Source organism: Janthinobacterium kumbetense, assembly GCF_023703445.1.
GTDB classification, from domain to species: domain Bacteria; phylum Pseudomonadota; class Gammaproteobacteria; order Burkholderiales; family Burkholderiaceae_D; genus Janthinobacterium; species Janthinobacterium kumbetense.
The window spans coordinates 57,672-111,934 of the sequence record NZ_JAMQGR010000014.1; the positions used below are offsets into that span (position 1 = coordinate 57,672).

Below are 54,263 nucleotides of genomic sequence, written 5' to 3' on the forward strand. Positions count from 1 at the left end.
AAACAGAACGCGGACAATGCGCGCCAGGCGAACCAGCTGGCGAAAAGCGCATCGGAAGTGGCCGTGCGCGGCGGCAGCATCGTTTCGCAAGTGGTCGACACCATGGGCACCATCAATGCATCGTCGCGCAAGATCGTCGACATCATCGGCGTCATCGACGGCATCGCCTTCCAGACCAACATCCTGGCCTTAAACGCGGCCGTGGAAGCGGCGCGCGCGGGCGAACAGGGACGCGGCTTCGCCGTCGTGGCCACGGAAGTGCGCAACCTGGCCCACCGTTCGGCCTCGGCCGCCAAGGAAATCAAGGAATTGATCGCCGCGTCCGTCGCCAACGTGGACACGGGTTCGCGCCTCGTCAATGAAGCAGGCCAGACCATGGGCGACATCGTCGACAGCATCGTGCGCGTCACCGACATCATGGGCGAAATCACTTCCGCCACGCACGAGCAGACCATCGGCATCGAACAGATCAACATGGCCATTGCCCAGATGGATGAAGTGACGCAGCAAAACGCGGCCCTGGTGGAAGAAGCGGCCGCCGCTTCGCAAAGCATGCAGGAACAGGCGGGCGAGCTGGCGCACGTCGTGGGCTTCTTTAAAACCGGCAACCATGTCGCCAGCGCACCCAGGCTGACGCCGGTGCGCGCCACGCCGGCAGCGCCAGCCATTGCACGCCCCGCGGCCCGGCCCGCGCCCGCGCGCAAGGCCGTGGCGGCCGCGCCGGCACGCCGCAGCAATGCCGGCGCCGAGAGCGAATGGGAAGAGTTTTAACCAATAGCAACATCCTCACCACGGGAAAGCCAGGCAGGAAGTTGCTGCCTGGCTTTTTTTCGTCCGCAATCATCACTTTTTTTGCGGCAAAGCCCGCGCAATAGACAAAAGTGCAAAACGTGCACCGCGCATACGCTTTACAATCCTCGCTCGCTTTACAAAATATTGGTCATCATGAATCAGGCAGAACAGCAGCGCCTCCTGGCTATCCTGGAGTATTGGCACAAGATCGAATTCTTTATCCCGTTTGACCTGAATCAAATCACGGACGTTGAAGACCCGTCCACCATGCGCCTCCTGCAGCGCGAACAGCTGGCGCAATTGCCGCCGCAGTTCGCCACGCAATGGCAAGTGCCGTCCGACCGCGAGATCGACGGCTTCAGCCTGTTCCTCGGCGTGTTCGACAAGGCCGAAATCAACAAGGCTTGTCCGCCGGCCAACGGCCCGGAAAACATGGCCGAAACAGAAAAAACAGAACTGCTGGGACGCTCGTGCTTTGCCCGCCTGAACCTCAATGCGCTGGGCGAGCCGCAGTTCGATCCCGTGTCCGTGTCGACCTTGCCGTGGGCCCTGGGCCGCGCCCGCACGCCGGACTGGTCCGGCCTGAGCCTGGACGCCTTCAGCGACAGCCAGCTGGCGCTGCAAGACAGCCTGCGCAACTTCGCGGCAAGCCGCGCGCCGCAGCCCGTGACGGACGAGGCGGGCAATGTCTCGTCGCCCCTGTCCGGCATGGAAATCGCGGCCCTGGCCGACCTGCTGATGGACTGGGCCGGTTTCCGCCCGTCCGCCGGCCAGCCGCTGGCCGTGCTGGAATTGCGCACGCGCAAGAAACGCGTGGCCGCGACGGACGCCGATACGCTGGAGGCCAGCCAGAACCGCACCTTGGACTTCGGCGACGCGGTGGAACCCTCGATCGATATCCTCAACAGTTTTTACCTGGACGACCTGGAACAAATCATCCGCGCCTTGCGTGGCGGCAAGCTGCCCGCGACGGTCGCCGCCTATTTGACGCCGCTGGCACAGGATGAACGCATCGACCTGTACAGCCCGGCCGGACGCCAGGCGCTGGCCGCCATGCTCAATCCGGCCAACATGAACCGCGGGCACTGGCTGGAAGACGCCAGCTACGCCATGAGCCTGATGCAGCAGTTCGCCATCCATGGCGCGCGCACGGGCTTGCACGAGCGGGGCATCTTTTCCGTCAACGGCCCGCCGGGCACGGGCAAGACGACCTTGTTGCGTGAATTGTTCGCCGACAACATCGTGCGCCGCGCCGCCGTGCTGTCTTGCCTGGACCGCGCCGGCGACGCCTTCATCGGCAAGGTAGCCGTCGCCTTCGAAGGCGTGCGCGACCCCATCACGATAGCCCGCTTGCGCCCGGAACTGACGGGCTTTGAAATGGTCGTCGCCTCGTCGAACAATGCGGCCGTGGAAAACATTTCCGGCGATTTACCTAAACCCAAGCAGCTGGGCAAGGAATGGGCGCGCACGCGCTATTTCGAAAGCGTGGCGCGCCGGGTCGTGGCGGACGGCAATGGCGCCAACCGCGCCCTGGGCGAGGCGGAAGCGCCCTGGGGTTTGATGTCCTGTGCGCTGGGCAACAACGCGAACCGCCGCCGCTTCGTCAGCAATTTCTATGACGACGACTGGGACAAGACCACGGCGCGCAAGACGCCGAACGCGCAGAATATCCGCCAGTGGCTGGCCAGCTACCAGGGCGTGAGCTTCGCCCAGGCCGCGCGCGAATTTCGCGAGACGGAACACGTGGTGGAAAAGGCCCTGGCCGAGCACGCCCAATACGCGGCCCTGTGGCAAGCCGTGGGCACCTGCACGGAAGCCGATTTCATCGAGGCCAGCCAGCACGCGCTGATTGCCGCGGAACAAGAAATGGATGCGGCCAACGGCGCCCTGTCCGGCGCGCTGGCGCAGCAGGATACCTTGCTCGCCAGCAAGAAGGATTTGCTGGAAGAGGAACGCCTGGTGGCGCTGACGCAGCCCGGCTTCTTTGCCCGATTGTTCCGCACGGCCCCGGCGCGTGCATACAAGGATGCCGTCGTGGCCAATGCCGAAGCGCAACGCCAGGCCGCGCGCGACGTGTCCGCCATCAAGCTGCTGCTGAAGGGCGAACTGGAGCCGCGCTGCGAGCGCGCCCGCAACAGCTTGCACATCGCCCTGCGCACGGCGCAGTCGCGCCAGCGCGAATGGGATGACAGCACGGAACTGCTGCGCCGCGCGCGCATGCGTTTCCCCACCATCATCGCGCCGGCCACCTTGGACGAGCTGGACGGCGACGCCCTGCAAATTGGCGGCCTGTGGCATGAACCGGCGCTGGCCCGCCTGCGCTCGCGCCTGTTCGCCAAGGCCCTGGCCCTGCATGAAGCGTGGCTGGCCGAGGTGGCGAAGAAGGGCGGACCCGGCTTCGGCGGCAACTTGCTGGCCGTCTCCAAATTGCTGAAAAACAAGCGCGCCTACGACCAGTCGCATATCGCCATGGTGTGGCACAGCCTGTTCATGGTGGTGCCCGTCGTGTCGACCACGTTTGCCTCGTTCGCGCGCCAGTTCCAGGGCATGGGTCCCGAATCGCTGGGCTGGCTGTTCATCGATGAAGCGGGCCAGGCCGTGCCGCAAGCGGCGCTGGGCAGCCTGTGGCGCGCCAAGCGCGCCGTCGTCGTGGGCGACCCGCTGCAGATCGAACCCGTGTTCACGGTGCCGGGCCGCCTCGTGCAAACGTTATCCGCCCTGTCGCCGCACACGCGCGATGGCAGCTATGCGCCAACGTCCGTGTCCGTGCAGACCCTGGCCGACAAGGCCAACCGCTATGGCGCCGTCGTCGGCGCCGGCAGCGCACAGCCGCTGTGGATAGGCAGCCCCCTGCGCGTGCACCGCCGCTGCGTGGAACCGATGTTTTCGCTGGCCAACAGCATCGCCTACGAAGACAAGATGGTCTACGGGCTGGCCGAGCGCACGCCGCCTGCCGGCGCACGGGGCCTGACGCGTGGCCCGAGCCGCTGGATCGACGCCGTCGGCCCCGTCAACTACAAGCAGGTGGTACCCGTACAGCTCGATTTCGTGCTGGAAGTGCTGTTGAAGCTGTATCGCCGCGACGGCAAGCTGCCGGACATGTATGTGATCACGCCGTTCAAGGCCGTGCGCAACGAATTGCGTTCGCGCATCGTCGACATGGACTGGGACCGCCGCCTCGGCTATGGCAAGGCGCCGACGGCGCGCGAATTGCGCCAGTGGAGCAGCCAGATGGTGGGCACCGTGCACACATTCCAGGGCAAGGAACAAAGCGTGGTGATGCTGGTCCTCGGCGCCGACGACAGCACGGCCGGCGCCGCCCAATGGGCGGCGGCCACGCCGAACCTGCTCAACGTGGCCCTGACGCGCGCGCAACACCATGTGTACATCGTCGGCAACCCGCTGCTGTGGGGGCAGTTGCCGCACTTTGCGCCGGCGTGTGCGCAATTGCCGCATACGGGCATGCATGAGTTTTTGGTGGAAATGGGGTAAAACACCTGAGCAAACCTGCTGCGCATCGCGATTTGCCGCCACCGATGCTCACTGCCTCGGGGGAGCCGAACCTCTCTTGTGCTCGCTACGGTTTTATCAGGCGTTCTCAACGGGGAAAACAAGGGTAAACGTCGTGGCGGCCGCGTCGGACGCCACGCTCGCGCTGCCGCCATGCAACTGCATGATGGCCGTGACGATGGCCAATCCTAAGCCTGTGGAAGCGGCCGAATCGCTGCGGGCCGGGTCGGCGCGGTAAAAGCGCTCGAACAGGTGCGGCAGGTGGCGCGCGGGGATGGCGGGACCGAGGTTGCTCACGCTCAATTCCACACCCTCGTTCGTCGCGTGCGAACGCAGCAGTATCGTGCTGCCGGGCGCCGCATGGCGGATGGCGTTCGACAGCAAATTGCCCAACGCGCGGCGCAGCAGTTGCGGCTCGGCCGTCACCGCGCCGCTGCCGTGGCAAGCCAGCGCCAGCTCGCGCTCTTCGGCCAAGCCTTCAAAGAAATCAGCCAGCCTTAAAAACTCGTCCTGCACGGGCAAGACTTGCTTGACGAGCACCATTTCATCCTGCTGCGCCCGCGCCAGGAACAGCATGCTGTCGATCATGCGCGACAGCCGCTCCAGCTCTTCCACATTCGACGACACCAGCTGTTCATACTCGTGCGCACTGCGGGGGCGGGCCAGCATCACCTGGCTTTGCCCCAGCAGATTGGTGACGGGCGTGCGGAATTCATGCGCGAGATCGGCGGAAAACTGCGACAGCTGCGCATAGCCTTCCTGCAGCCGCGCCAGCATGGCGTTCAGCGCCTGGATCAAGGGCAAGAGCTCCGTCGGCGCCCCGCGCGCATCGAGTTGCTGCTCCAGCTTGCCCGGCCGCACAAGAGCCGCATGCGCGGCGATATTGCGCAGCGGCCGCAATCCCCGCAACAACATCACGCTAGCCAGCAAGGCCGCCACCAGCGCGCTGACGGCCACCGATACGACGATCTGCCAGCGGTAGGCGGCAAACATGGCCGTGCGGTCGCCATAGACCCGGGCGACGGAAATGTCGGCCATCTGCGCGGGATCGCCGATGCGCGCGCTGGCCGCCACGACCCTGGCCGGATAACCGTCGCGGCTGATCCAGCTGACGATGTCGCCGGCCGTCACGGGCACATCGACGGCCACGGGAACAGCATGCGCCACCGTCTCGCCGTGCGGGTTGACATCGATCAAACGCGTGCCATCGGCGCGCACGATGCGCACCAGGGAATTCTCTTGCCCGCTCATGGTGTCGCGGAAATACTGGGGCCGCTCGCGGATGATATCGAGGGTGCCCGCATTGCCCAGCAATTGCTGGATTTGCCGCAGCTTTCCCAATAATAAAATATCGTCGCGGCGCTCGATTTCCGCCACAAATGAACGGTACAGATGCATGCCCAGCCCGGCCGACACGAGCGCCACGATCAGCACGAACACGAGCGTGACGCGCAGGGTCAGCGAGCGGCGCAGTTGCGAGAATTTCATGCGCCGGCGCCGTTGTCGGATACGGTCGGCGCGCGCAATTCGCAGACATAGCCCATGCCCCGCAAGGTGTGGATCAGCTTGGGTTCGAACGGATCGTCGAGCTTGCTGCGCAGGCGGCGGATGGCCGCGTCGATGACGTTGGTGTCGCTCTCGAAATTGATGTCCCACACTTGCGAGGCGATGATGGAGCGCGACAGCACTTCGCCCTGGCGCCGCGCCAGCAGGTGCAGCAAACCGAATTCCTTGGCCGTCAGGGTGATGCGCTGGCCTTGTCGGCTGACCTTGCGTTTCATCACATCGATTTCCATGTCGCCGATGCGGATGACGTCGTCTTCACGGGGCGGCCCGCGCCGCAACAGGGTGCGGATGCGCGCCACCAGTTCAGCAAAGGCAAACGGTTTCACCAGGTAATCGTCGGCGCCCAGTTCCAGCCCTTTCACGCGGTCCTGCACCTCGTCGCGCGCCGTGAGGAAAATCACGGGCACGTCGGCGCCGCCCTCCTGCAGCCGCAGCGCGCGCAAGACTTGCCAGCCATCCATGATGGGCAGCATGACGTCGAGCACGATCAGATCGGGCGCCTCGCTGCCGGCCATGTGCAGGCCGTCGCGGCCGTTGCGCGCCAGGCTCACCGTAAAGCCGGACTCGGCCAGGCCGCGCAGCAGGTAGTCGCCCGTCTTCGGTTCGTCTTCAATGACCAGGATGCGCATGGCGGCTTTCTAATGGGAATATGAAACCATTTTACGCCGCACGCACGCCGCCGCGGATGATAAAAATGTCATGCGGCGATCATCTTCGCGTAGGGCAAGCCTGGCCATACTGGCGCCATCTTGTTTCCCGGACGCCACATGAAAACCCTTATTTTTGGCAGTACTCTGCTGTGCCTGCTGGCCAGTCCCGCCTACGCGCAATTGCGCAATATCAATGACCTGGCGCTGGCGGCGGCCAACAAGCTGGCCAGCGCGGCCGTGGCCGCGTGCCAGGCGCAGGGCCGGCACATCGTCGTCACCATACTGGACCATGGCGGCAATGTCGTCGCCGTGCAGCGCGCCGATGGCGTCGGTCCCCACAACACGGAAGCCAGCCGGCGCAAGGCGTACACGGCCTTGTCCACCAAAAGCGATACCTATGCGCTGGCCGCGGCGGCCCGCAACAATCCGGACATGAGCAATTTGACCACCGTGCCGGAACTGTTGCTGCTGGGCGGCGGCTTGCCGTTGAGGGCACAGGGGCAAGTGGTTGGCGCCATCGGCGTCGCCGGTGGCGGTGGCGCCCTGCAAGACCGTGCCTGCGCCCAGGCGGCGCTGGCCGCCCTCCCCGAACTCGATTCCACCCCACCTTGAAAGCAACAACGATGACTTGTCTGAAAAAAATCACCGCCGCCCTGACCTTCGCCAGCCTGTCCAGCACGGCCCTGGCCGCCGCCAATCCCTTGAGCGTGCACATCCTCGACTTGCAAAGCGGCCAGCCGACGGCGGGCGTGACGGTGACCCTGGAGCACAAGAAGGGAGATGACTGGAAGCAATTGAGCAGCGCCGTGACGAATGCGCAGGGGCGCATCGCGGCCATGTATCCGGCCAATACGCCCCTGCAGGCGGGCGATTACCGCATCGTGTTTAAGACAGGCGAGCACTATGCGCGCCTGAAACAGGAAACTTTTTTCCCGGAAATCCCCGTGCAATTTCACGTGGAAAAGACCGACCAGCACTATCACATTCCCTTGCTGCTCAGTCCTTTCGGTTTTTCCACTTACCGAGGAAACTGACCATCGATCACGCCACCGTCTTCGCCGTCTGTCCGAACAGCACGCTTTTCGCGTCGCCGCTGACGGTGGGCTGCACATTGATTTCGGCCGCCCGCGCATAAGCGCGCACGGTGGCGGGACGGGCGGCGATGGCCGCGAACCAGCGCGCCAGGTGCGGGAAATCTTCCAGCTTCTGGCGCTGGCGGGCGTGCGGCACGATCCACGGGTAGATCGCCATGTCGGCGATGGAATAGTTGTCGCCGGCCACGAATGCACGGTCCGCCAGGCGCTTGTTCAGCACGCCGTACAGCCGGTTCGTTTCATTCACGTAGCGCGTGATGGCGTACTCGATGGGTTCCGGCGCATATTGCACGAAATGGTGGTTTTGCCCAGCCATGGGGCCAAGGCCGCCCATTTGCCAGAACAGCCACTGCATGACTTCGGCGCGTCCCCGCACGTCGTCCGGCAGGAATTGCCCGCTTTTCTCGGCCAGGTATTGCAAAATGGCGCCCGACTCGAACAGGGACAGCGGTGCGCCGCCATCTGCCGGCGCCTGGTCGACGATGGCGGGGATGCGGTTGTTCGGCGCGATGGCGAGAAACTCGGGCTGGAACTGTTCGCCCTTGCCGATATGCACGGGAATAATGTTGTAGGGGATGCCCGCTTCTTCCAGGAACATCGTCACTTTGTGCCCGTTGGGCGTGGTCCAGTAATACAGGTCGATCATCGTGGTCTTTCCAGGTAGATAAGTAGGGCAGGCGGCCTCCGCATCACTATTGTCGCGCCGCAACTGATATGCATGGATATAATGCCACGTAAGCGAAAAACAAGACGGCGCCCAAGCGAGGCAAGCGCCCACTCGCGCCGTCACGCAGGCATCCCGACATTCCAGAGCACAAACAAAGAAAGCCGACCATGCGCAAACTCCTGATCGTCACGCTGTCCGTCCTGCTGTCAGGCTGTGTCCAGGACTTCGCCATCTACATGTTCGATGGGCAAGACCATTCCCTGACCGTGCGCCGCCAGCAACGTTATTTTTGGCAAGATACCGTGGAAGTGCAGCTGATGGCGACCAATTTGCCGCAATGCCAGCGCCTGCATACCCTGTCGACGGATGCGCCGGCCGACATCACCGTCGAGCTGTTTGCGGCCGGCGACGGCATATGGAATATCCGCATGGGCAAGCAGCTGTGGCAGGCGGAAACGAATACCTGCAATGAGCTGACGGAAATGGAAAACGACCCGAAAGCCGACCTGGGCCAGCCGATCGGGCAATTCGTAGTCGTCGATGACAAGCTGGAATTCGAACCGGCGCCGCAAGCGGCGGCGCCAGCCCAGTAAGTCCTGAACGAAACCCCTAGCGCGCTGCCAGGCTGCGCAGCGGCTTTTTCGCCACGACGCGTGGCGCGCCAGCCGAGCTTGCCGCCAGGCGCGGCGCCGTCCCCGATTCCTGCGCCGACAGCTTGAAGCGCGCCACCAGTTGCGCCAGCACGGCCGCCTGGTCTTGCATGCTCGACGCCGCTGCCGCCGCCTCTTCCACCAGTGCCGCATTTTGCTGCGTCACGCTATCCATCTCCGTGATCGCCTGGTTGACGTGGCCGATGCCCGTGCTTTGCTCGTGCGAGGCGGCCGTGATGTCGGCCATGATGTCGGTCACGCGCGAAACGGAAGCGACCACCTGATCCATGGTCGTGCCCGCCTGCGCGACGAGCGTGCTGCCGGCCGCGATGCTGTCGACGGAAGCGCCGATCAATTCCTTGATTTCCTTCGCCGCGCCGGCCGAGCGTTGCGCCAGATTGCGCACTTCCGACGCCACCACGGCAAAGCCGCGTCCCTGCTCGCCCGCGCGCGCCGCTTCCACGGCCGCGTTCAGGGCCAGGATATTCGTCTGGAAGGCGATGCCGTCGATGACGCCGATGATGTCGACGATCTTGCGCGACGAAGCGTTGATGGTGTCCATGGTGCCGATCACTTGCGCCACCACGGCGCCGCCCTGGCGCGCCACGGCGGAAGCGGACTGCGCCAATTCATTTGCCTGCACGGCGTTGCCCGCGTTTTGCGTCACGGTCGACGTCAATTCCTCCATCGAGGCGGCCGTTTCTTCCAGCGAACTGGCTTGCATTTCCGTGCGCGCCGACAAGTCCATATTGCCGCTGGCAATCTCGCTCGATGCCGTGGCAATCGTCTCGGCGCTGTGGCGGATTTCGCTGATCGCATCGACCAGGTTGGTCTGCATGGTTTTCATCGCGTACAGCACGCTGTGGCGGTCATTGGCATGCGTGCGCACGACGCCGCTCAAATCGTTATTCGCGATCTTTTCCGCCACGTCGGCCGCATACTCGGGATCGCCGCCCAGCGCATGGCGCAGGCTGCGGTTGATCACCACGACGACGGCCGCCAGCAAGCCGCATACCAGTACCAGCACGCCCAGCGAGGTGAGCAGCGACTGGCGGAAGGCCGCATCGATATCATCCATGTACACGCCCACCACCAGGGTCCAGGCCCATGGCTTGTAAGCCACCACGCGGCTCATCTTCGGTTCGGGGGTTTTCTGGCCGGGACGGGGGAAATAGTAATGGACGAAGCCCTTGCCCGCATCGCTCTTGCCGACGGTAACGATGTCGCGGTACAGATAAGTACCGTTGGCATCTTTAAAATCCGACATGTTCTTGCCGTTCGTTTGCGGCGCGGCGGGATTCATCACGACGACGGCATCGAGGTTGATAATGGACAAATAACCGGTCTCGCCGAAACGCATGCTCTTGATGACGGCCGTGGCCTGCTTCTGCGCTTCTTCCTTCGTCAGGGCACCGCTGGCGGCCAGGTCGCCGAACATCTTGACGGCGCCCAGGCCCAGGTCGGCGGCATTGCTCAGGTCGGCGCTGCGCTCTTCGATGCGGATCTTGCGCACTTCCAGGGCGTTATAGACAAAAATAACGGTGATGCACAACAGGCTGCAAATCAGGGGAATCCATAACTTTTGCTGGAACGTCAATTTCTTCATGCTGTGTCTCCAACTATCTATTTGCGGCAAAGGGGCGTGGCCCGCTTCCAGCTCGGCTGGCCAGGAATGCGGCGGCGACGGTGCTCTGGCGGCACCGTTCAGACTGCTTCAGCATACGCTCGAACGACCGATATTTACAATGCCGGGAAGCAATGAATTTTGCCCAGTGTTGTTAATGCGTTGCGACAATTGATGAGAATTGATGGTGCGTTGCAATAAAATTGGGGCCAGCGGCCGCCGTTCTTTTGCGCTACAGTCACTCCCATTCCCCACCGCGCAAGGAGTTCCATGTCCACCACCATGAGTTGGCAAGGCTTTGCCATCCTGTCGGCCGTGTTCGCGGCCCTGACGGCCATCCTGGGCAAGCTGGGCGTGGCCCACCTGAACAGCAACATGGCCACCTTGATACGCACGGGCGTCATCCTGCTGGTGACGGCGGCCATCATCTCGCTGCGCGCGGAGTGGCAGCGCCCCGCCGGCGGCAACTGGGTGGGCTGGACTTGCCTGATCGCCTCGGGCGTGGCCACGGGCTTGTCGTGGCTATGCTATTTCCGCGCGCTGCAGTTGGGGCCCGTCTCGCTGGTGGCGCCCGTCGACAAGCTCAGCGTGGCGCTGGTGATGCTGGCCGGCTGGCTGGTGCTGGGCGAACCGTTCACGCTGAAAGGGGCCCTCGGTGGCGGCTTGATCGTGCTCGGCTCGCTGATTTTGCTGCTGTGACGCATTCCACGGCACGCGGCGGCGCGCCTGTGTCAGAATGCACGCCGCATAGATCGAATCACGAAAGAACAGCATGACCAAGAATGAAGCCATGAAACGCATCAACGACCGCCTGGGCAAACCCACCCTGACGGACAAGAACACGCACTTTGCCAGCGTCGCCAGCTATGGCACGGACGAAGGCTGGTGGCTGAAGATCCCCTTCCTGACGTTCAAGCAGGAATTGCACTTCATCCTCAACAATGAAAAAACGAAAAGCTTCCAGCACCTGAAGATCGGTGCCAACCAGATCCTCAGCCCCGGCATGAAGTTCCGCAGCACGGGCGGCGCGGCCGACGCCTTCATGTCGGCCTCGGCGCCGAAACGCCTGATCGACTTGCTCGACGGCGGCAGCAAGTACAACTTCACCAAGCATTTTATTAATGACTACCGCTACTGATGCGCAGCCGTGCTGCCGCCGCCCGGCGGCAGTTGCGGCGGCAGCCACACCCTGAGCAAATGCTGGGCGATGTCGAGCGCGTCGTCGCGGCTGGTGCCGAAATGCAGGGGATAGCCCCAGAACTTGCCAAATAAGACGGCAAAAGCCTTGCCGGCCAGGCGCTTGGCGGCGCTCGGTTCGATCAGCACCATGCCCTGGATATACGCGCGGATGGCGGCCTTGTTCTGCTTCATCCACAGCGATGCGCGCTTGCGCTCCGCCTGCGGGTGTTCATGCCCGTCTTCATCAAAACCTTCTTCGCTGAGGATGACAAACGCCTGCCGGCGCGCCAGCAGCGCGTCGAACTGGGCAAACAGCACATCGGCCTGGGTATCTGCCGCGCCGTCGCGGCGCATCCAGACGAGGGGGAATGTGGAAAAATCGAGTTGCATGGGATGACTCCTTCAAGGGGGTTGCCGTTCCTCCTCACCTTCATCAGAACACTGGCGGCGGCGGTTGCCGTGGAAGCGGGGCTGCGGATGCCCATACGATAGCGTTGGCAGTGCTGCGCGTCATTGCATAAAATAGCCACAATATTATTCAATCCAGCCAAAGTCTTCCCATGCCCCATCCCCTTTTGCCCAGCATGCTGACGGCCCGCCTGGGCCTGGACGACGACGCCTCCATCCTCGATTTCGATGTCGATGGCGTGCTGCGTCCCTTGCTGGCCGTGGGCCTGGCCAGCGTGCCCGAGGATGCGGAACAGGCGCCGCACCAGCACCGCAAGGGGCAGTTGCTGTATGCCACGCGGGGCGTGATTCATTGCGAGGTGGAAAGCGGCGTGTGGATCGTGCCGCCCCAGTGCGCCGTGTGGATACCGGGCGGCCTGATGCACGCGGCGCAGGGCGTGGGCGAGGCGCAATGTTATTGCCTGTTTGTCGAGCCAGGCATGGCGCCGGCCTTGCCCGCCGTCTGCTGCACCGTGGCCGTCTCGCCATTGCTGCGCGAACTGATCGCCAAGGCGGCCGGTTTTCCCACCCTGGCCGCGCTGCAGGGCGCGCAGGAACGCCTGGTGCTCACCCTGCTCGATGAACTGGCGGCCGCGCCCGTGGAAGACTTGCATTTGCCGATGCCGCGCGATGCGCGGCTGCGCCGCCTGGCCGCCCTGCTGCTGGCGCACCCTGCGGATAAACGCACGCTGGCCGAGTGGGCCAGCCGCATCGGCATGAGCGAGCGCAGCATGACCCGGCAATCCCTGGAGGAAATGGGCATGAGCGTGGGCCGCTGGCGCCGGCAATTGCACGTCATCCTGGCCTTGCAACGGCTGGCGCAAGGGCGCAGCGTGAAAGCGGTGGCGCTGGAACTCGGCTATGAAAATACCAGCGGTTTTGTCACCATGTTCCGCAAGGCGGTGGGCAAGCCGCCGGCCCGCTACCTGGCGGAACGGGAATCCAGGAGAATATAAAGAAGCATAAAAAAAGGCGGCATGTGCCGCCTTCGTCCTGCATCATCGCTTAAATCATCACACTTCGCGCGCCAGCGCCAGGAACTCCGTGCGCAGCGCCAGGTTCGGCTGCATCTCGCCCAGCATGGCCGAGGTGATGGTTTCTTCGCCCGGCGTGCGGATGCCGCGGCTTTCCATGCACAGGTGGCGGCAGCGTACGACCACGCCCACCGATTTCGGTTCCAGCACTTCCATCAAGGCATTGGCGATCTGCATCGTCATGCGTTCCTGCACTTGCAGACGCTTGGAGAAGCAATCGACGAGGCGCGTCAGTTTCGACAGGCCGACGATCTTGCCGTTAGGCACATAACCGATGGTGGCCTTGCCGAAGAACGGCGCCAGATGGTGTTCGCAATGGCTGTAGACGGGGATGCCGCGCACGACGATCAGCTCGTTGTACTGTTCCGCGCCATCTTCAAAGGCTTTCAACAAATCGACCGGGTCCTGGCCATAGCCAGAGGTCCAATGTTTCCAGGCTTTTGCCACGCGCGCCGGCGTTTCCAGCAAGCCAGGACGCTGCGGATCTTCACCAAAGCTGCTGATGAGCCGGCGCCAGTCGTTTTCGGAGAATTCTTGAGACATGCTAAACCACCCTAAAATTTGCAATTGCCGCCAGTATATAGAAAATGCGGCAAGCTGCCTGAGCAGCCCCCGCTTTACGGCACTGCCGGCGGGCGGTGCGCCTGCACCAGCAGCGCGGAAATCGACACGCTGGAACTCGCTTCCGGCCAGGCATCGCCGGGGCCGAACCAGCGCGCCTCGGCGATCTCGTTCTCGTCGAGGCGGATCTCGCCATCGAGGTAATCGGCCGTAAACGCGATCATCAGCGAATGGGGAAACGGCCAGGATTGGCTCATGAAGTACTGCAGGTTATGCACGCGCAAGCCCACCTCTTCCATCACTTCCCGGTGCACGGCTTCCTCGATCGATTCGCCCGCCTCCAGGAAACCGGCCAGGGGACTGAAGCGCTGCGATGGCGAATGCTTGTGCATGGCCAGCAGCACTTGCTCGCCCTTGCGGATGAGTACCATCATGGCGGGCGAAATGCGCGGATACGCGAGCATGCCGCAGGCGGCGCAGGTAAAACAGCGTTCGCCGCGCGTGCGCTGCATGGGCGTGGCGCACACGCCGCAATGACGGTGCGTGCGCGCCCACTCGGCCAGCTGCGCGGCGCGGCTGGCCAGGCCCAGGAAAGCATCGTCGACGGCATGGAACAGCGAGCGCATGCCGTGCCAGACCAGGGGGCCGGCGGCGGGCAAGGCCTCGTCATCCGTCCAGACTGTCTGGCAATAGCGGCCCTGCCACAAGCCCACGGGCTGGGCGCGGCTCAGGTCGATATCGAGCGCGGCCGCCTCGGCGGCAGTGGGCAGGGTCAGCTCGGGCGTGCGCAACAATAAACGCCCGCGGTGAAAGACGAATGTGAGCGTGTCGGCTGCCGCCGGGGCCGGTTCGGGAACATCGATCAGGGGGACGAAGGCATCGGGTGTCTGCAGCATGCTTGGCGGAAATTTGTAAAGGTTGCTCATCATACTCCCGCTGCCGGACGCCTGCGCGCGTAGCAGCGGTCATGCAGCAAAGCAAGCATTCATGGGCCATGACAGTGTTTTTTTTACGGCACACCCAATCCGTTGCGTAAACGAGACTGATAACGATTCTCATTTACGAATTAGCGCCCAATAATTACAATGTCTGCCTACCCGTCCATCGCCAGCCACTTGCCCGCTTGCCACAGCACAGCGTCGCGCAGCCAGCCAGGAACCACTACCTGACCTTATCGAGAGAGCAAGATGGCAATCAAGAGCCGCAAACACGTCCAATCCCGTTTCAACCAGCACATCGGCGCCGCCCTGGCCGTGATGCTGCTGCCCGTTGCCGCCCAGGCCGCCGATCCGGCCGGTCAGAGCGCGCCCGCATCGCAGCAAACCCTGAACGAAGTCAAGGTCATTGGTTCCAAGGAAAATGATTTCAAGGCCGAAAAAGCCTCGTCGCCGAAATACACGGAAGAGCTGGTCAACACGCCGCAAACCATCGTCGTGATCAAGAAGGAATTGATCGAACAGCAAGGCGCGCTGACCCTGACGGACGCGCTGCGCAACACGCCGGGCGTGGGCACTTTCTTCCTCGGTGAAAACGGCAACACGAACACGGGCGACGCCGTCTACATGCGCGGTTTCGATTCGTCGGGCAGCATCTATGTCGATGGCGTGCGCGACGTGGGTTCCATCTCGCGCGACGTCTTCAACATCGAACAGATCGACGTCTTGAAGGGCCCGGCGGGCACCGACAGCGGCCGCGGTTCGCCGACCGGCTCGATCAATCTGGTCAGCAAGACGGCCACCATGGAAAACAAATTCAATTCGCTGCTGACGGCGGGCAGCGGCAAGCAGAAACGCGCCACGGCCGACTGGAACCGCATCCTCGACAGCGATACGGGCACGGCCTTGCGCCTGAACCTGATGACGCAGGACAGCGGCAACCCGGCACGCGATGAAGTCAAGAACAAGCGCTGGGCCTTCGCGCCCACCGTCACCTTCGGCATCGGCAAGCCGACGCGCATCACGGCCAGCTACCTGCACGTGGATCAAAACAACGTGCCCGACGGCGGCGTGCCGACCATCGGCTTGCCCGGCTACTCGACACCGGACGTTCCAACGAAGGATCAACCGGTCATCCGCAGCTTCCTGAACAGCGCCGCCAGGGTCGATCCGAAGAATTTCTACGGTTCTACCTCGGACTACGACAAGATCAAGGCCGACATGGGCACCTTGCGCATCGACCATGATTTCTCGCCCAACGTGCAGATCCAGAACACCACGCGCTACGGCAAGACCCAGCAGGACTACCTGCTGACGGCCTTCATGGGCAGCATGGGCAACCTGAAGACACCGGTCACCACCGATCCGTCGACCTGGACGCTGGAGCGCTCGCTGCGCACCGTGAAGGACCAGGAAAACACGATCCTGACCAACCAGACCGTGGTCAGCGCGCAATTTGACACGGGCGTGCTGAAGCACTCCGTGGTGGCCGGCGCCGAGTTCACCAGCGAAAAACAGACCAACTACAGCTATGTGCCCGCCAGCCTGGGCACCTTGCCGGCAGCGAACCTGTACCACCCGAACCCGCGCGACACCGTCACCGGCCACAACCCCGTGCGCAGCGGCGCCTTCACCGAAGGCGAAGTCAACACGCAAAGCCTGTATGTGTTCGACACCATCAAGTTCGGCGACAAGTGGCTGTTCAACGGCGGCGTGCGTTTCGACCATTTCAACACCACGTATGACGCCGTCGCCCTGCAAGCGGCCGTGGCCAAGGACCAGGTGCAAAAACTGCCGGTCGGTACGCCAATTCCCACCCACCTGACCCTGGGCGACACCTTGGCCAACGGCAAGATCTCGGCCATGTACAAGCCGACGCCGGACAGCAGCGTGTACGCCTTGCTGGCCACGTCGAAAGCACCGCCAGGCACCAATTTTGCCCTGAGCACCGCCGCCAGCAGCGCGCAAAACCTGAACTATGACCCACAGGAAACCATCACCAAGGAAATCGGCACCAAGTGGGACTTTCTGAAGCAAAAACTGTCGCTCTCGGCCGCCGTCTACCAGACCACCGTCAAGAATGAAGTGGAGCAAGATCCTGTCATCTCGACCATTTATTACCAGACCGGCAAGAAACGCGTGCAGGGCCTGGAACTGGGCGTGGTGGGCGAGATCATGCCGAACTGGCTGGTCAGCGCCGGCTATACCCGCATGAATACCAAGGTCGAGTCGAACAAGGTCTTCACGGCCAGCGGCGACAAGAGCCTCACCTACACGCCAAAACAGGCGTTCACCAGCTGGACTTCGTACACCCTGCCGTTTGGCCTGAAGATCGGCGGCGGCGCGCGTTACGTGGGTGAAATGCTGCGCGGCACCGACGGCGCCGTCGGCACGCCGGCCCGCGTGGATGCCTACTGGGTCTTCGACGCCATGGCAACCTATACCGTCAACAAGAACCTCGACGTGCAGTTGAACGCCTACAACCTGGCCGACAAGACCTATGTGGCGGCCATCAACAAATCCGGCTTCCGCTACACCCCGGGCCAGCCACGTTCGTTCAGCCTGACGGCGAATATCAAGTTCTAACGTCAAGAGAACACGCATTGCGCCACATCAAGCCCCTCTTCGGAGGGGCTTTTTTATTGTCCTGATAATCTTGCCTTTTTGGCGCACCGCCGCCCTGCCGCGACTAGCGTATGAAAAGTCATACAGCGATATCCCATCGCGTCCAATATTTCGCGCAAGCACGCCAAGTTGCGACATCTAAACAACAAAAAAGCTTCCTTAAATCAACAACTTAAGAAGTTAGGTTCCAAATTCCCATTTCAGGCATATCCTTTGCTATGTACAGGTTTTGCTGCAAATAATCGCTGGCACGCAAGGGCTTGTTTTTGAGAAATATTGACTCCAAGCTTGAGTTGCTCGCTATCAATAATCCGCTCACAGCGGCGTTTCACCGGAGGAGTCAAAATGAAAAAGAAACGGCCATTAACCCTGTACATCCTGATTGCCATGATCCTCGGCATTGCCGTGGGCTATGGATGCAACACCGCTTTCCCTGATGCCAAGCTCAGCGCTCAAATCGCTGGCAATATTTCCATCGTCACCGACGTCTTCCTGCGCCTGATCAAGATGATCATTGCGCTGCTGGTGTTCTCCACCCTGACCGTCGGTATCGCCCACATGGGCGACGGCAAGACGGCGGGCCGCATCGGCCTGAAAGCCATGTGCTGGTTCGTGGTGGCCTCGCTGGTGTCGCTGGCGCTGGGCATGGTGCTGTCGAACCTGATGCAGCTGGGAACCAACCTCGGTTTGCCATTGCCGGACATCCACGCGTCGACCAATCTGAAAACGGCCGCCTTCACCTTGAAAGATTTCTTCACGCACCTGGTGCCGAAGTCGCCGATCGAGGCCATGGCCAACAATGAAATCCTGCAAGTGCTGGTGTTCTCGATCTTCTTCGGCGGCGCACTGGCCGGCCTGGGCGAATCGGGCAAGACCCTGACGGCCGTCGTCGACCAGCTGGCGCAAGTCATGCTGCGCATCACCGGCACCATCATGAACCTGGCCCCGCTGGCCGTGTTCGCCGCGATGGCTTCCGTCATCACCACCCACGGCCTGGGCGTGCTGGTCACGTTTGCCAAGTTCATGGGCGGTTTCTACGTAGGCCTGCTGTGCCTGTGGGCCCTGCTGATCGGCGCCGGCTTCGTCGTCATCGGCCCGCGCATCTTCAAACTGGTCGGCCTGATCCGCGAACCGTTCCTGTTGGCATTCTCGACGGCCAGCTCGGAAGCGGCCTATCCAAAACTGCTGACGGCGCTCGACCAGTTCGGCGTCGACCGCAAGATTTCCAGTTTTGTGTTGCCAATGGGCTACTCCTTCAACCTCGACGGTTCGATGATGTACTGCACCTTTGCCGTGCTGTTCATCGCGCAAGCCTACGGCATCGACCTGTCGATCGGCACCCAGATCACCATGCTGCTGCTGCTGATGCTGACCTCGAAAGGCATGGCCGGCGTGCCGCGCGCCTCGCTGGTGGTGATTGCCGCTACCCTGAACCAGTTCAATATTCCGGAAGCGGGCTTGCTGCTGCTGATGGGCGTCGACCAATTCCTCGACATGGGCCGTTCGGCCACCAACGCGGTCGGCAATGCCGTCGCCACGGCCGTCGTCGCCAAGTGGGAAGGTGGCCTGGCCACCGAGGAAGAAGCCGCCGCGGCCAATGCGGCCAGCCTGAACACGGAAAGCCATTGGGGCGAAGCGGATCACGCTAGCAAAGCCTGATAGCGCCATGGCCCGCCACAAGCGGGCCATTTATTTGTTGTCGATGTTAAGTAACAAGCAGTCAGGTAGTGCGATCAGTAGTCATTCCAACTTATTAGAGAGATTTTCATGAAAAAAGTCCTGTTTACCCTGCTGACCCTCGGCGCAGCCTCCACTGGCGCCATGGCCCAATCGAGCGTGACCATCTACGGTGTGGCTGACGCCGGCCTGGTGTTCGACAAGGATGCGGCTGGAGACCGCCTGAACCGCGTCGCTTCCGGCGTCGCTTCCGGCTCGCGCATCGGCTTCAAGGGCAAGGAAGACCTGGGCGGCGGCCTGGCCGCTACCTTCGTGCTGGAAAGCGGTTTCAATATCGACACCGGCACCTCGGGCCAGGGCGGCCTGCTGTTCGGCCGCCAGGCATATGTCGGCCTGACCGGCAGCGCCGGCGCCGTCACCCTGGGCCGCCAATATTCCCCGTACTACCTGGCCCTGCGCGACGTGGCCGATCCGTTCGTCATCGGCCTGGCCGGCACGGCATCGAACCTGATGGTGACGAATATCCGCGTCGATAACATGGTGCAATACACCACGCCGACCTGGAGCAAGCTGTCGGCCGACCTGGCGTATGGCTTTGGCGAAGTGGCCGGCGACAATGCGAAAAACCGCAGCATGGGCGGCGCCGTCCATTACATCGACGGTCCGCTGAACGTGACCCTGACGCACCACCGCAAGGAAAATGCGCTGGCGACCCAGCAAACGCGCAACACCCTGCTGGCCACGCGCTACGACTTTGGCGTGCTGCAAGGCAACTTCGGCTACGCCGACAACCGCGCCCTCGACAACAGCAAGAGCAACGACATCCTGGTCGGCTTCAGCGCACCGTTCGGCGCCACCAAGCTGGTCGCGTCCTACATCCGTCACAACGACAAGAGCAATGCCAACCGTGACGCCCAGCAATGGGCCATCGGCGCGTTCTACGCCCTGTCCAAGCGCAGCGACCTGTACACCGGTTACGGCCACATCAGCAACAAGAACGGCGCCACTTTCGTCGTCGGCAATGCCACGGACAATGGCACCGGTAACAGCGGCTTTAACCTGGGCATGCGCCATACCTTCTAAGGACCTCGAGCTGTCCGTGACATAGAAGTGTGAGCCGCCGGATGCATATCCGGCGGCTTTTTCTTTTTACGCAATATTTAAATGCGATACTGTGGGTTCTTGCAAGTTAGCAGCTGATTTTATGAATAGCAGTACTACAAAACCCTCCCTTTTCTGGCGCCAGCGCCTGTCGCAACGGTCGGGCCGCGAAACGCTGGCCTGGGGCGTGGTGCTGGCCGCCTGTCTGGCCACCGTCTGGCTCGTGTATTTCTGGACCGAACGCATCGCCATCGGTAAGCTGCAGGCCAGCGGCGCGCAGCGCCTCGAGGTATATGTCAGCAGCCTGGAAAATGCGCTGGAGAAATACGACTTCCTGCCCAAGACGCTGGAACTGAACCGCGACGTCATCCGCCTGCTGCAGCATCCGGAAGACCCGGTGCTGGTCGATACGGTCAACCATTACCTCGAGCAAATGAATGCTCAGGCGAAATCATCGACCATTTTCATCAGCAACCTCGACGGCAACACGCGGGCCGCCAGCAACTGGCAGCAGCCCGACAGCTTTATTGGCGACAATATCTCGTTCCGCCCCTACGCCCAGGACGCGCTGCGCGGCACGCCGGGCCGCTTCTATGGCGTGGGCACGACGCGGCTCGAACCCGGCTATTTCTTTGCCCACGGCATCTACCAGAATGGCCACATGCTGGGCCTGGCAACGGTGAAGGTGAACCTGGAAAACCTGGAAAAACGCTGGGTGCAGGGCGCCGACAAGGTCATGCTGGCCGACGAGCACGGCGTGATCTTCCTCAGCTCCATGGCGGACTGGAAATACAAGACCCTGGCACCGCTGTCGCCCGCCATCGTCGAAGAACTCAACCGCACGCGCCAGTATTATTCGAAGCAGCTGGCAGCCATCCCCTTCGTTTCCGACCGCCAGCTGGGCAATGGCGCCCGCGTGATCAGCGTGCGCGAGCAGGAACACGCCGACACGCCGCCGAAGATCAGCTCCAGCGTCATGACGCAGATCAAGCTCAAGTCCCCGCAAGGCTGGACGTTTATTTACCTGTCCGACCTGGCGCAGGCCAAGGCCAGCGCACGCGCGGCGGCCGCCTTCTCTTGCGTGCTGCTGGGCTTTTTCATGCTGCTGTTCTTTTACCTGCGCCAGCGCCGCGCGGCCGTGGCGCAAAAATTGCGCGCCCGCGAAGATCTGCAACATGCGTACGACAACCTGGAAGCCATGGTCGAGGAACGCACGTCGGAACTCAATGCCATGACGCAAAGTCTGAGCCAGGAAATCGACGTGCGCAGCAAGGCCGAGCAAAAACTCCACATCACGCAAAACGAACTGTTTCAAGCCGGCAAGATGGCCGTGCTGGGACAGATGTCCGCCAGCATCACGCATGAACTCAACCAGCCGCTGACGGCGCTGCGCACCATGTCCGACAATGCCGTCATCCTGCTGGAACGGGGACGGCTCGACGACGCGCGGCGCAACCTGGCGAAGATCTCGCAAATTGCCGCCAGGATGGGGACCATTACGGGTCAATTGAAGATTTTTGCGCGCAAGTCGACCACCAGCCTGACCTCCGTCTCGATCCCCACGGCGATCAGCAACGCCCTGTTCCTCGTCGAACGCCGGCTGCAGGTGGAAAATGTGCGTTTTACTTTGCAATTGCCGCCCGAAGACATCTTCGCCATGTGCGAAAGCAACCGCCTGGAACAGGTGCTGGTGAACCTGTACGCCAACGCGCTCGACGCCATGAATGGCAGCGAGGTGCGCAGCCTGCGCGTGGCCGTCGAATGCACGCCCGAGCACGTGCTGATCCACGTGGCCGACACGGGACCTGGCCTGTCGACGGAAGTGTGCGAACACCTGTTCGAACCGTTCTTCACGACCAAGCCGCAAGGCCTGGGACTGGGACTGGGGCTGGCCATTTCCGAACAGATCACGCGCCAGTTCGGCGGCGTGCTGCGCGCCGAAAACGCCCCCGGCGGCGGCGCCATCTTCACCATCGAACTACAGATTGCAACGCAGGAGGAAAAACATGTTTGACGGCTTGAAGGTCTTGCTGGTCGAGGACGACCCCACCGTACGCGAAGGCAGCGAGCAGGCACTGCAACTGGCCGGCCTGGACGTGCTGGCGTTTCACTCGGCCGAGCTGGCCTATAAACTGCTGACGCCGGATTTCCCCGGCATCGTCGTCAGCGACGTGCGCCTGCCCGGCATGAGCGGCCTGGAATTGCTGCAGGCGGTCAAGACGCTGGACGCCAACCTGCCCGTGATCCTCGTCACGGGCCACGGCGACATCACGATGGCCGTGCACGCCATGCGCACGGGCGCCTACGATTTCATCGAAAAACCGTATTCGTCCGAGCAACTGGTCGACGTCATCCTGCGCGCGCTGGAAACGCGGCGCCTGACCCTGGAAGTGCACAGCCTGCGCCGCCAGCTCGAGGACGGTGGCGGCATCGAAGCGCGCCTGCTGGGAAATTCCGTGGCGATGCGCGACATACGGCGCCTGATACTCGACGTAGCAGACGAACCGGCCGACGTGCTGATCTATGGCGACACGGGCACGGGCAAGGAAATGGTGGCGCGCTGCCTGCATGACTTCAGCCACCGCCGCAAGCACAACTTCGTCGCCGTCAACTGCGGCGCAATTCCCGAAAGCATTTTTGAAAGCGAAGTCTTCGGCCACGAACCGGGCGCATTCACGGGCGCAGCCAAGCGGCAGGTGGGCAAGATCGAGCACGCGGATCAAGGTACTTTCTTCCTCGACGAAATCGAATCGCTGCCCCTGTCCCTGCAAGTCAAATTGCTACGCGTGTTGCAGGAACGCTATATCGAGCGCCTGGGCTCGAACGTGCCCACGCCCGTCGACGTGCGCGTCATCGCGGCGGCCAAGCTGGACCTGGAAGACTTGTCGCAGCAACAGAAATTCCGCAGCGACCTGTACTACCGCCTGAATCTGATCGTGCTGCATCTGCCGCCGCTGCGCGAACGGCGCGAGGATATTCCCATCCTGTTCGAACACTTCGTGCTGGCCGCCGCCGCCCGCTACAACCGCGCCGCGCCCGTCGTCTCCAGCGCGCAGATGCGCAACCTGATGGCCCATTCCTGGCCCGGCAATGTGCGCGAGCTGCGCAATATCGCCGACCGCTTCGTGCTGGGCATCGCCGGCGGCGCCTCGAGCTTGCTGGCAGCCGGACTGGCCAGTCCCCTGTCGCTGGCGGAGCAGGTCAACGGCTTCGAACGCGCACTGATCGAACAGGAACTGCGCGCATATTCCGGCAACGTCAGCGAAGTAAGCGCAGTGCTCGGCTTGCCGAAGCAAACCTTGTACCACAAGATGCAGAAGTACAACCTGGTAGCCGAAGAGTTCCGCTGATCAGCCGACCCGGCCCGTGCGCAAGGGCGTAACCCAGTCGGGCCGCCCGTTCGCCAGCGCCAGCCGGGCCGCCTTTTCCCAGTCATATGCCACGGCGTGCAACTGCGCCGTCCAGGCGCCATCGGCACCCTGTTCGGCGATGGCATAGCGCGCATGCGGCGTGCCGTTTTCCATCACGTGCGGATAACCATGGTCGTCGTCGTAGGCTTGCAAGCCCACGCTGCCCGGATTGACGACCAGCCGGCCATCGGGCAAGCGCACCTGGCGCGGCATGTGCGTGTGGCCGCACAGGATCAGGGCCGCGTCCGTCGTCCCCGCGCGCTCGGCCACCTCGTCCGGCGTGGCGGCGCGGCTGCCTTGCGGCGTGACGCTGTCGAGAAAATACACGAGATCGCTTTGCGGCGTGCCATGCACGAGCAGCACATCCTTGCGCAAGCGCAAGGTGGCAGGCAGGGCATTGATCCACGCGAGTTGTTCAGGCAACAGTTGCGCGCGCGCAAAAGCATCCGACACGCCCATGCGGGCCGGGTCGCCGAACAATTGCCGCTCGTGGTTGCCGCGGATGGTGGGCAAGTCCAGCCCCATCAGGCGCGCCGCCGTGGCGCGCGGCTGCAGATGGCCCGAGACGATATCGCCCAGGTTGACGATCATGTCCACGCCACGCAGGGCGATGTCGGCCAGCACGGCTTCGAGCGCATCGAGGTTGCCGTGGATATCGGAAATGGCGGCGATTTTCATGATGTGACTCCCTCACGTGCGCACCATTCTGCGCGCGTCAGCCGATACAGGCAATGCGTGCGCAAACGGTGGCCAGGCGGCAGGGCCGGATGCTCGAACGTGGCCGCATCGCGATGCATGCCCAGGCGCGCCATCAGCGCGCTCGATCGCACGTTGGGCAAGGCGGTGAACGAGACGATTTCCGGCAATTGCAAATGGGTAAAACCCGCCTGCAAGGCGGCCTGCGCCGCTTCCTGCGCGTAGCCTTTTCCCCAGTAATCGAAGGCCAGGCGCCAGCCGATTTCCACGCATGGCGAGCACGGCAATTGCGCGTCGGGAATATGCAGTCCCGTCATGCCGATGAAGGTATTGTTTTCGCGCAAGGACACAGCCCACCATCCCCAACCCCGCTCGGCGATGAGGCCGCGGCAACGCTGCGCCACGGCGTCGCTGGCCTCGCGCGACAGGGTAGCGGGAAAGCAGGCCATCACGCGAGGGTCCCCATTCAGGGCCGCAAATGGCGGCAGGTCGCTGTCGCGCCATTGGCGCAGCAGCAAGCGCGGCGTCGTCAGTTCGATGATCTGTTGCATGTTTTTTCCTCTCTTGACTAATGGTGACATCGGGTAGGACAAGTCCGACGGCCAGTTGCGTCGTGCGGCTACGTGATCCAAAAGTAACAATTGCTACCATTTCCTCATTGCATTACCGCATCACGCCAGCCGCCCCGACGTCGCGGCCCGTTCACTTTATTTTGAGGAGTAGCCCCATGTTTGCCACGCCCGTCCCCGCCCGCCTGACCCCGCCACGTTTGCGCCATCTTGCCTTGCGCAGCACCATGATGCTGGGCGTGCTGGGCGTCGCCACGGCCGCCGCCACGGCGCGGGCGGAACCGTCGCCCGCGCTGGATCGCGTCAGTATCTCGGTAGGGGCGTTTTCCGCCGATCCGCGCATCAATATCGGCGCCGACACGCAGTTTGGCCGCATCGATGCGCCCGAATCGAAGCAAAGCCACACGACCATCCCCCGCATCAAGGCGGACTTGCTGATCGGCGACCGCCATGGCCTGGCATTCGACTACTACCGTTACGACAAATCCTACACGCCAAGCCTGACAGGCGACACCATCATCAATGGCCAGCCCGTCACGGGCACGGCCACGGCGAATGCCGATTTAAAACTGGACCTGGCCAAGCTGGCCTATAAATGGTGGCTGGGCAGCGGCAACGATACCTTCGGCATCGGCCTGGGCGCCGCCTACTACCACGCCAGCCTGAACGGCACGGCCACCGGCATCGTCAATGGCGAGACGGCCACGGCGCGCGATTCCATCGGCGAGCACGCGTTTGCGCCACTGCTGGAAGTGGGCTGGCGCCATGCGTTTACACCGGACTTGCGCATGTACGCGGAAGCGTCGGGCATCAAGAAAAACGGCGGGCGCATCAACGGCCACATCTACGGCGGCAATATCGGCGTGGAATGGTTTCCGTTTAAAAATATCGGTTTCGTGGCCGACTACGGCATCTCGAAAATCAAGCTGCACCGCGACAGCGAACGCGATGCCGACCTGAACGTGCGCCTGACGGGGCCGTCGGCGTATGTGAAAGTACGCTTCTAAACGCGCTCAAGCCGCCGGTTTCAGCAAGGTCAGCTGGAACTGCGGCAAGGCAGGGTCGTCATACGCCTCGACACTGGCAAACGGCAGGCGCGCAAACGCCTGCTGCCAGAACGCGCAGGCAGCGGCATCGTCGCGAAACGTCGCCACCAGCCACGTCTGCGCGCTGTCCAGCAGCACCCTGCGTACCACTTCCAGCGCCACGCCCCGGCGCCGGTATTTCTTCAGGATAAAAAAGTCGCTGAACTCCTGCACCGGCAGCTCACCCGCCATGCCAGGTTCCGTGAGGAAAAAGCCGGCCAGTTCGCCATCGACCTCGATCCAGCTGGCCGTGTGGCCGGCTGCGTGCACATACGACGCCAGTCCTGCGTCGCACACGTCATAGCGGCCATCGGCCAGCAGCGCCTCGCCGCTCCAACTAGCATTGTCGTAACAATACAGCTGGAACAGCCGGGCCAGCGCTGCCTCTTCGCCAGGCACGATGGCGCGCAAAGTCATGTTTCCCGGCGTTGCATGCATACCCTCATCCTTTCCGCACCATGGCGTCATTGAAGCTGGCGAGTGTAGCACCGGGGCATTCATCCCGCCCCTCCGGTATTTCATCCCTGCATTTCCTTCCTTGGTCACAAAACCGTTTTTTCCATCAAGTTGCCTATATACCATCCCCTTTCATTAACGTCCGCCATCGCGGTTGATAAAGACAAGGGTGATCCCCTTTCACAGGCCGGCAGGCACGCCTCTGCCGGCGTTTAGACCCACGTCCTGGAGAGTGCTGCATGCTAAAGATCAAACAGTTGAACAAAACGTATGCGAATGGCGTCAAGGCCATCAACAATGTCAGCCTGGAAATTCCCAACGGAATGTTCGGCTTGCTGGGGCCTAACGGCGCGGGCAAGTCCTCGCTGATGCGCACCATTGCGACATTGCAAGATCCCGATAGCGGCAGCATCCATTTCGATGGCATCGATGTGCTGCAGGACAAGGCCGGCCTGCGCCGCCAGCTCGGCTATCTGCCGCAGGATTTCGGCGTGTATCCGAAGGTCAGCGCGGAAACCCTGCTCAACCACTTTGCCGTCTTGAAAGGCTTGACGGAGAAGGGGCCGCGCAAGGAAGCCGTGGAAGCCCTGTTGCAGCAAACCAATCTGTGGGAAGCGCGCAAGCGCAACCTGGGCACGTATTCGGGCGGCATGCGCCAGCGCTTCGGCATCGCCCAGGCGCTGCTGGGCGCGCCGCGCCTGGTGATCGTCGATGAGCCGACGGCCGGCCTGGACCCGGACGAACGCAACCGTTTCCTGAACCTGCTGGCGAAGATCGGCGAGCAGGTGGTGGTGATCCTGTCGACGCACATCGTCGACGACGTGACGGATCTGTGCCCGCGCATGGCCATGATCGTCAAGGGGCAAGTGCTGGTGCAAGGCGAGCCGCAGGCGGCCATCGACACCCTGCTCGGCAAGGTGTGGCGCCGCAGCGTCGGCATGGACGAGCTGGCGCAGTACCAGCAGTCGCACAATGTACTGTCGACGCGCCTGGTGGGCGGCAAGCCGCAAATCAATGTGTATGCCGACAGCCAGCCCGACAGCGGCTTCGTGCAGATCGCCCCGGACTTGGAAGACGTGTACTTCTTGCATGTGCGCAACGCTGCCCGCAACGGCGCCGCCGTTCCCGCTGCGGCACCGTCCGCCGTCGCGGCGTAAGGAGCGCGCCATGTGGAAGGAATTTTTCAAGTTTGACCTCGGCTATCAGCTGAAACAGCCGCTGCTGTGGGTATTTGCCGTCATCCTGGCCTTGCTGGCCTTTGGCGCCAGCAGCAGCGATTCGATCCAGATCGGCGGCGCCATCGGCAACATCAACCGCAATACGCCCACCGTGGTGGCGCAGCTGCTGACGATGTTCAGCCTGCTGTCGATGTTGCTCATCACCATCTTCATCGCCGGCGCCGTGCTGCGCGACAGCGAAGTGGGCATGGCCGACATGCTGTTCGCCACGCCCATGCGTAAATGGGATTACCTGTTCGGCCGCTTCGCCGCCGGCTTTGTCGCCTGCCTGGTCATCTTCGCCTGCATCGCCTTCGGCACCATGCTCGGCCCCCTCATGCCCTGGGTCGATGCGCAGCGCGTGGGCGCGTTCCCGCTGCAGGCGTATGCGTGGAGCTTCGCCGTGATGGTGATCCCCAACCTGCTCTTCATCGGCGCCCTGCTGATGCTGCTGGCGGCCACCACGCGCTCGATGATGCTGGTCTACGTGGGCGTGCTGGGCTTTTTCGTGCTGTGGGGCACGGCCGGCGCCTTTACGCGCGACATCAACAACGAATGGATCGCCGTCCTGCTCGACCCGTTCGGCATGCGCGCCCTGGGCCGCATGACGCGCTACTTCACGTCCGCCGAAGCGAACGCGGGGTTGCCGCCGTTTGCCGGCTTCCTGCTGGCCAACCGCCTGCTGTGGCTGGGTATCACGGCGGTGCTGTTCGCCGCCACCGTGATCCTGTTCAAGCCGCAGCGCACGGGGACGGGAAAACGCCTGTTCGGCAAGCACAAGGCCGAAACGAGCGGCCCCGCCGTCACGGCGCCACGGGACCTGCCGCGCAGCGTCCCCACCTTGACGGCCGCGACAGCCTGGCGCCAGTGGTGGCAAATCCTGCGCTTCGACGCCGTCGGCGTCTTCAAGAGCCTGCCCTTCCTCGTCATGCTGCTGTTCGGCATGATCAACCTGATCGCAGCCGCCAATGTCGGCAAGAACATGTATGGCACGGCCGTGTATCCGATGACACATTTGCTGTTGCAGCAGATTAGCAACAGCTTCAGTTTCCTCCTGATCATCATCGTCACCTTCTATGCGGGCGAACTGATCTTCAAGGAACGGCAAGCGCGGATCGCCGACGTCAGCGACGCCATGCCCGTGCCCGACTGGGTTCCCCTGCTGGCCAAATGCACGGCCCTGATCGGCGTCATCGCCGGCTACCTGCTGGCGGGCGTCCTCACGGCCATCGGCTTCCAGCTCGTCAAGGGCGGCGCGCCCGTGGAACTGGGGCTGTACCTGAAAGGCACCCTGCTGGGCGCCCTCTTCTTCGTGCTGATGGGCTTGTGCACCCTCACCCTGCAAGTGTTGTCGAATAACAAGTTCATCGGCTACCTGCTGGTGATCCTGCTGATGGTGGCGCAAGCCGTGCAGGGCATGCTGCACTTCGAACACAATCTGTACGCGTTTGGCGGCACGCCGGCCATCCCGTATTCGGACATGAATGGCTATGGCCACTTCTTGACGGGCTGGGCCTGGTTCGCGCTGTACTGGAGCCTGTTTACCGTGGCCCTCGTCATGCTGGCGCAGGCGTTCTGGGTGCGCGGCCTGCCGAACGGCTGGCGCGCGCGCCTGGGCCTGGCCCGGCAGCGCCTGCAAGGCCGTGCAGGCGCCGCGCTGGCCGTGGTGCTGCTGTGTTGGGCAGGCACGGGCGGCTGGATCTTCTACAACACGAACGTGCTGAACAAGTACGAGACGTCGAACATCCGCATGGACAAGCAGGCGCGCTACGAAAAACGGTACCAGCGCTACCAGCACTTGCCACAGCCGAAGATCACGGAAGTCCAGGCCAATGTGGATATTTATCCTGAGCAACGTAAAGTCTTGATCAAGGGCCATTATGTGCTGCAAAACAAGACGGCGCAGCCGCTCGATACCTTGCGCATCCAGCTCGACCCGCAACTGAAGACGACGTGGTTGAACTTGCCCGCGCACAAGGTCGCACTCGACGACAAGGAGCTCGGTTTCAGCATCCTCAAGCTGGCGCAAGCGCTGGCGCCCGGCGCCACCCTGCCGCTGGACTTCACGGTGGCCGTCACGCACCAGGGCTTCACCAACAGCGGCGCGCCGGACCAGGTCAACCTGAACGGCAGCTTCTTCAACAACCAGGCTTATTTCCCCCACTTCGGCTATGCGAAGGAAATGGAATTGCTTGACCGCAATGAACGCCGCAAGCGGGGCCTGGGCGAACCGCAGCGCATGGCCAAACTGGAAGACACGTCCGCGTATGGCAACACGGTGCTGGGCGGCGATGCCGACTGGATCCATTTCGACACGACGGTGTCCACCAGCGGCGAGCAGATCGCCCTGGCGCCCGGCTATCTGCAAGGCAGCTGGGAAAAGGATGGCCGCCGCTATTACCGCTACAAGATGGACCAGCCGATGCTGCCGTTCTTTGCCTACCTGTCGGCGCGCTGGGAAGTCAAGAAAGGCGAGTGGCATGGCTTGCCGATCGAAGTTTATTTCGACAAAAAGCATGGCTACAACACGGACCGCATGATCACTTCCGTGCAAAAGTCGCTCGACTATTACAGCACCGAGTTCACGCCCTACCAGCATAAGCAGGTGCGCATCCTGGAATTTCCCGGCTACCAGAGCTTCGCGCAGTCGTTTGCCAATACGATTCCGTATTCGGAAGGCATCGGCTTCATCGCCGACCTGCGCAACAAGGAAGACATCGACTATGTGTTCTACGTCACGGCGCATGAGATGGCGCACCAGTGGTGGGGCCACCAGGTGATCGGCGCCAATGTGCAGGGCGCCAGCATGCTGATGGAATCGCTGGCGCAATACTCGGCGCTGATGGTGATGGAAAAGGAATACGGCCGCGACAAGATGCGCCGCTTCCTGCGCTATGAACTGGACCGCTACCTGAGCGGACGCGGCGGCGAAGCCATCGAGGAATTGCCGCTGGCGCGTGTTGAGGGACAGCAATACATCCACTACAACAAGGGCAGCCTGGTGTTCTACCGCCTGCGCGACGAGCTCGGCGAAGCCGCCCTGAACCGTGCCCTGAAACGCTATCTGCAAGACAAGGGTTACCAGCAGGCGCCGTTCACCACGTCGTCGGAATTGCTGGCCTATATCCGCGCCGAAGCACCGCAGGACAAGCAAGCCCTGATCACGGACCTGTTCGAGAAAATCGTGTTCTACGATAACCGCGTCACGCAAGCGACGGCCGTCAAGCGCCCGGATGGCCAGTGGGATGTCACCATGCAACTGCACCTGGCCAAGCTGGAGTCCGACGGCAAGGGCAAGGAAAGCCCGCGCGCCTACGACGAACCGGTGGAGATCGCCATCTTCGCGCGCGCGCCGGGCGCCGGGGAAAAAGACGAAAGAATCTTGTTCACCGACAAGCGCATGTTGTCGGGCAGCGACCCCGTGCTCACCATCACGGTGAAGGAAAAACCATTTGACGTGGGTGTCGATCCGTACAACAAGATGATCGACCGGGTCTCGCGCGATAACCGCAAGGAAGTCAGCGTGAATTAAGGCTGCAATGAAACCTTGATGCAACGCAAACAGGCCGCCCTATCCGTGATAGCGCGGCCTGTTTTTTTACGGCGGGCCCGGTACTTTTTCAGGCCAGAAAAAAGATCTGGCGCAGCGCACAGCCCACCTGTACCACACAGAACACCATAGCAAGGAGCAAGAGCCCCAGATGGATTTTTAAAAAGATATCCAGTCGTTCCCGGCCGGCCACGGGCGGCACGGCGGCCGTTTTAAAACGCAGCCCTTTTCCGGCCAGTAGCAACAACACTATGCTGACTGGAAAAGATTGCAGAAAAATACGTCCTGGATACAAAGTCCACGCCAGTCCGATCAGGATGGAAATCAATGCCAGCACATCGCACAAGAGAAATAGATATTTTCTTTTTTGAAAATTCGCCAGCGATGCAAGCAGCCATCCCTTTTCCTTGCCGAATATGCGTTCCAGAACCAGCCATTGCGAACCTGATGAATCGACAGCTATATGCATTGCAAGATTTTTCTTCAATTGAGCCAGTGACATTATCTGCGCACCGATAGCCGCAATATACGCACAGCATATTGCGGCCACGTTACGAGCAGCGGTATCCATCAAGCGGGCATGTTCAACCCGCCATTATCTGTCCGCTTATGCCGAACAATAGGAATTATAGGCATACATCACGCCCGCGCCAATCAAGATGCCGCCACCGAGCGCCTGGCCGCCTGGCACGGTAGCCACGCCCGCACCGACAGTGCCGACACCGCCCCAGAAACCTGCCGTGGCGGTATATTCGCTCGACGACATGCTATCCGAACAAAATGCACGACCGCCCGAGATGTCTTGAATTTCCATTTCCGATAAAACTTGCATTCTTACTCCATTAATTACATCAGCATGGAAAATGTCCATGCGCCACGTCTGCAGAAAACACGATATCGGTAAATAGCATGTCTTCCATCAGATTCGTATTCATTGCATGCGTGAATTACATGCAATGCAGCCCTCCGATAAAATTTATTCAGAGAAACATTGCAAACAATATACCATCGCATAAACAATCGCCAAAATAACTTTATTGGTGAAATAAACAATGGCAAAGCGATTATTCTCCTTATGCGAAAATATCATAAGAATATTTGTATTTCGTCTTATTCAAACCGGGGTTTGAAGAGAAGCGCAATCCGCACCATGCGATGGAAATGCGGATGGCGCTGCGGTACAGGCAAAGCCTGGCGTAAGATGGACGGTATCGTCGGCGAGTGCGCCGGCACCACGTTCAAGGGGAATTGCCTATGCTGCATCGTCACCTGCCCATCCGCGCCAGCCTGCTGCTGGCGGCCCTCGTTTTCACGACGCCCGCCTGGAGCGCCGATGCCATCCACAAGGAAACAGTAGAACTGACGGCAGGCCAGGCTGCGCTCAGCGTGAAAGGCAAGATCAAGGGCTATGCCACGGCCGAATACACGCTGGCAGGCAAGGCGGGCCAGACTCTCGGCGTCAAGCTCAAGACCAATCAACGGTCGAATTATTTCAACCTCCGTCAAGCCGGGCAGGAGGACGCCCTGTTCATCGGCTCGAGCGGCGGCAACAGTTACGAGGCAACGCTGCCGGCCGATGGCGAGTACACGGTGCAAGTGTATTTGATGCGCAATGCGGCGCGCAGGAATGCCGTGGCCAGCTACAGCCTGGAGATGCGGCTGCGCAATTGAGTCTCCGCGGCCATGACAGCGCAAGAGGCGCATTCGCCACCACATGCTCCCCATTGCAAGGGGCCAATAAGATGCGGGAGCGCCGCCCCTGTCTTATCTGGCCGGATGCGCGGCCTGGCGTCGGGAGGTCACGAACGATTCCAGCACCAGGCCCGTCATCACGGCCAGGACCGGCATCATGGGTTCACGGTATCGGAAGATCACGTAAAACAGCATGTGAACGCCCGTGTAGCACGCAAGCGCCAGCCAGAGCAGGGCGACCTGCCGATTCCTGAGCCTGGGCATCAGCACAGTCCCGATAGCACCGGCAATCAGGAGCAGGAACTGTATCGCCCACAGCAGACGCACAAGCTTTTCTGCCGGCGACTGGTTGCCTTTTCCCGCATGCAGGGGAGGCGTCCAGAAGTACGCCGCTTTTTTCGCTGCCAATGCCAGGAACGCTGCCGGGTGGGCCTTCACCCAGGATATAGCCTCCTGTTTCAAGGTCTCGGAAGCCTGGACTTCCCCCGTTTTCCGAAGGGCATCCCAGGTGGAGCCGCGTGGAGTTTCCGAGATGGAAATGAACATGCCTGTCGCTGCCGGGTTGTTACCTAAATACAGATTGAAGCCGCCATTGGTGTTCAAGACAGGTGCGCCTATCACTTGCATGTTCCGGAGCAGCCATGGGCCGGAAATCACCAGCGCCACGGACAGCGCGAGCATGGCCAGGCTTGCCCGCCGAACCGTCGATGCGGGAGACAGCAGCAACGCCCATGCAAGGACTGCAAGCAGTGACAAGGCGGCATTGCCCGTCAGTGCCAACAGACCGAAGAGTACTCCGCACCCGGCCGCCACGGTCTTCGAGGGCTGGCGTGCCAGTCTCAGCGCACACCACATGACACCCAGCATCAGGGGAATCATCAGGTTTTCCTTCGCCAGGTAGATCCCGTAGATGCCGCTTGGCAGATAGAGCGCCCAGGCAGCCGCGGCGATGAGACGCCCCGACCGGCCTGCGCCAGCCTCTTTGGCCACCAGGTAGCACAGCATGATTGCCGCGCCTCCCAGGCACATGTTCACCAGGCGAACCGCCAGGAGGTCGTCGCCAAAGAGAAAAAAGACGGGCGCGAGTATCAACAGGGGATAGCCCACGTTATACATCGCGCGGTTGCCCATGCTGTCGACGATGCCATTCCCGCCAAGCAAGTTGAGCGCCATGCTCCTGTAGGCAAGTTCATCGCCTTCCGGCACATGCTGGAAGCCCGCAATCACCGCCGCCCTCAGGGCGAGGCCGATGCCGGCGATAATTGCCAGCCACAGCCAATCTCGCTGTTGTTGGGCATCATGCTTGTCATTCATCAACTCCTCCCCACCAAAAACACCCCCGCACAAATCAGCGCCACGCCCATCACACGGGACAGGCTGACCTGCTCGCCCAGCAGGCAGGCGATTGGCAGGGTGAGCACGAATCCCAGGCCTGCCAGGGGATAGGCCTTGCTCACCTCCCATTGCGACAGTACGCCTAGCCAGGCCACCGCTCCCAGGCCATACAGGAGGAATCCCCCCAGCACATACTTGTCCATGAGGATATGCATGAGGGTCATGAAGGACTTGGGCTGCGCCATCATCGCCTGTACCCCGTCACCGGACATGCCGGTCTTCAATGAGAACTGCGCCATGACGGATAGCGCGATGCTCAGGATGGCAATGCAGAACGTGTTCATGGGTAAGTACCCAACACCAGAAAATACGCCCCCAGCATGACGGCCACCATGGCGCAGACGGTCATGCGGCTGCCGTGGTCCTTGAGGGCGTAAATCACCGGGTCATCGTGCATTTCACCTCGGGAAGTTTTCACCCACAGGCGCGCAAGCCAGTAAATCAATCCCAGGGCGACCAGCCACAGCATCTGCGGGGTGCCGTAGCGCCCCTGCGTTTCCGGTGCACTGATGAACAGCCCGAACACCACCACGGCGGAGAGTGCCGCCCCGCCCCCCAGAGGCCACAACACGGCCAGGTCGCTCACCCGGTAATCGCGTCCACGCGTGGCTGCCTTGCCATTCCCTTCCAGGGTGACCAGCTCCGCACAGCGCTTCACGAGGGCGAGGCTGAGGAACATGAAGACCGAGAAAGCCAGCAGCCAGGAACTCGTGGCAGTGCCAATGGCAACGGAACCGGCCAGGATGCGCAAGGTGTACAGCAGGGACAGCATGAGCACATCGATCAGCACGTATTCCTTGAGCACCCAGCTATACGCACTGCTCAGCACCAGGTAAAGCAGGAGCATCAGGAGGAAGGCATTCGACACGGACCAGGCCAGAACGAGGGCCAGGAGCAAGGCCCCCGCAGCCACGACCAGGCCCTTCAGAATCGGCAGGCGGCCGCTGGCAAAAGGGCGAAGCCGCTTGCGGGGGTGCGCCCTGTCGCTTTCCAGGTCCCACAGGTCGTTGACCATGTAGGTGGCGGAAGCCGCCAAGGAGAACGCCAGGAAGGCCACGGCCATGGTGCTCATCTTGCCCAGGTCGAGGAAGGAGAATGCCGTCAGCAGGGGTACGAACAGCAGCAGATTCTTTAACCACTGGTGGACACGCAGGGCTTTGAGGCACACGCCAAGCCCGCCGCTCGCTCCGGGAAACTCGCGTTCGATCGGGACGTGCCGCCGCACGGCTTGGGCCGTATTCCAGGCGACATCCACCAGCACCGCCGCCTCGGCGGCTTGCCAGATGGGAATATCTGCCTTGCTGTCGCCGGCATACACAAAGCATGGCCCGACCTGCTCCCGGATGGCTTGCAGCTTGGCCTTGCCCTTGAGGTTGCGACCGTCCTGCGTCGCCAGCACCTTGTCGAACAGGCCCAGGTGCCCGGCCACGTTGCAGGCGATCGAATGGTGGGCCGCCGTCGCCAGGACAATCATGCGGCCCTTGCGCTTTTCCTCGCGCAGGTAATCCAGCAGGGACGCGCGGTAAGGGAGGTGTTCGCCCGAGATGCCGGCATGCGCGGCAATGGCTTCCTTGAAGCCCGCCCGCCCTCGCATGAGCCAGAACGGCATGCGGAGCACATTGAGCGGGGAGTGCTTCACCACCTGGATGACGGATTCCAGCAGGGTATCGGTTGGCGTCAGCGTTCCGTCAAGATCGACAACCAGGGGCGCTTTGGTCGAAATAGCCACCATTTTCTCCCGATTCTGGTGTGGCATGGCAGATGGAGTGCTGAAAGCAGTGATTAAATTATAGGGGGAGCCACGATGGCGATGACCCACATATATCAAGGAAGTGAGCGGTTATCTGCTTGAGCTGAACGCCCGTCGCACCTGAAAGAGACCCGCAAAAAAAGAGACCCGCAACAACAAATAAAAACGCCTCGCAAATCCAGGATTTGCGAGGCGTTATGCAGCAATGAGCCGTAGTGCGTCTTAGAACGGAATATCGTCATCCATGTCCGAGAAGTTCGGCGCCGGCTTCGGTGCCGGACGTGGCGCCGGGGCTGGTGCCGGACGCGGGGCCGGTGCCTGGCGTGGGGCCGGGGCTTCGTAGCCGCCGCCACCGCCGTAGCTGTCATCGCCACCGCCGGCGTCGCCGCCCATGCCGGAACGGCCGCCCAGCATTTGCATCTGTTCCGCGATGATGTCGGTTGCGTACTTCTCGACGCCGTCCTTGTCCGTGTATTTACGGGTTTGCAGGCGGCCTTCCACGTAGACGGACGAACCTTTTTTCAGGTATTGGCCGACGATTTCCGCCAGGCGGCCGAAGAACGAGATACGGTGCCACTCTGTCAATTCTTTTTGTTCGCCCGTGTTGCGGTCCTTCGATTTGTACGAAGTGGCCACGGCGATGTTGGCGATCGCGTCGCCGCTAGGCATGTAGCGGATTTCTGGGTCACGGCCCAGATTGCCGACGATGATGACTTTGTTGACTGATGCCATGAATAACTCCTGATGAACTGCAGCGGGAGCCGGTGTCCCGCGCGTTAGTTTAGTGTACTAAACGAGGATTATAAGCGACCACGCGGCGCAAAGCACCCGCTTTCTGGCGGACGCCCTCTCCCGTGCGGCAGCACGTTTTTTTCACGGCAGGTGAAAACAAGAAACTTGAATACTGGTATTATATACAGTGTTTAAACGTCTGCACGCATCTGTATCAAACTTTGTCAGGGCACGTTCGCCTGGCGGCGCAATCCGCCCGTGGCTGCCTCAGGCATGCAGAGCAAAACCCGGCTATAGTAACAGGTTGACCCGTTGTGGCTCCTCATCTGCACCCAGGCACAATGCGCCGGCCGCACCACTCACTGAAAGCAAGGCAATCACATGGAACAGATCCGCATTCGCGGCGCTCGCACGCATAACCTCAAGAATATCAATCTCGATTTGCCGCGCAATAAGCTGATCGTGATTACCGGCTTGTCCGGCTCCGGCAAGTCTTCGCTGGCCTTCGACACCCTGTATGCGGAAGGCCAGCGCCGCTATGTCGAGTCGCTGTCGGCGTATGCGCGCCAGTTCCTGCAGCTGATGGAAAAACCGGATGTCGACCTGATCGAGGGATTATCTCCCGCCATCTCCATCGAACAGAAGGCAACGTCGCACAATCCGCGCTCGACGGTGGGTACCGTGACGGAAATCCACGATTATTTGCGCCTGCTGTATGCGCGCGTCGGCACGCCCTACTGCCCCGACCACCCGGAAAACGCGCTGGCCGCCCAGTCCGTCTCGCAAATGGTCGACGCCGTACTGGCCATGCCGGAAGACACCAAGCTGATGATCCTGGCGCCCGTCGTCGCCAACCGCAAGGGCGAACACGTGGACCTGTTCGAGCAGATGCAGGCGCAGGGCTTCGTGCGTTTTCGCGTGCAAAGCGGCACGCACGCGGCGAAAATCTATGAAGTCGATGACCTCCCGAAATTAAAGAAAACGGAAAAACACACGATCGACGTCGTCATCGACCGCGTCAAGGTGAACCAGGAGATCAAGCAACGCCTGGCGGAAAGTTTCGAAACGGCCCTGCGCCTGGCCGACGGCCGCGCCATTGCCTACGAAATGGATACGGCCCAGGAACACGTGTACTCCAACAAGTTCGCCTGCAATGTGTGTGGCTATTCCCTGCAGGAACTGGAACCGCGGTTGTTCTCGTTCAACAACCCCATGGGCGCCTGCCCCGAATGCGACGGCCTGGGACACATTGAATTCTTTGACCCGAAACGCATCGTCGCGTTCCCGAACCTGTCGCTCGCCTCGGGCGCCGTCAAGGGCTGGGACCGCCGCAACCAGTTTTACTTCCAGATGCTGTCGAACCTGGCCGCATATTACGAGTTCGACCTGGACATGCCGTTCGAACAGCTGGCACTGAATGCCCAGCAAGCCGTGTTGTACGGTTCCGGCAAGCAAGTGATTCCGTTTACCTATGTCAACGAACGGGGCCGCACCGTCATCAAGGAACACACGTTCGAAGGCGTGGTCAACAATCTGCAGCGCCGCTACCGCGAAACGGACTCGATGGCCGTCAAGGAAGAGCTGGCCAAGTTCATCAATGAAAAATGCTGCCCCTCATGCGATGGCGCGCGCCTGCGCGTGGAGGCGCGCTTCGTCAAGGTCGGCACGGGCAAGCAGCAGCGGGCCATCTATGAAGTGGCGGAAAAACCGCTGCGCGAGACGCTGGAATTCTTTGAGAAGCTGAAACTGACGGGCGCCAAGAAAGAGATCGCCGACCGCGTGGTCAAGGAAATCATTTCTCGCCTGAAATTCCTCAACAATGTGGGCCTCGATTACCTGTCGCTGGACCGCAGCGCCGACACGCTGTCCGGCGGCGAAGCACAACGCATCCGCCTGGCGTCGCAGATCGGCTCCGGTTTGACGGGCGTCATGTATGTGCTCGATGAACCGTCGATCGGCTTGCATCAGCGCGATAATGACCGCTTGATCGAAACCTTGAAACACTTGCGCGACATCGGCAACAGCGTGCTGGTGGTCGAGCATGACGAAGACGCCATCCGCACGGCCGACTATATCGTCGACATGGGCATCGGCGCGGGCGTGCACGGCGGCGAAATCATCGCCGAAGGCACCTTGCCCGAGATCTTGAAGAACAAGAAATCGCTGACGGCGCAATACCTGAACGGCAAGCTGAAAATCGCCGTGCCGGCCAAGCGCCACGCCAGCAATCCGGAAAAGCAGTTGCTCATTACTGGCGCGACGGGCAACAACCTGAAGAAAGTGTCGCTGAGCTTGCCGGTAGGCTTGATGACGTGCGTCACGGGCGTGTCCGGCTCGGGCAAGTCGTCGCTCGTCAACGATACCTTGTATCCTGCCCTGTCGCGCCATTTGTATGGTTCGCAGACGGAACCGGCGCCGCACGACTCGATCAGCGGACTGGAACACTTCGACAAGGTTATTTCCGTCGACCAGGCGCCGATCGGCCGCACGCCGCGCTCGAATCCCGCCACGTACACGGGCTTGTTTACGCCGATCCGCGACCTGTTCTCCACCGTGCCGACGGCCAAGGAACGCGGTTACAGCGCGGGCCGCTTCTCGTTCAACGTGAAGGGCGGACGCTGCGAAGCGTGCCAGGGCGATGGCGTGATCAAGGTCGAGATGCATTTCTTGCCCGACGTCTACGTGCCATGCGACGTGTGCCACGGCAAGCGCTACAACCGCGAAACGCTGGAAGTGCAATACAAGGGCAAGAACATCACGGAAGTGCTGGGCATGACGGTGGAAGAGGCGCATGAATTCTTCAAACCGGTCCCCTTGATCGCGCGCAAGCTGCAAACCCTGCTCGACGTGGGCCTGGGCTACATCAAGCTGGGGCAAAGCGCCACCACCCTGTCCGGCGGCGAGGCGCAGCGCGTGAAACTGTCGCTGGAATTGTCCAAGCGCGACACGGGCCGCACCCTGTACATCCTCGATGAACCGACGACGGGCTTGCACTTCCACGACATCGACTTGCTGTTAAAGGTCATCCACCGCCTGCGCGACCAGGGCAACACCCTCGTCATCATCGAGCACAACCTGGACGTCATCAAGACGGCCGACTGGATCGTCGACCTGGGCCCCGAAGGCGGCGCCGGCGGCGGACAAATCATCGCCACGGGCACGCCGGAAGACGTGGCCCTGAATCCGGCCAGCGTGACGGGTAAATACCTGGGGCCGCTGCTCAAGCAATAAGCCGCACCTCCCGCTCGATCCCCCGGCCAATGATCTTGCCCGGGGGATTTTTCTATGGGAAACTATTTTCTCTGGTCACAGCACCGGCTTTCAGAGAAAACATGCCGCACTTCCCTTCACGTTTATCCAGCTGGGTTCGCCATTGCGTAACCACATCATGGTTGCTGTCGTCCAGCGTGGCGGTGGCGTGTTCCTGCATGCAGGGGATATCCGGCGAGTTCCTCCATGCGGCACCGGCCGCATCCGGCAAGCCGGCCGTGGTCACGGTGCCTGCCAATGCACGCGGCATCCTGTTTCTTCCAAATCAATCTCCCGATTTCCTGCTCAGGGATCAGGATGGCCATATCCTTGTCGGCCCGCCAGTCCCCCTTTCCACCAAGCGGTTTCGTATTATCGAGCGCGGTACGGGGCGCAAGCTGACACCGGTGGCGGTACGATTGCGCGTGGAAAAACAGATGGGAGTACAGCCCTATATTTACTATCTGGCCAGCCCGGAAATGCAGCAATGCGCCGAAGAGAAGAACGCGTCCATGCCGATATGCCGCAGAGTGAAAGCCATGGAACGGAGCTGGGACAAACCGGAACCGGAGGGGCCGAGCGATGCCGTCAAGCGCTTCGCCATGCAGCAGGGCTTGCGTGAGGTCAGCGAGGAAATCGATGCCTCCTATGGCTTATACAGGATCGAGGCGCGCGAAGGCTTCAAGCCTGGCAAGCTGTACGACATCAGCTATCGCTCTACAGGGCGCAAGCTAACAGCGGTGCTGCGCATGGGCACCACACCCTTGCGCATCAATGCCCCAGGCCAATTTTCCATTCGCACAGACGGCGCACCGCGGCGTGAGCGTTTGCAGATGGCGCAGGGTGGCACTTGCTCCAGGACCGCCAAGCTGGCCAGCCAGCCCTTGCAACTGGCTTGGCCACCAGCCTACGACGCGTATGAGTCGCTTGTGATGTACTTCATGCGGCACAAATTACATCAGGAAGACAGGCAGCAAACCGCGCCGCCAGGACGCTTTTTTTCATTCCAATACTGGCCGTCCCTGTGTACCGACATCGCCCATGGCAGCAGCTTTCATGGCAATGGCCGCGAACTGGCGGTCGGCGATTGCCAGGCGCCTGCCGCACGCGAGGTCAAGGCCTACGCAGGCGTGCTGGAAGTGGAGGACCGCTTGCATGAGACAGCGCCCCTGTCCGTCACATTTCCAAAGGCAAAGCCGGATGAATGTCCAGCAATGATGGACGAGGTCTATCCGATTTATTTCGTGTCGGCCCAGACAGGCTAGACGCCTCGAACGCGCCATAAAAAACGGCGCGGATTGCTCATGCAATCCGCGCCGTTTCTCTTTTTGCTAGCACCCCAGTCATTGCCGGCGTGTCATTTATCTCACGCCAGTCTTTGCCAGCGTGTTTCTCCCCCACTACAACTCTTCACACCTGACAAGCTTGTCAGGCGCCGCTTGACGCTAACTTACGCACCCAGCCGCTTTTCCAGCGCAGCCTTGTGACCTGCCAATTCCTGCGGCAGATGATACGCGAGTTTTTCAAACAACTCCGTATGCAATTTCAATTCTTCCACCCACGCGGCCTTGTCGATCGAGGTGATGGTGTCGAACTGTTCTTGCGTGAATGGCAAGCCATCCCAGTTCAGGTCGCCATACTGCGGCGTCGTGCCGAACAGGTTTTCCACGCCGCCCGCCTTGCCTTCGATACGCTCCAGCATCCATTTGAGCACGCGCATGTTGTCGCCAAAGCCAGGCCAGACGAATTTGCCAGCCTCGTCCGTACGGAACCAGTTGACGCAATAGATCTTCGGCAGGGCAGCCGGGTTGACCTTGCCCACCTTGACGCCCATGTCCAGCCAGTGCTGGAAGTAATCGCTCATGTTATAGCCGATAAACGGCAACATGGCAAATGGATCGCGGCGCACGACGCCCATCTGGCCCACGGCCGCGGCCGTCGTTTCCGAGCCCATGGTGGCCGCCATGTAAACGCCCTCGACCCAGTTGCGCGCTTCGGTGACGAGCGGCACGGTGGTGGAGCGGCGGCCGCCGAAGATGAAGGCCGAGATCGGCACGCCGGCAGGATCGTCCCAGGCAGCGTCGATCACTGGGTTTTGCGTTGCCGCAACCGTGAAGCGCGCGTTCGGGTGCGCCGCCTTGGTGCCGGACGCTGGCGTCCAGTCCTTGCCCTGCCAGTCGATCAGGTGGCTTGGTGCTTCTTTCGTCAAGCCTTCCCACCAGACGTCGCCGTCGTCCGTCAGCGCCACGTTGGTGAAGATCGTGTTGTCGCGCATGGACGCCATGCAGTTGTAATTGGTTTTTTCGTTGGTGCCCGGCGCCACGCCAAAATAACCGGCTTCCGGGTTGATGGCGTACAAACGGCCGTCGGCGCCCGGCTTGATCCAGGCGATATCGTCGCCGATGGTGGTCACTTTCCAGCCGTTAAAACTTGCCGGCGGAATCAGCATGGCGAAGTTGGTCTTGCCGCAAGCGGATGGGAACGCTGCCGCCACGTAGTGTTTCTTGCCTTCCGGCGATTCCACGCCGAGGATCAGCATGTGTTCGGCCAGCCAGCCCGGATTGCTGTCCGATGCTTGCGCTTCCTGGTAACCCATGTTCGAGGCGATGCGCAGGGCGAAACATTTCTTGCCCAGCAAGGCGTTGCCGCCGTAACCCGAACCGAAGGACCAGATTTCGCGCGTTTCCGGGAAATGTACGATGTATTTGGTGCTGTTGCACGGCCATTTCACGTCGGCCTGGCCGGCGGCCAGCGGTGCGCCCACGCTGTGTACGCACGGCACGAACTCGCCATCCGTGCCCAGCACGTCGTACACGGCACGGCCCATGCGGGTCATGATCTTCATGTTGACGGCGACATAGGGCGAATCGGACAGTTCCACGCCGATGTGCGCGATCGGCGAACCCAACGGGCCCATCGAGAAGGGCACGACGTACATGGTGCGGCCGCGCATGCAGCCATCGAACAGGCCGTTCAAGGTGTGGCGCATTTCGCCGGGCTCGGTCCAGTTATTCGTCGGGCCGGCCGCTTCTTTCGTTGCCGAGCAGATATACGTGCGGTCTTCGACGCGGGCCACGTCGCTCGGATCGGAGCAGGCCAGGTAGGAATTCGGGCGCTTTTGCGCATTCAGTTTTTTCATGGTGCCGCTGGCAACCATTTCAGCGCACAGGCGCTCATACTCTTCTTGCGAACCATCGCACCAGTAAATACGCTCTGGCTTGGTCAGCGCAGCAATGTCGGCCACCCAGTTGATCAGTTTCTGTTGTTTAATATAAGCTGGGACGTTGAGTGCGGCGACGCCACCCATGACGGGCTGATTCATATTACCTCCAATACCAATAAAAGAAATTCTGGTCATTCCGGCAAGACAGGCAGCATCGTTGAGAGGTGGCTGCGGCTCACTGCGGGCGGTGTGCTCACGCGGGCAGGGCTCTGGTGTCGTTTACCTGGATCATGCACCCAGGCTGCAGGAACAGTTTGCGCTATAACTATAATCAGGAAGCTTCAAAAGTGCCGGCGATTGTACACCCGCGTAACGGCTATTCTCGCAAAAATGTAGGAGAATAGCTTGACTAATGTAGTAGGCTATTCAGCATTTCCCGTATCCTGTTATTTCCCTACCAAATCCTCACTCAAATCGGCCATCCACCATGAAAATTGCCATACTCGATGATTACCAGGATGCCGTGCGCGGCCTCGATTGCTTCCAGTTGCTCGATGGCCACGAGGTCAAGGTCTTCAGCAACACGGCGCGGGGCCTGGGCCAGCTGGCGATCCGCCTGGCGCCATACGACGCGCTGGTGCTGATCCGCGAACGCAGCAGTTTCAACCGCGCCTTGCTGTCGAAATTGCCGAACCTGAAACTGATTTCGCAAACGGGCAAGGTCAGCGGGCACATCGACGTGCCGGCCGCCACCGAGCTGGGCATCGCCATCGCGGAAGGCATCGGCTCGCCCACGGCGCCGGCCGAACTGACGTGGGCGCTGATCATGGCGGCGCAGCGCAAGATCGTGCCGTACGCGCAACATTTACAGGAAGGGCTGTGGCAGACGTCGTCGCTGGAGCCACAGCGCAATACGCTCGGCACGGTATTGAAAGGGCGCACCCTGGCGATCTGGGGCTACGGCAAGATCGGGCAATTGATCGCCGGCTATGGCCGCGCCTTCGGCATGACCATCCTCGTGTGGGGCAGTGAAGCGAGCCGCGCGGCGGCCGTGGCGGCCGGCGATACGGCGGCCACGTCGCGGGAAGCCTTCTTTGAACAGGCCGACGTCTTGACCCTGCACCTGCGCCTGTCCGATGCGACGCGTGGCCTGGTAACAGCCGAGGACCTGGCGCGCATGAAGCCGACGTCCCTGTTCGTCAACACGAGCCGCGCCGAGCTGGTGATGGAGGGCGCGCTGGAAGCGGCGCTGCCGCAGGGTCGCCCGGGCGCCGCGGCGCTGGACGTATTTACGGACGAGCCGCTGCCGCCAGGCTCGCCATTGCTGCTGCTGCCGAACGTGCTGGCTACGCCACACCTGGGCTACGTCGAGCGTGACAGCTATGAACTGTATTTCCGCTACGCCTTGCAAAACATCGTCGATTTTGCGCAAGGTCAATGCACGCGCCTGCTCAATCCCGAGGCGCTGGCGCATGCGCGGCAAGCTCCTCAGGAACGCTGAAAGCCCTTCAGCAGGTCCGGCTCGCCCGTGATGCGGATGGCTGGCGCGGGCAGCACATGCCGGCCGCGCCACAGGCCGGCCCAGCCGGGCGGCCAGGCGATGTCCGGTCCGGCGTACGGCGCCACGCCGGCGCGCACGGCAACGACCGGCACGGGCGGCATGTCGGGCAAGGGCTCGCCTGGCGTGCGCTGCATGTCCAGGCTGTACATGTAATCGGGCAATAACGCATCGCAGACGCGGCCAAACCAGTCGCTATGGTCATCGTCGCGTCCCAGCGCTTGCGCCAGGCCCTGCGGGTCGAAACGGGCCAGGGCATCGATCAGCTCGCCAGTGGTGGCGCCCGGCGTATCGCCCCAGCCCATCACGGGGTTGACGTTGTAGTCGGCGCCCGAACCGTACCAGCCTTCGCGCCAGGGCCGCTGCATCCAGTCGCGCGGCCCCGTAAACAAATGCCAGCGCCAGTGCAGGCCGGACGGCTTGGGCCAGGAATACAGATACAGCTTCTGATAGCCGGCCTGGTGCAGTTCGCGCACCATGGCCATCAGGCGCGCATGCGGCATGCGGTCCGGTGGCGCGCGGCGAAACAGGATCGCTTCGCCATCGGCAAACTGCACGTCGTCGGTCGACAGGTTCAGGTCCAGGGTCCGCGCTTCGCTGCCGAAACGGGCGGCGATCCAGCCCGTCAGCAAATTGACGGACGTGATCACCCCGTAACCGCGGTGGCGGTGAAAAATGACGGTGCCGGGAGCGAGCGCTTTCATACGGAGTCGGGGTGGCAGGCAAACAAAGAAACCAGTGTACTCACAGATGGCCAAATTTTCCAGATGCGGCGCGGTAGCGGGGCGCAGGCACGCTGGCCCATCTGCGGCAGCATTCACGCAACGCTGCCAATCCACGCTATCATGCGCGTCATTCTCCACTGACATCGTGACCACATCATGACTTTGCGCATACTCGCCACTGGCGGCACTTTCGACAAACACTACAACGAATTGAACGGTACCCTGGGCTTTTCCGACAGTCATTTGCCGGCAGCGATTGCCCGCGCGCGCATGACGGCGCCCGTGGCGCTGGAGCAATTGCCCCTGCTCGATTCGCTCGACATGCAGGATGCGGACCGCCAGCGCGTGCTGGCCTCGTGCCGCGCGGCACAGGAAAAAGCCATCGTCATCATCCACGGCACCGACACCATGCGCGAAACGGCGCAGGTGCTGGGCGCGGCGAACCTGCAGCAAACGGTCATTTTGACGGGCGCCATGATTCCCTACGAAATCGACAACTCCGACGCCCTGTTCAACCTGGGCTTTGCCTGCGGCGTGGCGCAAACCTTGCCAGCCGGCGTGTACGTGGCCATGAATGGCCAGATCTTCGCCTGGGACAATGTGCAAAAGAACCGCGCCGCCGGCGTGTTCCAGCCCTTGTAAGCCGATGGCAGGACAGGGGGTAAAAGCAGACCGGCCCACGGCCTGACTGGCCCTCTGTCACAATTCGATCAGCCCGTTTTCAACGGGCTTTTTTTATGTTTTTTTGCCTTTCACAAATTCTGCAAAATCACAGAATTCGTCGAATTATTGCAGGTAAAACATCAAATTGCCAATATAATAATTTTGTGTTGTAAAAAAACGCCATTGATCATTTTTAAAAACACCGATATCATTAAATATAAAACTGCAATTTAACAATTAGATTAAATATTCTTCTGTATCCATAATTTATTGCCAAATCCGACACGGTTGATATGCATTTTTTCTTGCTGAGACGACATAATGTTCGCCTCGACAAGTCAAAAGTGCATTTATAACAATATTGCGCTAAGTAGTCTTCCACCTCCCACCGACGTGGTTCCGCCTACCGTACACGAGCACCGCTGGCCATCTACCCGATGGCCAGAGCGGTGCTCGTGTACTGCTTGTCGTTATTAAAACTACTACGGAGTAATTGTTACAATGGCATTTAAAGAAAAAATTGGCGTGCGCAGCGTACGCCTGGCCCTGACCGTTCTGGCAGGTAGCGTCTTGTTCTCTGGCCAATCCATGGCGGACGAAGCAATTCAAAAAGTTGAAATTACCGGTTCGAGTATCAAGCGTATCGCTGTCGAAGGCGCCTTGCCTGTGCAGCGCCTGACGCAAGAAGCGATCGCCAAATCGGGCGCCACTTCGGTAGCCGACCTGATCCAGGCCCTGCCAGCCATGCAAGGCTTCACCATCGGCGCAGTCGCAGCAGGTTCCGACTCGGGTGGCAATACCAGTGCTTCGCTGCACGGTATCGGCGAGTCCTACACCCTGGTACTGCTGAATGGCCGCCGCATCGCGCCGCAAGGCTCCGGCACCACGGTCAACCTGAACGCCATTCCGATGAGCGCCGTTGAGCGCGTCGAAATCCTGACCGACGGCGCTTCGGCCCTGTACGGCTCGGACGCCATCGCCGGCGTACTGAACTTCATCCTGAAGAAAAACCAGCAAGGCGCCACCCTGGAAGCCACCTACGGCGGTCCGGAAGACAAGGGCGGCAACGCCTGGAACACCAGCGTCACCTACGGTTTCGGCGACCTGGACGAAGACCGTTTCAACGTGCTGGTATCGTACCGCCACGATGAGCAGTCGAAACTGATCGCGACCGACCGCGATTTCGCCAATACCTCTTTCCTGAAATTCAAACGCGGCGGCAACAACTACATCTGGGACCGCACCAGCACCTCGGCATCGCCAGCAGGCGCCACCGTAGCCTACAAAACGAAGAACAGCGCATCGACTTCCTTCACGCCTTACTTGCGTCAAAACGGAAATTGCCCTGACGATTCCTTCGTCACGACCGGCAATTCACGCGCTTGCGGCTTCGACACGGGTTCCACCGTGGAAATCGTGCCACAATCGAAACGCGACAGCCTGTTTTCCAAAGCAACGTACAAGCTCAATGACAGCCTGAACGCGTTCGCCGAACTGGCCTACTCGCGCTACGACCTGACGGCGCGTATCGCCGCCAACCCGATCCCCATCTCGATCGCGCAAACGGTAAAGAACCCTAAAACCAACCTTGACGAGCTGGTGTTCAACAATCCAGCTGCCTACGCGAAATACGTGCAACCTTACCTGACGCCAGCGCAACAGGGCGATCTCAAATCGGTCACGGCCAACTACCGCAGCACCGACTTCGGTTTGCGCGCAAGCCAGACCATTACCCAAACCAAACACATGGTGGTTGGCGTGGAAGGCGAACTGGGCGCGTGGAACTTCGAAAGCGGCCTGACCTGGTCGCAAAACTCGATCGACGAGCGTTACACGGGCGGCTACGCGACAAATCAGGGCTTCAATGCGATCCTGGCCAATCCGGATTTCGATGCGTTCGCGTTGGGCCAAAAGCCATCCGTGCAAGCGCAAGTCGCCGGCGCGCAGTTCGTCGGCTCCGTGCGTACCGCATCGACCACGATGCGCGGCGTCGACACGCACGGTTCGCGTGAACTGTTCTCCTTGCCAGGCGGCAAGGCCAGCCTGGGTATCGGCGGCGACTACCGCACCTACCGCTATGAGCAGTCGCCAGGCGCCACCGGTGACGATATCTACAGCTTCAACACGAAAGCTTCCTACGACATGAGCCGCGACACCTACGGCGCGTTCGTCGAGTTGCTGGCTCCTCTGACCAAGTCGTTCGAAATGACCGTCGGTGGCCGTTACGATGCTGTCAAGGCGATCGATGACAAGCTGAACAGCAAAACTGTCGGTAAAAAAGACAGCGCCAATACCTACAAGGTATCGGCACGCTGGCAGCCGGTACAAACCGTGCTGATCCGCGGCTCCTACGGCACGGGCTTCAAGGCGCCAAGCATGCTGGACATCGCTCAGCCACTGGTCAATGCCGGCTTTACCGCCAAGAAATTTACCTGCCCATACCCAGGTACCGAGTTCTGCCGCGGCGAACCAATTCAATACAACGCCGTATCGGAAGGCAATCCAGAACTGCAGTCGGAAAAATCGAAACAGTTCACCCTGGGCTTCCGTGTTGAGCCTAGCTCGGCCTTCTCGTTCGGCGCCGACCTGTGGGATGTGAAACTGCGCAATGCCGTCTCGGAAATCACCGAAGATCAGGCATTTGGCGATCCGGTCAAGTATGCGACAAGCTTCGATTACTACAAGGAGCCATCGACCGGCAATACCTACTACGCGTTCAAGAAACTGTCGGTCAACGTCGGCAAGAAGGAATACCGTGGTATCGACTGGGATCTGTCGGCCAACCACAAGTTTTCCTTCGGTAAGCTGACTGCTCAATTGAGCGGTACGCACATGTTGCACGCGAACTACACCAAGGCAGGCAGCAACAACGTGTTCACCAGCAACATGAACTTCTTCGGCGACACCAACGAAGTCACGTTCCGCAACCTGATGAAGCTGACGACGACCCTGGATACGGGCCGCCTGAGCAACACGGTAACGGTCAACTACCGTAACGGCTACACCGATGCGGCAGCAAGCGTGTACAACGAGGACACCAAAACCAAAATAGACGACTTCCGCCTGCAAGTACCGTCGTACACGACGTTCGACTGGCAAGCACGTTTCGCCTTTGACAAGCAAACCACGATCCGCGCAGGCATCAAAAACCTGTTCGACCGTGCACCGCCGCTGTCGCTGCGCGCTTCGTCGGGCCACCAGGTTGGTTTCGACCCACGCTACGCCGATCCAATGATGCGTTCGTTCTACATCACCGGCAACTACAAGTTCTAATTTGACGTTGTGAATTAGCTTGTCCGAAAGCGCCTTACACTTCACCGTGCAAGGCGCTTTTTTTTATCTTTTCGCAATCCACAGGCGAAAAAAAAGGAGCCGCAGCTCCTTTTTCGTACCGGCATGGCTGCGCTTATGCAGTCGCTTCGCCGCCCAGGGCTTCGACCACGTCGGCCATCAGCTTGCTCAACTCGCCCGTCATCAGCATCACGTCGCCGTCGAAACGCTCTTCGTCGTTCTTCGTGCTCGATTCCGTTTCCTTGATCACGTCCAGCGGCTTGACGCTCTTGATGGCCAGCGATTCCGTCAGCACGAACGAAATCTTGTCGTTCCACGTCATGGCCAGGCGCGTGCACTGCTTGCCGGCCGCGATGTGGCGGCGCACGTCGTCCGCTTCCAGGGTGTGGCGCACGTAGCGCACGGTGGCCTTGCTCTCGCCCGTGGCGCGCAATTCCGTATCCATGTCGACCGTGAAGCCGGCCGGCGCATCGTCCGCCTGCAGCCATTCCGTCATCACCGCCACGGGCGAGCGCTGCACGCGCAGGCTTTCCAGCGGCAATTTATCCACGGCCTTGAGCAGCAGCTTGATGACTTCATCGGCCTTTGCCGGGCTGGCGGCATCGACCACCAGCCAGCCATTGACGGGGTCGATCCACGTCCAGACATTGCTGCGGATGCTGAAGGCGCGCGGCAGCAACTCGTCGGCCACGCGTTCCTTCAATTCCTTCATGGCTTTCTTGCCTGGTGCAAAGCCTTGCGCTTCTTCCATCTCGGCAGCGCGGGCCTTGGCCACCTGGTTGATGACGGTGGCTGGCAACAGTTTCTTTTCCGTGCCCAGCAAGATCAGCATCTGCTTGTTGACCACGTGGACCAGGCCGCCGTTCGGGCGTGGCGTATCCCAGCCCTGGCGCATCAGATCCATGCTGGTCGCCGGCGTAAATTTGTTCGAGGACAAGGCCTCTTCCAGTTGTTCTGGCGTATAGGCCCATGGTGCGGGCAGGCGGTAAATCTGAAGATTCTTGAACCACATAGTTTTTGTCTTCCGTTTGTTTCAGTAGTGCCAGGGGAACGCCATTCTACACTTTCGACACGGGAATGCCGTCAAAAGCGCGGACTGGCGCGGTGTTGTTGATGCGTGGGGAATGCCGCTACAGGGCGGGAAACAGCTCCGCCTGGGCCGGCGCCTGCCGCATCACGATGGCCGGATCGGACAAGGTCGAGATGCGCACGCCCAGCAGGCGGATTTTCTTTTCAAATGGCACGCGCCGCAAGCAATCGCGGCTGGCCCGCAGGATGGCGGCGGCGTCCGCCGTGGCGCTGGGCAAGGTGATGTCGCGCGTGACGGTGCTGAAATCCTCGAAACGCAGCTTGATGCCCACCGTACGCCCCGCCAGCGACTGTTTATCCAGGTCGCCCGCCACCCGCGTGCACAGGCTTTCCAGCTTTTCCGACAGCGTGGCGCGGTCGCGCACCACCTGCAAGTCGCGCTCGAACGTCGTTTCGCGGCTGACGGACTTGGTTTCCCGGCTCGTCTGCACGGGCCGCTCGTCGATGCCCAGCGCCGCCTGGCGCAGCCAGCCCGTGTACAGGTCGCCAAACTGCGTGCGCAGCATGGCCAGGTCGGCCTGCGCCAGCTCGCCGATGGTGATGATGCCCAGGGCTTCCAGCTTGGCCGTCGCCTTCGGGCCGATGCCGTTGATCTTTTTCGCCGGCAAGGGCCACACGCGCGTGGCGATATCCTCGGGCGACAAAATGGTGAGCCCGTCGGGTTTTTCCAGGTCGGAACAGATTTTCGCCAGCAATTTGTTGGGCGCCAGGCCAATCGAGCACGACAGGCCCGTCGCCTCGAACACGGCCGCCTTCAGGCGCGCCGCCATGGCCGGCGCCTGCGCGCCGTGTTCCGTCAGGTCGACATAGATTTCATCGATGCCCACGTTCTGGATGATGGGGCACAACTGGGCCACGGCTTGCTTGAAGCGGGCCGAATACTCGCGGTAGGCCTCGAAATCGGCCGGCAGCAGGATGCTGTCGGGCGCCAGCCTGGCCGCCTTCATGATGCCCATGGCGGAAAACACGCCAAACGCGCGCGCCGCGTAGGTCGACGTGGTGACGACGCCGCGCCCCACGTAGTCGCGCATGCGCGCAAATTGCCGCGTGCCGTCAATCTGCAGCACGGGCTGCTGCAGGCGCCCGCCGCCGATGACGACGGCTTCGCCGCGCAATTCCGGATATTTCAACAGTTCCACGGACGCGAAGAAGGCATCCATGTCCAGGTGGGCGATCCAGCGGCGCGCGGCGGGTGCTTCGGCAAGTGTGGGGGCAGATGGAATCAAAAAACACCTCGCGGCGGATCGGCTTGCCTTCATTGCGGCAAGATACTGTGCATGCATACAGTATTACCGGAAATGGGCCGGGATGCAAGTTGAAACGCACGGGACCCGATGGCGACGATCAGCGGTTGCTTTTCCCAATAGCAAGATTACAATCCTGACACAACTATTCAAAGGAGTTGCCTTGTCTACAGCACATCATGCCTTGCGTCGCCGGTCCGTCTGGTCATCCATCCTGCCGGCCCTGCTACTGTCCACGCTGGCGCCATCCGCGCTGGCAGCCGACACCACCACCACCATCGCCACGGCCGTCGCACCCGTCGCCGCCAAGACAGCCTGGCAAGAAACGCGCCACGGCACGGTCGTGACGGACGACTACCGCTGGCTGCAAAAGAAAGCCGATCCTGCCGTGATCGACTACCTGAATGCGGAAAACGCCTACACGGCCGCCGTCACGGCGCCGATCCAGCCGCTGGCCGACAAGGTAACGGCGGAAGTCAAGGGACGCATGCAGGAAGTGGACTTGTCCGTGCCTGCGCGCCAGGGCAATTTCTACTATTACACGCGCATGGAAGCGGGCAAGCAATATCCGATTCACTGCCGCCGCCCCGTCGGCGCCAGCGGCGCCTATGATGCGCAGGCGGCAGAGGAAGTCTTGCTGGACCAGAATCAATTGGCCGAAGGCCACAAATTCTTTGCCGTGCGCGCCTTCAGCATCAGCCCGAATGAACAGTTGCTGGCCTACACCACCGACACGACGGGTTTCCGCCAGTACGAGCTGCACGTCAAGGATTTGAAAACGGGCAAGTTGCTGGGCGACAGCATGCCGCGCGTGACATCGCTGGCCTGGGCGGCGGATAACGCCACCCTGATGCTGGCGCAGGAAGATGCCACCACCAAGCGCTCGGACCGCTTGTTCCGCCTGGCCCTGGGCGGTGCGCCGCAACAGGTCTACCACGAGCCTGTGGAGCAGTTCGCCATCAACGTGGGCCGCACGCGCGACAAGCAATTCTTCGTGCTCACCTCGGGCAGCACGGACACGAGCGAAGTGCTGCTGCTGCCAACGAGCAAGCCGCAAGGCACGTTCCAATCCGTGCTGAAACGTGAAAAAGGCCACCGCTACGGCATCGAGCACCGCGACGGCCAGTTGTATATTCTGACCAACAAGGGGGCGAAGAATTTCCGTGTCGTCAGCGCGCCGCTGTCTGCGCCGCAGCCGAAGAACTGGAAGCCCGTCGTGCCGCATAACAAGGATGCCGTGATCCAGTCCATCGACGTCTTCCAGGGTTACCTGGTGGTGATGGAAAAGGCACGCGCCCTGAACCGCGCCCGCATCTTTGATTTTGCGCAAAAGAACTGGAAGGCAGTGCAATTCGACGACCCCGTCTACCTGGCCACGGCGGCCGGCACGCCGGAGTTTTCCGCCACGCAATTTCGCATGTCCTACCAGTCGCCCGTCACGCCGCCCACCGTCATCGACGTCAGCATGCAGGACGGCAAGCGCACGGTGCTGAAGCAGCAGGAAATCGTCGGCGGCTTCGACAGCAGCCGCTACACCACGCAGCGCTTGTGGGTGAAGGCGCGCGATGGCGTGCAAGTGCCGCTGTGGGTCGTCTACAAGAAAGGCGTCAAGCTCGACGGTTCAGCGCCGCTGCTGCTGTACTCGTACGGCTCCTACGGTATTTCCACGGAAGCCACTTTTTCCATCAGCCGCATCAGCCTGCTGGAACGGGGTGTCATCTATGCGCAAGCGCATATCCGCGGCGGCACCGACATGGGCGAAGCCTGGCATGAAGACGGCATGTTGATGAAGAAGAAAAACACCTTCAATGACTTCATCGACAGCGCCGACTACCTGGTGCGCGAAAAATGGACCAGCCCGAACCGCCTCATCATCCAGGGCGGCAGCGCGGGCGGCTTGCTGATGGGCGCCGTCGTCAACATGCGCCCCGACCTGTTCCACGCCGTGCACGCGGCCGTACCGTTTGTCGACGTGATGAACACCATGATGGACGCCAGCCTGCCCCTGACGACGGGCGAGTACCTGGAATGGGGCGACCCGAACCAGAAGGCCGCGTACGACTACATGCTCAGCTACTCGCCGTACGACAACATTGCGCGCAAGAACTATCCCGCCATGCTGGTGACGACGGGTCTGAACGACAGCCAGGTCATGTACTGGGAACCGGCAAAATATGTGGCCAAGCTGCGCGCCTATAAAACGGACGGCAATCCCCTGCTGCTGAAAACGAATATGGGTGCCGGCCACGGCGGCGCGTCGGGCCGCTATAACGCCATCGCCGAGAATGCGTTCAATATGGCGTGGATGCTGTCGCAATGGGGCATCACGGAATAGGAGCCCTGAGAAAAAGCCCATGGCAGCGTTACATTGCCTCGCCGTACTATCCGTACTGTCTTCGGCAATGCGCCTTGCCCTGCACTTTTTTCAGATGCTCCCAACCGCATTCGGGCAATAATCTGAAAAAAGCGCTTGCAGAAGGATTTTACCCGTCCTATAATAGCGCCTCTTCCAGACGTGGTGACAAACGTCGGGATGGTTTTCTGAGACAAGCAACGGGTGCTTAGCTCAGTTGGTAGAGCGGCGCCCTTACAAGGCGTAGGTCGGGAGTTCGAGCCT

The 54,263-nt window shown here is 61.3% G+C and carries 43 protein-coding genes (1 of these 43 only partly in view); 23 read left to right on the plus strand and 20 right to left on the minus strand.

Translation table 11 applies throughout. The features are described 5' to 3' along the window. On the plus strand, positions 1 to 771 hold the end of the coding sequence (locus NCG91_RS25205) for a methyl-accepting chemotaxis protein (protein WP_251351673.1). 936 nt of this gene lie to the left of the window's left edge; the window shows 771 of its 1,707 coding nt (coding positions 937–1,707); its start codon lies off the left edge, out of view; the stop codon is at positions 769 to 771. A gap of 174 nt (positions 772 to 945) precedes the next feature. After that, positions 946 to 4,284, plus strand: a complete 3,339-nt coding sequence (locus tag NCG91_RS25210; RefSeq protein WP_251351674.1) for a DEAD/DEAH box helicase — start codon at positions 946 to 948, stop codon at positions 4,282 to 4,284. Between the two features lie 96 nt (positions 4,285 to 4,380). Here the strand turns inward: NCG91_RS25210 and NCG91_RS25215 are convergent, their stop codons facing one another. Together NCG91_RS25215 and NCG91_RS25220 are read right to left on the minus strand one after the other, a co-directional pair. Continuing rightward, a complete protein-coding gene (locus NCG91_RS25215) occupies positions 4,381 to 5,790 on the minus strand; it encodes a heavy metal sensor histidine kinase (RefSeq protein WP_251351675.1) in 1,410 nt (469 codons plus the stop codon). After that, on the minus strand, positions 5,787 to 6,497 hold the full coding sequence (locus NCG91_RS25220; RefSeq protein ID WP_251351676.1) for a heavy metal response regulator transcription factor: 711 nt from the start codon (positions 6,495 to 6,497) through the stop codon (positions 5,787 to 5,789). Before NCG91_RS25220 ends, NCG91_RS25215 begins: the two co-directional genes overlap by 4 nt. A 138-nt stretch (positions 6,498 to 6,635) precedes the next feature. On the opposite strand from NCG91_RS25220, the gene NCG91_RS25225 reads away from it, so the two are divergent. Then, positions 6,636 to 7,130 (plus strand): GlcG/HbpS family heme-binding protein, encoded by a 495-nt coding sequence (locus NCG91_RS25225; protein ID WP_251351677.1) that lies wholly within the window; start codon positions 6,636 to 6,638, stop codon positions 7,128 to 7,130. A gap of 11 nt (positions 7,131 to 7,141) precedes the next feature. Then, on the plus strand, positions 7,142 to 7,552 hold the full coding sequence (gene uraH, locus NCG91_RS25230; protein ID WP_251351678.1) for a hydroxyisourate hydrolase: 411 nt from the start codon (positions 7,142 to 7,144) through the stop codon (positions 7,550 to 7,552). 7 nt (positions 7,553 to 7,559) lie between these two features. Here uraH and NCG91_RS25235 read toward each other — a convergent pair whose 3' ends face one another. Further along, entirely contained in the window at positions 7,560 to 8,258 is a 699-nt protein-coding gene (locus NCG91_RS25235; protein ID WP_251351679.1) for a glutathione binding-like protein, read from the minus strand. Positions 8,259 to 8,446: 188 nt separating this feature from the next. Between NCG91_RS25235 and NCG91_RS25240 the strand changes: the two genes are divergently transcribed. Then, positions 8,447 to 8,872 carry a hypothetical protein gene (locus tag NCG91_RS25240; RefSeq protein ID WP_251351680.1) on the plus strand — a complete coding sequence of 142 codons (426 nt, stop codon included), beginning with the start codon at positions 8,447 to 8,449 and terminating at the stop codon, positions 8,870 to 8,872. Positions 8,873 to 8,888: 16 nt separating this feature from the next. On the opposite strand, the gene NCG91_RS25245 is transcribed toward NCG91_RS25240, so the two are convergent. Then, entirely contained in the window at positions 8,889 to 10,535 is a 1,647-nt protein-coding gene (locus tag NCG91_RS25245; RefSeq protein ID WP_251351681.1) for a methyl-accepting chemotaxis protein, read from the minus strand. A gap of 288 nt (positions 10,536 to 10,823) precedes the next feature. Here NCG91_RS25245 and NCG91_RS25250 point away from each other — a divergent pair, with 288 nt between their 5' ends. Further along, on the plus strand, positions 10,824 to 11,252 hold the full coding sequence (locus NCG91_RS25250; RefSeq protein ID WP_218965295.1) for an EamA family transporter: 429 nt from the start codon (positions 10,824 to 10,826) through the stop codon (positions 11,250 to 11,252). Positions 11,253 to 11,325: 73 nt separating this feature from the next. Next, positions 11,326 to 11,691, plus strand: coding sequence for a hypothetical protein (locus NCG91_RS25255; protein ID WP_251351682.1), 366 nt, complete (start codon positions 11,326 to 11,328; stop codon positions 11,689 to 11,691). Here NCG91_RS25255 and NCG91_RS25260 read toward each other — a convergent pair. Then, on the minus strand, positions 11,685 to 12,122 hold the full coding sequence (locus NCG91_RS25260; RefSeq protein WP_251351683.1) for a hypothetical protein: 438 nt from the start codon (positions 12,120 to 12,122) through the stop codon (positions 11,685 to 11,687). The genes NCG91_RS25255 and NCG91_RS25260 overlap by 7 nt on opposite strands. A 194-nt stretch (positions 12,123 to 12,316) precedes the next feature. Between NCG91_RS25260 and NCG91_RS25265 the strand changes: the two genes are divergently transcribed. Further along, the gene (locus NCG91_RS25265; protein ID WP_435526521.1) at positions 12,317 to 13,135 is read left to right on the plus strand and encodes an AraC family transcriptional regulator; all 819 of its coding nucleotides are present in this window, start codon (positions 12,317 to 12,319) and stop codon (positions 13,133 to 13,135) included. A 57-nt stretch (positions 13,136 to 13,192) separates the two neighbouring features. Here NCG91_RS25265 and folE read toward each other — a convergent pair whose 3' ends face one another. Together folE and nudC are read right to left on the minus strand one after the other, a co-directional pair. Continuing rightward, entirely contained in the window at positions 13,193 to 13,756 is a 564-nt protein-coding gene (folE, locus tag NCG91_RS25270; protein WP_099666133.1) for a GTP cyclohydrolase I FolE, read from the minus strand. Positions 13,757 to 13,830: 74 nt separating this feature from the next. Then, positions 13,831 to 14,670 carry an NAD(+) diphosphatase gene (gene nudC, locus NCG91_RS25275; protein WP_251351705.1) on the minus strand — a complete coding sequence of 280 codons (840 nt, stop codon included), beginning with the start codon at positions 14,668 to 14,670 and terminating at the stop codon, positions 13,831 to 13,833. A 291-nt stretch (positions 14,671 to 14,961) separates the two neighbouring features. On the opposite strand from nudC, the gene NCG91_RS25280 reads away from it, so the two are divergent. The 5 genes from NCG91_RS25280 to NCG91_RS25300 all read left to right on the plus strand — a co-directional run bounded on the left by NCG91_RS25280 (position 14,962) and on the right by NCG91_RS25300 (position 23,462). After that, positions 14,962 to 17,295 carry a catecholate siderophore receptor Fiu gene (locus NCG91_RS25280; protein WP_251351685.1) on the plus strand — a complete coding sequence of 778 codons (2,334 nt, stop codon included), beginning with the start codon at positions 14,962 to 14,964 and terminating at the stop codon, positions 17,293 to 17,295. Between the two features lie 384 nt (positions 17,296 to 17,679). Further along, positions 17,680 to 18,993: a dicarboxylate/amino acid:cation symporter gene (locus tag NCG91_RS25285; RefSeq protein WP_077398166.1), complete on the plus strand. Its 1,314-nt coding sequence runs from the start codon at positions 17,680 to 17,682 to the stop codon at positions 18,991 to 18,993. Positions 18,994 to 19,101: 108 nt separating this feature from the next. Next, entirely contained in the window at positions 19,102 to 20,094 is a 993-nt protein-coding gene (locus NCG91_RS25290) for a porin (RefSeq protein WP_077398167.1), read from the plus strand. Positions 20,095 to 20,215: 121 nt separating this feature from the next. Next, positions 20,216 to 22,126: a sensor histidine kinase gene (locus tag NCG91_RS25295; protein WP_251351686.1), complete on the plus strand. Its 1,911-nt coding sequence runs from the start codon at positions 20,216 to 20,218 to the stop codon at positions 22,124 to 22,126. Further along, entirely contained in the window at positions 22,119 to 23,462 is a 1,344-nt protein-coding gene (locus NCG91_RS25300) for a sigma-54-dependent transcriptional regulator (RefSeq protein WP_077398169.1), read from the plus strand. Before NCG91_RS25295 ends, NCG91_RS25300 begins: the two co-directional genes overlap by 8 nt. On the opposite strand, the gene NCG91_RS25305 is transcribed toward NCG91_RS25300, so the two are convergent. Both NCG91_RS25305 and NCG91_RS25310 read right to left on the minus strand, forming a co-directional pair. Further along, the gene (locus tag NCG91_RS25305) at positions 23,463 to 24,200 is read right to left on the minus strand and encodes a metallophosphoesterase family protein (RefSeq protein WP_251351687.1); all 738 of its coding nucleotides are present in this window, start codon (positions 24,198 to 24,200) and stop codon (positions 23,463 to 23,465) included. Next, complete coding sequence (locus tag NCG91_RS25310; RefSeq protein ID WP_251351688.1) at positions 24,197 to 24,769, minus strand: GNAT family N-acetyltransferase; 573 nt, start codon at positions 24,767 to 24,769, stop codon at positions 24,197 to 24,199. The genes NCG91_RS25305 and NCG91_RS25310 overlap by 4 nt, the downstream gene beginning before the upstream one ends. A gap of 176 nt (positions 24,770 to 24,945) precedes the next feature. Between NCG91_RS25310 and NCG91_RS25315 the strand changes: the two genes are divergently transcribed. Next, the gene (locus NCG91_RS25315; RefSeq protein ID WP_099666128.1) at positions 24,946 to 25,794 is read left to right on the plus strand and encodes a porin family protein; all 849 of its coding nucleotides are present in this window, start codon (positions 24,946 to 24,948) and stop codon (positions 25,792 to 25,794) included. Positions 25,795 to 25,800: 6 nt separating this feature from the next. Here NCG91_RS25315 and NCG91_RS25320 read toward each other — a convergent pair whose 3' ends face one another. After that, the gene (locus NCG91_RS25320) at positions 25,801 to 26,310 is read right to left on the minus strand and encodes a GNAT family N-acetyltransferase (RefSeq protein WP_251351689.1); all 510 of its coding nucleotides are present in this window, start codon (positions 26,308 to 26,310) and stop codon (positions 25,801 to 25,803) included. A gap of 257 nt (positions 26,311 to 26,567) precedes the next feature. On the opposite strand from NCG91_RS25320, the gene NCG91_RS25325 reads away from it, so the two are divergent. Both NCG91_RS25325 and NCG91_RS25330 read left to right on the plus strand, forming a co-directional pair. Then, positions 26,568 to 27,485, plus strand: a complete 918-nt coding sequence (locus NCG91_RS25325) for an ABC transporter ATP-binding protein (protein WP_251351690.1) — start codon at positions 26,568 to 26,570, stop codon at positions 27,483 to 27,485. A 10-nt stretch (positions 27,486 to 27,495) separates the two neighbouring features. Beyond that, positions 27,496 to 31,077 carry an ABC transporter permease/M1 family aminopeptidase gene (locus NCG91_RS25330; protein WP_251351691.1) on the plus strand — a complete coding sequence of 1,194 codons (3,582 nt, stop codon included), beginning with the start codon at positions 27,496 to 27,498 and terminating at the stop codon, positions 31,075 to 31,077. Between the two features lie 88 nt (positions 31,078 to 31,165). Here the strand turns inward: NCG91_RS25330 and NCG91_RS25335 are convergent, their stop codons facing one another. Together NCG91_RS25335 and NCG91_RS25340 are read right to left on the minus strand one after the other, a co-directional pair. Further along, positions 31,166 to 31,666 carry a hypothetical protein gene (locus NCG91_RS25335; protein ID WP_251351692.1) on the minus strand — a complete coding sequence of 167 codons (501 nt, stop codon included), beginning with the start codon at positions 31,664 to 31,666 and terminating at the stop codon, positions 31,166 to 31,168. Between the two features lie 36 nt (positions 31,667 to 31,702). Then, a complete protein-coding gene (locus tag NCG91_RS25340) occupies positions 31,703 to 31,966 on the minus strand; it encodes a hypothetical protein (protein ID WP_251351693.1) in 264 nt (87 codons plus the stop codon). Between the two features lie 383 nt (positions 31,967 to 32,349). On the opposite strand from NCG91_RS25340, the gene NCG91_RS25345 reads away from it, so the two are divergent. Next, complete coding sequence (locus tag NCG91_RS25345) at positions 32,350 to 32,766, plus strand: hypothetical protein (RefSeq protein ID WP_251351694.1); 417 nt, start codon at positions 32,350 to 32,352, stop codon at positions 32,764 to 32,766. 93 nt (positions 32,767 to 32,859) lie between these two features. On the opposite strand, the gene NCG91_RS25350 is transcribed toward NCG91_RS25345, so the two are convergent. From NCG91_RS25350 to ssb, 4 genes are all read right to left on the minus strand, one after another. Beyond that, a complete protein-coding gene (locus NCG91_RS25350; RefSeq protein WP_251351695.1) occupies positions 32,860 to 34,101 on the minus strand; it encodes an ArnT family glycosyltransferase in 1,242 nt (413 codons plus the stop codon). Then, positions 34,101 to 34,466 carry a DMT family transporter gene (locus NCG91_RS25355; RefSeq protein ID WP_251351696.1) on the minus strand — a complete coding sequence of 122 codons (366 nt, stop codon included), beginning with the start codon at positions 34,464 to 34,466 and terminating at the stop codon, positions 34,101 to 34,103. The genes NCG91_RS25350 and NCG91_RS25355 overlap by 1 nt, the downstream gene beginning before the upstream one ends. Further along, positions 34,463 to 35,911 (minus strand): UbiA family prenyltransferase, encoded by a 1,449-nt coding sequence (locus tag NCG91_RS25360; protein ID WP_435526520.1) that lies wholly within the window; start codon positions 35,909 to 35,911, stop codon positions 34,463 to 34,465. The genes NCG91_RS25355 and NCG91_RS25360 overlap by 4 nt, the downstream gene beginning before the upstream one ends. 243 nt (positions 35,912 to 36,154) lie before the next feature. Continuing rightward, positions 36,155 to 36,664, minus strand: coding sequence for a single-stranded DNA-binding protein (gene ssb / locus NCG91_RS25365; protein WP_034781209.1), 510 nt, complete (start codon positions 36,662 to 36,664; stop codon positions 36,155 to 36,157). A 381-nt stretch (positions 36,665 to 37,045) separates the two neighbouring features. Here ssb and uvrA point away from each other — a divergent pair, with 381 nt between their 5' ends. Both uvrA and NCG91_RS25375 read left to right on the plus strand, forming a co-directional pair. After that, positions 37,046 to 39,895: an excinuclease ABC subunit UvrA gene (gene uvrA / locus NCG91_RS25370; protein ID WP_251351697.1), complete on the plus strand. Its 2,850-nt coding sequence runs from the start codon at positions 37,046 to 37,048 to the stop codon at positions 39,893 to 39,895. A gap of 101 nt (positions 39,896 to 39,996) precedes the next feature. Beyond that, on the plus strand, positions 39,997 to 41,178 hold the full coding sequence (locus NCG91_RS25375) for a hypothetical protein (RefSeq protein WP_251351698.1): 1,182 nt from the start codon (positions 39,997 to 39,999) through the stop codon (positions 41,176 to 41,178). A 185-nt stretch (positions 41,179 to 41,363) separates the two neighbouring features. On the opposite strand, the gene NCG91_RS25380 is transcribed toward NCG91_RS25375, so the two are convergent. After that, on the minus strand, positions 41,364 to 43,235 hold the full coding sequence (locus NCG91_RS25380; RefSeq protein WP_251351699.1) for a phosphoenolpyruvate carboxykinase (GTP): 1,872 nt from the start codon (positions 43,233 to 43,235) through the stop codon (positions 41,364 to 41,366). Positions 43,236 to 43,563: 328 nt separating this feature from the next. Here NCG91_RS25380 and NCG91_RS25385 point away from each other — a divergent pair, with 328 nt between their 5' ends. After that, positions 43,564 to 44,577 (plus strand): D-2-hydroxyacid dehydrogenase family protein, encoded by a 1,014-nt coding sequence (locus NCG91_RS25385; protein ID WP_099666116.1) that lies wholly within the window; start codon positions 43,564 to 43,566, stop codon positions 44,575 to 44,577. Here NCG91_RS25385 and NCG91_RS25390 read toward each other — a convergent pair. After that, positions 44,565 to 45,338: an L-asparaginase gene (locus NCG91_RS25390; protein WP_251351700.1), complete on the minus strand. Its 774-nt coding sequence runs from the start codon at positions 45,336 to 45,338 to the stop codon at positions 44,565 to 44,567. The two genes, NCG91_RS25385 and NCG91_RS25390, sit on opposite strands and share 13 nt — an antisense overlap. Before the next feature lie 177 nt (positions 45,339 to 45,515). Between NCG91_RS25390 and NCG91_RS25395 the strand changes: the two genes are divergently transcribed. Together NCG91_RS25395 and NCG91_RS25400 are read left to right on the plus strand one after the other, a co-directional pair. Then, positions 45,516 to 46,001 (plus strand): asparaginase domain-containing protein, encoded by a 486-nt coding sequence (locus tag NCG91_RS25395; RefSeq protein WP_034781194.1) that lies wholly within the window; start codon positions 45,516 to 45,518, stop codon positions 45,999 to 46,001. Positions 46,002 to 46,610: 609 nt separating this feature from the next. Beyond that, complete coding sequence (locus NCG91_RS25400; protein ID WP_251351701.1) at positions 46,611 to 49,295, plus strand: TonB-dependent receptor; 2,685 nt, start codon at positions 46,611 to 46,613, stop codon at positions 49,293 to 49,295. Between the two features lie 133 nt (positions 49,296 to 49,428). Here NCG91_RS25400 and NCG91_RS25405 read toward each other — a convergent pair whose 3' ends face one another. Together NCG91_RS25405 and dinB are read right to left on the minus strand one after the other, a co-directional pair. Continuing rightward, entirely contained in the window at positions 49,429 to 50,325 is an 897-nt protein-coding gene (locus tag NCG91_RS25405; RefSeq protein WP_034754435.1) for a recombination-associated protein RdgC, read from the minus strand. A gap of 118 nt (positions 50,326 to 50,443) precedes the next feature. After that, entirely contained in the window at positions 50,444 to 51,628 is a 1,185-nt protein-coding gene (gene dinB / locus NCG91_RS25410) for a DNA polymerase IV (RefSeq protein ID WP_285817229.1), read from the minus strand. A gap of 181 nt (positions 51,629 to 51,809) precedes the next feature. Between dinB and NCG91_RS25415 the strand changes: the two genes are divergently transcribed. Further along, on the plus strand, positions 51,810 to 53,981 hold the full coding sequence (locus tag NCG91_RS25415; protein WP_251351702.1) for a S9 family peptidase: 2,172 nt from the start codon (positions 51,810 to 51,812) through the stop codon (positions 53,979 to 53,981). Positions 53,982 to 54,263: the final 282 nt, after the last annotated feature.

Excerpts from the sequence above, each read along its gene's own strand:
- NCG91_RS25210 (WP_251351674.1), top strand. The coding sequence starts at position 946 with ATGAATCAGGCAGAACAGCAGCGCCTCCTGGCTATCCTGGAGTATTGG.
- NCG91_RS25215 (WP_251351675.1), bottom strand. The coding sequence starts at position 5,790 with ATGAAATTCTCGCAACTGCGCCGCTCGCTGACCCTGCGCGTCACGCTC.
- NCG91_RS25220 (WP_251351676.1), bottom strand. The coding sequence starts at position 6,497 with ATGCGCATCCTGGTCATTGAAGACGAACCGAAGACGGGCGACTACCTG.
- NCG91_RS25225 (WP_251351677.1), top strand. The coding sequence starts at position 6,636 with ATGAAAACCCTTATTTTTGGCAGTACTCTGCTGTGCCTGCTGGCCAGT.
- uraH (WP_251351678.1), top strand. The coding sequence starts at position 7,142 with ATGACTTGTCTGAAAAAAATCACCGCCGCCCTGACCTTCGCCAGCCTG.
- NCG91_RS25235 (WP_251351679.1), bottom strand. The coding sequence starts at position 8,258 with ATGATCGACCTGTATTACTGGACCACGCCCAACGGGCACAAAGTGACG.
- NCG91_RS25240 (WP_251351680.1), top strand. The coding sequence starts at position 8,447 with ATGCGCAAACTCCTGATCGTCACGCTGTCCGTCCTGCTGTCAGGCTGT.
- NCG91_RS25245 (WP_251351681.1), bottom strand. The coding sequence starts at position 10,535 with ATGAAGAAATTGACGTTCCAGCAAAAGTTATGGATTCCCCTGATTTGC.
- NCG91_RS25250 (WP_218965295.1), top strand. The coding sequence starts at position 10,824 with ATGTCCACCACCATGAGTTGGCAAGGCTTTGCCATCCTGTCGGCCGTG.
- NCG91_RS25255 (WP_251351682.1), top strand. The coding sequence starts at position 11,326 with ATGACCAAGAATGAAGCCATGAAACGCATCAACGACCGCCTGGGCAAA.
- NCG91_RS25260 (WP_251351683.1), bottom strand. The coding sequence starts at position 12,122 with ATGCAACTCGATTTTTCCACATTCCCCCTCGTCTGGATGCGCCGCGAC.
- NCG91_RS25265 (WP_435526521.1), top strand. The coding sequence starts at position 12,317 with ATGCTGACGGCCCGCCTGGGCCTGGACGACGACGCCTCCATCCTCGAT.
- folE (WP_099666133.1), bottom strand. The coding sequence starts at position 13,756 with ATGTCTCAAGAATTCTCCGAAAACGACTGGCGCCGGCTCATCAGCAGC.
- nudC (WP_251351705.1), bottom strand. The coding sequence starts at position 14,670 with ATGCTGCAGACACCCGATGCCTTCGTCCCCCTGATCGATGTTCCCGAA.
- NCG91_RS25280 (WP_251351685.1), top strand. The coding sequence starts at position 14,962 with ATGGCAATCAAGAGCCGCAAACACGTCCAATCCCGTTTCAACCAGCAC.
- NCG91_RS25285 (WP_077398166.1), top strand. The coding sequence starts at position 17,680 with ATGAAAAAGAAACGGCCATTAACCCTGTACATCCTGATTGCCATGATC.
- NCG91_RS25290 (WP_077398167.1), top strand. The coding sequence starts at position 19,102 with ATGAAAAAAGTCCTGTTTACCCTGCTGACCCTCGGCGCAGCCTCCACT.
- NCG91_RS25295 (WP_251351686.1), top strand. The coding sequence starts at position 20,216 with ATGAATAGCAGTACTACAAAACCCTCCCTTTTCTGGCGCCAGCGCCTG.
- NCG91_RS25300 (WP_077398169.1), top strand. The coding sequence starts at position 22,119 with ATGTTTGACGGCTTGAAGGTCTTGCTGGTCGAGGACGACCCCACCGTA.
- NCG91_RS25305 (WP_251351687.1), bottom strand. The coding sequence starts at position 24,200 with ATGAAAATCGCCGCCATTTCCGATATCCACGGCAACCTCGATGCGCTC.
- NCG91_RS25310 (WP_251351688.1), bottom strand. The coding sequence starts at position 24,769 with ATGCAACAGATCATCGAACTGACGACGCCGCGCTTGCTGCTGCGCCAA.
- NCG91_RS25315 (WP_099666128.1), top strand. The coding sequence starts at position 24,946 with ATGTTTGCCACGCCCGTCCCCGCCCGCCTGACCCCGCCACGTTTGCGC.
- NCG91_RS25320 (WP_251351689.1), bottom strand. The coding sequence starts at position 26,310 with ATGCATGCAACGCCGGGAAACATGACTTTGCGCGCCATCGTGCCTGGC.
- NCG91_RS25325 (WP_251351690.1), top strand. The coding sequence starts at position 26,568 with ATGCTAAAGATCAAACAGTTGAACAAAACGTATGCGAATGGCGTCAAG.
- NCG91_RS25330 (WP_251351691.1), top strand. The coding sequence starts at position 27,496 with ATGTGGAAGGAATTTTTCAAGTTTGACCTCGGCTATCAGCTGAAACAG.
- NCG91_RS25335 (WP_251351692.1), bottom strand. The coding sequence starts at position 31,666 with ATGGATACCGCTGCTCGTAACGTGGCCGCAATATGCTGTGCGTATATT.
- NCG91_RS25340 (WP_251351693.1), bottom strand. The coding sequence starts at position 31,966 with ATGGACATTTTCCATGCTGATGTAATTAATGGAGTAAGAATGCAAGTT.
- NCG91_RS25345 (WP_251351694.1), top strand. The coding sequence starts at position 32,350 with ATGCTGCATCGTCACCTGCCCATCCGCGCCAGCCTGCTGCTGGCGGCC.
- NCG91_RS25350 (WP_251351695.1), bottom strand. The coding sequence starts at position 34,101 with ATGAATGACAAGCATGATGCCCAACAACAGCGAGATTGGCTGTGGCTG.
- NCG91_RS25355 (WP_251351696.1), bottom strand. The coding sequence starts at position 34,466 with ATGAACACGTTCTGCATTGCCATCCTGAGCATCGCGCTATCCGTCATG.
- ssb (WP_034781209.1), bottom strand. The coding sequence starts at position 36,664 with ATGGCATCAGTCAACAAAGTCATCATCGTCGGCAATCTGGGCCGTGAC.
- uvrA (WP_251351697.1), top strand. The coding sequence starts at position 37,046 with ATGGAACAGATCCGCATTCGCGGCGCTCGCACGCATAACCTCAAGAAT.
- NCG91_RS25375 (WP_251351698.1), top strand. The coding sequence starts at position 39,997 with ATGCCGCACTTCCCTTCACGTTTATCCAGCTGGGTTCGCCATTGCGTA.
- NCG91_RS25380 (WP_251351699.1), bottom strand. The coding sequence starts at position 43,235 with ATGAATCAGCCCGTCATGGGTGGCGTCGCCGCACTCAACGTCCCAGCT.
- NCG91_RS25385 (WP_099666116.1), top strand. The coding sequence starts at position 43,564 with ATGAAAATTGCCATACTCGATGATTACCAGGATGCCGTGCGCGGCCTC.
- NCG91_RS25390 (WP_251351700.1), bottom strand. The coding sequence starts at position 45,338 with ATGAAAGCGCTCGCTCCCGGCACCGTCATTTTTCACCGCCACCGCGGT.
- NCG91_RS25395 (WP_034781194.1), top strand. The coding sequence starts at position 45,516 with ATGACTTTGCGCATACTCGCCACTGGCGGCACTTTCGACAAACACTAC.
- NCG91_RS25400 (WP_251351701.1), top strand. The coding sequence starts at position 46,611 with ATGGCGGACGAAGCAATTCAAAAAGTTGAAATTACCGGTTCGAGTATC.
- NCG91_RS25405 (WP_034754435.1), bottom strand. The coding sequence starts at position 50,325 with ATGTGGTTCAAGAATCTTCAGATTTACCGCCTGCCCGCACCATGGGCC.